This is a genomic window from Brenneria roseae subsp. americana, from assembly GCF_003115815.1.
In the GTDB taxonomy this organism is placed as follows: domain Bacteria; phylum Pseudomonadota; class Gammaproteobacteria; order Enterobacterales; family Enterobacteriaceae; genus Brenneria; species Brenneria roseae.
This window is the reverse complement of record NZ_QDKJ01000003.1, coordinates 346,030-403,700: the sequence shown is the minus strand read 5'-3', so window position 1 is coordinate 403,700 and position 57,671 is coordinate 346,030. Positions and strand designations below refer to the sequence as shown.

Genomic DNA, 57,671 nt, shown 5'->3' with positions numbered 1-57,671 from the left:
TATCAATCCTTCTGCGATAGGATCGCTGCCAGCAAGCCAGGGAAACGCGCTTCCATCTCGCCATGACGGAGTCGGTTCATGTGCGTGGTGCCGATATTGGTGGTATGAATCAGTCCTGAGTCGCGCAGTACCCGGAAATGGTGCGATACGCTGGATTTAGGACGACCGCCGTCCAGTTCGCCGCAGGTGGCTTCGCCCAGCGAGGCCAGACGACGGACGATCTCCATGCGCATGGGGTCGCTCAGGGCATAAAGTACGCGCTCAAGGATGAATTCGTCGGCTGTAGGGTGCTTAAAGGGTCTCATGAATGAATTATAGTGGGTAGGTTGTTTAAAATCTATTGTTCGATTAATATCGAAATATGGAAGTAATCTAACCACTGAGGAAATACCATGTCAGCATTATTTCAACCCTTCAAATTGAAAGACGTTACGCTGCGTAACCGTATCGCGGTTCCTCCGATGTGTATGTATTCCGCTAACGATGGCCTGATCAATGACTGGCATCAGGTGCATTACGCCAGTCTGGCGCGCGGAGGCGCCGGACTGGTGATCGTTGAAGCCACGGCCGTCGCGCCTGAAGGCCGTATCACGCCACACTGCGCCGGTATCTGGAATGATGATCTGGCACAGGCATTTGTGCCCGTGGTTAAGGCCATCAAGGCCGCAGGTTCGGTGCCGGGTATCCAGATTGGTCATGCGGGGCGTAAAGCCAGCGCCAACATTCCGTGGGAAGGCGACGATCATATCGCGGCCGACGATGCCCGCGGCTGGCCGACGATCTCTCCCTCCGCGATCCCTTTCGGCGGCAATCTACCCAAAACGCCGCGGGAAATGACGCTGGAAGATATCAACCGGGTACGTCAGGATTTTGTGGACGCGGCCCGTCGGGCGCGTGATGCCGGATTTGAATGGCTGGAACTGCACTTTGCTCATGGCTATCTGGGGCAGAGCTTTTTCTCGGCACATGCCAACCAGCGCAGCGATCAATATGGCGGCAGCTTCGATAATCGCAGCCGTTTCCTGCTGGAAACGCTGGCGGCGGTGCGCGAAGTTTGGCCGGAGCATTTACCGCTGACGGCGCGTTTTGGCGTAATTGAATTTGACGGCCGTGATGAGGAAACCTTGCAGGAATCCATTGAACTGACGCGCCGTTTCAAACAGCACGGCCTTGATATGCTCAGCGTCAGTATTGGTTTTTCTACGCCGGACGCCAACATTCCCTGGGGACCCGCCTTCCTGGGGCCGATTGCCCAGCAGGTTCGCCAGCAGGCGGATATTCCGGTGTCATCAGCCTGGGGCTTTGGTACGCCGGAACTCGCTGAGCAAGCCGTAAAATCCGGGCAGTTGGATCTGGTGCTGGTGGGTAAATCCTATCTGGCCAATCCGCACTGGAGCTATTATGCCGCCCGTGAACTGGGCATCGAACGTGCCTCATGGACATTGCCTGCGCCCTATGCCCATTGGCTTGAAAGATATTAATCGCGTAACGTGATTCTTATTCCGTGACGCTGGCTTAAGCCGCATCCGTGCGGCTTATCCTGAAGATCCCTCCCAACTCAGCCCTTTTTACGCCAGAGGGAAAACCGTCTGTTAGCGCGTTCTTATGCGGTCTCTTTTAAGAAACCTTCAGCGCCTGACGCAAATCCTCGATCAGATCCTGCGCATTTTCGATGCCGACGGATAAACGCACCAGCTGTGGCGTAATGCCTTTCTGTAACCGTTTTTCCAGTGGAACCGAGGCGTGTGTCATGGCAAAAGGTTGACTAATCAGGCTTTCTACACCTCCCAGACTTTCTGCCAGCGTGAACAGACGGGTTTTTTTAATGACCTCCCGCGCGTAATGCTCATCCCCTTTGAGCCGGACGGAAATCATGCCGCCAAAGCCGCGCATTTGTTTTTGTGCCAGTGCATATTGCGGGTGCGACGGTAATCCGGGGTAATAAACCTGCTCTACCTGTGGCTGCTGTTCGAGCCATTGGGCAATCGCCAGTGCGCTTTCGCTGTGTCGCGCAATCCGCAGCGCCAGCGTCCGGATGCCGCGCAGGGTCAGGAAACTGCTGAATGGATCGAGAATTCCCCCGACGGCGTTTTGCAGATAGGCGAGCTGCGACGCCAGTTCCCGGTCTCGTCCGACGACCGCCAGGCCGGCAATCACGTCCGAATGCCCATTCAGATACTTGGTTGCGGAATGAATAACGATATCGAATCCCAGATCCAGCGGTCGTTGAAGCGCCGGGGAAGCAAAGGTGTTATCCGCTACGCTGATTAACCGATGCTTTTTGGCGACATCGGCGATAGCTGCCAAATCTGCCAGTTTCAACAGCGGATTGGTTGGCGTTTCAACCCAGATCAGGCGGGTTTGCGGGGTAATCGCCTGCTCCAGCGCCTGAAGATCGGCGGGATCGACATAGGTAACCTGTAGTCCGGCGGTGCGTTTGCGTACATTTTCCAGCAGACGCCAGGTGCCGCCATAGAGATCGTCCACCGCCACGATGTGGCTGCCCTGATCGAGCAGTTCGAGGATGGTTGAACTGGCGGCTAGTCCGGAGGCAAAAGCAAAACCTTGCAGACCGCCTTCCAGTTCGGCAATCGCCGCTTCAAGCGCGGCGCGGGTTGGGTTGCCGCTGCGCGAATACTCATAGCCGGTATGTTCGCCCGGCGCAGGCTGGGCGAACGTGGACGTAGCATAAATGGCGGGCATGACCGCGCCGGTGCTGTCCGGGGTGTAACCCGCGTGAACCGTCTGGGTATCAAATTGCGACATACATAACTCCTTATATAGAATAAAAACATCCAGAGCGAAAAAGTACGGAATAGGGAAATACGCTTAGCGCAGCGTTTGCCGCCAATGATTCAGAACATCGGTTCGGGTAATCAGACCGAGAAAACGCTCACCATCAAGAATGACGGCCACATAGCCCTGATCGAATATCGCCAGCAGTTCATCGCGGGAGGCTTCTTTGGGCAACGTTTTGACCTGATCGGACATGGCTTCACGGGCGGTAAGCGAGAAATGCTGCGTGTTGTTCTTCAGGCTATTGAGCAGATCCCACTCGTCAATCACGCCGACAACGCGCTGATTCTCCAATACGGGCAACTGGGAAATATCATATAAACGCATACGGGCGTGAACGATACTGAGCGTATCATCGGGAGAAACGGAAACCGTGGCGCCCTCATCGTGCCGGTAAGCAATCAGATCACGCAGATCGCCGTGAGACGGGCGTTGAATCAGCCCTTGTTCGATCATCCAGTAATCGTTGAACATCTTTGACAGATATTTATTGCCGCTATCGCAGATCAGCGTGACCACGCGCTTCGGTTCTGTCTGTTCGCGGCAATAGTGCAGGGCGGCCGCCAGTAGCGTACCGCTGGACGAACCGGCCAATACGCCTTCTTTGCGCAGCAGTTGGCGGGCGGTATGGAAAGATTCGGCATCGCTGACGGCGTAAGCGTGTTTGACCTGATTAAAATTGGCCAGCGCCGGAACGAAATCTTCCCCAATGCCTTCCACCAGCCAGCTTCCGGCTTCACCATAGGTGCCGTGGTGCAGGTAGTCGGTGAGGATTGAACCGGCCGGGTCCGCCAGAATAAAAGCGGTTTGCGGCGAAACCTGCGCAAAGTAACGGCTGAGACCGCCCAATGTGCCGCCGGAACCCACGCCAACGGCTATCGCGTCGATCTGATGATCCATTTGCTGCCACAGCTCCGGCGCCGTGGTGCGGTAATGCGCCGCCAGATTAGCCGGATTATTGAACTGGTCGATGTAATAGGCTCCTGGCGTTTCGGCCGCCAGCCGGCGGGCGTAATCCTGATAATAGTCCGGGTGTCCTTTGGCGACATCGGAGCGGGTCAGCAGCACCTCTGCGCCCAGCGCCCGCAGGTGAAAGATTTTCTCCCGGCTCATTTTATCCGGCACAACCAACACCAGCCGGTAGCCTTTCAGCGCCGCCACCAGCGCCAGCCCCAGTCCGGTATTGCCGGCGGTGGCTTCGATGATGGTTCCGCCGGGTTGCAGCCAGCCCTGCTGTTCGGCATGTTCCACCATGGATAAGGCCACCCGATCTTTAATCGAGCCGCCGGGATTCTGGTTTTCCAGTTTTACGAACAGGCGGCACGGCCCGGTATCAAAATGGGTGAGTTCCAACAGTGGGGTATGACCAATAAAGTCGAGAACGGAGGTTTGGGTTTCCATCTATCTTTCACTTCTCGGTGGGAATCGAGGGGACATATTAGATCTGCTACAAATGGCATATAAACGAAATAAATCACCAATAGATATGCGATTATTTAATATAATATTCTGTTTGGCCGTAAGGATGTGTGGAGGCGTAGCGGTGTGGACGTATATCCTTCCGACGGTATAGCGACGTATCGGAACCGTGCAGGCCGGTTTGTTGGTAACGTCAGATACGTGGATATCAGTCGGAAGCCGTGGAAGATGACGGCGTGAACAGGTAAAGAAAAGGGACAAGCCTTGCGTGGGCTTGTCCCTGACGGATTAAGGCAAGGATTAGAGTTTAAAGCTCTGCACCACCTGTTCGAGTTGTTCGCTTTGTTCTTCCATCGCCCGGGCGGCGGCGGAAACCTCTTCAACCAGCGCGGCGTTGTGCTGAGTGGTGCTATCCAGTTGGTTAATGGCCTGATTCACCTGCTCAATGCCCATGCTTTGCTCACGGCTGGCGGACATGATTTCACCCATCAGCGTCGTCACATTGCTGACCCCTAACATCAACTCATCCATGGTTTTCCCTGCTTGCTCTACCAGCTGGCTGCCGGCGTCAATGCTGGAGACAGACTCTTCAATCAGCTTTTTGATTTCACGGGCCGAGTTGGCCGAGCGCTGTGCCAGACTACGAACTTCCGACGCAACCACCGCGAATCCCCGTCCCTGTTCTCCGGCGCGGGCGGCTTCAACGGCGGCATTCAGCGCGAGGATATTGGTCTGGAAAGCAATGCTGTCAATCACGCTGATGATATCCACGACCTTGCGTGATGATATGTTGATCTCGCCCATGGTTGAGACGACCTCTTTCACTACCTGCGTTCCCCGTTCGGCGACCAGTGAAGCATCGCTGGCCAGTTTGTTCGCATGGGTGGCATTGTCGGCGTTTTGTTTTACCGTGCCGGTCAACTCTTCCATCGACGCCGCCGTTTGTACAATCGAACTGGCCTGTTCTTCGGTACGTGAGGATAAATCCATGTTGCCTCTGGCTATCTGGCGTGAAGCGGCGGTGATAGCCAGTGCGCTATCGCCGACCTGATTCATCAGATCTTGCAGGAATGAGATGAAATCATTGAAGCTCCGGGCGACATTATTGAATTCCGGGCTGCTGCTGGCTGGCAGGCGCTGGGTCAGATCGGCGCCCCCTGTCGAGAGCGCCTGAATATTCTCATTCAGGGTGTTGAGGCGTTTCATCATCGAGCGGATAAAACCCAGCAACACCAGAAGCAGGATAATCGCCAGCGGAAGCTGGACGGCGCCCAGACGGGTCAGCATACTGCTGGTTTGCGACGTCAACTGGCTGGTGAGAACATCGCTGGCAAGATACCAGGGGCTACCGGCAATTTGCTGAACGAACAGCGTATGGTTGCCGTCTTCGGCATCATATTCGCCCTGAATATGATCCTGACCTACGTCCTTCAGCATGGCGCTGAGCGGGGCGGCCATCGGCAAGGTGAGCGCACTGAGATATTCCAGTTTAGGGGCGCTGTCGACCAGTTCCGCGTTACCCACCACTTTGCCATCGGCTTCAATAATCAGCACCCGACCGTTAATGGCCTCACCCATCGTCTTCGCCAGAAGATTAAAGAAGCCGAGCGTCACATCAATGGTGGCAACGCCCCAGGGCGTGTCGTTGCGATAGATTCCCATGGCGCAATTGGTTCGGGGCTGTGGACTGGCTGCATCCTGATATGCTTTTGCCCAGGCGCACATGCCTTTGGCCGCCGCCATGCCATCTTTATACCAGGGCTGCTCATAATATTTATCCGCTTCCGGCGAGTTCCAGTAGGTATTCACTTTGAGTTGATTACTGCTGTCGCGGGCGAAGAAGGTCGAAAACTTATCGCGCTCTGGATCGCGCTGGTTCGGCAAAGGCCAGATACCACCGCCGAACACGGTGGTGTCCTGATACTGATTGACCAGCGCCGGCAGCAAGACGTCAATGGATGCGCTATCCATTATGCTGACCGATTCGGTAATACTGCGTTGCTGTGCTTGTACCCGGTTCATTTGCTCCACGATGGTAGCGGCAAGAGAATCAACCTGATAGCGAACAAGCCGCTCTTCATTCGTGGTCAATTGTGGGGCAACAAACGTCTTAATGACTACAATAGTAACAATGAGAAGTAGGGTAAAAAAACCAATGATAGAAACGGTAAAGCGGGACTGTGTTGTTTTTAGCATATTGCGCACCACTTAAGCTGAAAAAGCATAATTGCTCGAATAAGGTCAACGGCATCCTAAAAAGTAACTTGAGTGACTATCTTCACATTATTACAACTTTGATGATGTCATCACGTTATTTCCGCCGACAGGAACATTCGGCATCAGGAAGCCCGAATGCAACGCCGCGGTTAACTTACTAAGAAGGATATCTATTGTTATTTTTTGCTTATTATTTTCCTCGCTGAGGGAATTGAATACATTAAAAGTCCTCGTAGTCACGAAATTTATACGCTATATCCCCGTCATCCTTCTGGTTGCCTGTGCGTGGGTTTTTCTCGCTCTCCCCAGTCCAGCCGCCGGCTGGACAGATTCGTTCCCGACGAACTTGTCCCGGTGTCGCCATCTTCCTGCAACTCGGGTTATTTAGGGTATAGCAATTATTTTGATTAGCTTTTTAATTATTAGTATTTTACCCCATCAGGCAAATCGGGATTAATGAAGGAAAGTGAATCAGGTAATCGATTGGAAAGGCCGAATCGGTATGAGATATAAGTATAAATGATTTTTGTTTATTTAATTTATACCTCCGTTTACTTCCGATTGATTTTCCAGAAAAGGATAAATAGCGTTTTTTTTATTCTCATTAAGATTAAAGAGGCCCATGATGTCTGATTATCGTTGTTGCTGTGACTCCAAATTCTATTTTATCAATCCTTATTGGGTAATTAACGGAGTCAGCCATGAGCAATACGCAGTCCCTGCCGATACTCGATCTCTCGCTGCTTGACGGAAACGCTGAACAACGGGCGCAATTTTTATCAACCCTGAATCACGCTGCGCGGGACGTTGGTTTTTTCTATTTAACTCACCACGGTATTGATGCTGTTCTACAGCAGCGTCTTCAACAGCTATCGCGAGATTTCTTTGCCTTACCGGCAGAAGAAAAACAGCGTGTCGCCATGATTCATTCTCCCCATTTTCGCGGCTATAACCGGGCCGGTTCCGAACTGACCCTGAGTCAGCCTGACTGGCGTGAACAATTCGATATCGGCGCGGAGCGGCCTGCGTTGACGCTGTCGGAAACCGATCCGCGCTGGCGGCGGTTGCAGGGACCAAACCTGTGGCCAACGGCGTTGCCTGAATTGAAAACCGTTCTTTTACCGTGGCAGCAGGCCATGACACGTATGTCGTTGCGTCTGCTGAGAGCCTTCGCGGAAGCGCTGGAACTGCCGATTACCGCGTTTGATGCGCTGTATGGCAACAAACCCAACGAGCATATCAAGCTGATTCGTTATCCCGGTCAGCCCGCAGACGGCAAGCGGCAAGGCGTCGGGGCGCACAAGGATTCCGGCTTTTTAAGCTTTCTGTTACAGGATGATCAGCCGGGATTGCAGGTGGAAGTCGAACCGGGCCGCTGGATTGACGCTCTGCCGCTGGCGGGCTCGTTTGTCGTCAATATCGGTGAATTGCTGGAGTTGGCGACCAATGGATATTTGCGGGCAACGGTGCACCGCGTGGTGTCTCCACCGGTGGGACAGACGCGTTTATCCATCGCATTCTTTTTGGGCGCGCAACTGGACGCGGTGGTGCCGGTATACCAACTTCCTGACCATCTTGCCGCCCAGGCGCTGGGGCCTGCCAGCGATCCGCTCAACCCGCTGCTGCGTGATGTGGGCTGGAATTATCTCAAGGGAAGGCTGCGTTCCCATCCCGATGTGGCAACGCGTTATTACGACGATGTTTTACCAACCAAAACAGCGATAACTCTCTAAAAACAGGAAATAATAATATGGAAAAGCGTGGCATTTTCTCACTGGCGGGCGTGGCGTTTTCCGTCGGCATGGCATTGTCTGCGGGCAGCGTGTTTTCGGTTCAGGCGGCGGAGGCCCTGCGCGTTGCGGCTGACCCCGTACCGCATGCAGAAATTCTGGCGCAGGTGAAAAAAATCGATCCATCACTGGATTTGAAGGTGGTGGAATTGACCAGCGGCGTCAACGCCAATGAGTTGCTGGCACACGGGGATGTGGACGCGAACTATTTCCAGCATGTGCCGTACTTGCGCGATCAGGAAAAGGCGCTGGGTAAAGAATTTGTGGTCGCCGCCACGGTACATATTGAACCGTTAGGGATCTATTCAAAAAAATACAACGCATTGAGCGAGGTGAAAAATAACGCCACGGTGGCGGTGCCGAATAACGTCACCAACCTCAGCCGCGCGCTGTATCTGCTGCAAAAAGAGGGGCTGATTAAGCTGAAGAGCGGTTATGACGATCCATCGAAAGATCAGGCAACGCCAAAGGATATTGCGGAGAACCCGAAAAACCTGAAGATCAGGGAAATCGAATCTCCCCAGATTCCCCGTTCGCTGGATGATGTCGATTTGGCGGTGATTAACGGCAACTATGCGCTGGAAGCCGGACTGGTGCCCGCCAGAGATGCGCTGGGGCTGGAAAGCGCCACCCATAATCCTTACGCCAATATTCTGGTCACTACGCCAGCGTTGAAAGACGATCCGCGCATCAAACAGCTGGCTAAAGATCTGGAATCAAAGTCTATCGCTGATTTCATCGACGAAAGCTATAAAGGCTCGGTTATTCCGGTTGCCGGAAAGTCATCGTAGTAATCAACCATAGTCATCAATCGCGGGGCGGCACGCATGATAGCCATTGAACGATTGGGGAAACGTTATCCGGATAATCCCCGGCCGGCGCTGGAAAATGTCTCACTGACCATTCCGGATGGTTCGGTATATGGCATTCTGGGGCGCAGCGGTGCAGGGAAAAGCACCTTGATTCGTTGCCTTAATCTACTGGAACGGCCCACATCGGGCCGTATTCTGATGGACGGGCGGGATATCACTACGCTGACGCGGCAGGAATTGCGTCGGCACCGGCAGCGAACCGGCATGATTTTCCAGCATTTCAATTTACTCCATGCGCGTAATGTACAGGATAACGTTGCCGTTCCTCTGGAAATTGCCGGACTGAATAAACGCGAGCGGGCGATCAGAGTGGCGGAATTGCTGGAGTTGGTGGGGCTGAGCGATAAAGCGCGCGCCTTTCCCTCCCAGCTTTCCGGCGGACAGAAACAGCGTGTCGGGATTGCCCGTGCGTTGGCCGTGCGGCCCGATTATCTATTGTGTGATGAGGCCACCAGCGCGCTGGACCCTGAAACCACGGAGTCGGTTCTGGCGTTGCTGGGTGATATCAACCGTCAACTGGGCCTGACTATCGTACTGATCACTCATGAATTGGCGGTGGTAAAGGAGATTTGTGATAACGCGGCCTTGCTGGAACAAGGGCAGGTTGTGGAAAGCGGCCCGCTGAGCCGTTTACTGGCGGACCCTGCGTCACGCCTGCGCAAGGCGCTGTTGCCGGATTATGATGCAGAAGCGGCCTTTTTACGACGTCACGGCATTGAGGATGTTCATTTATGCAAAGTCGCCTGAGCTGGGAGGATTTCTGGCCGCTGATGCTGAATGCCACGCTGGAAACGCTTTATATGGTGGCGCTGGCGGCGCTGTTTACCGTGGCGATCGGTTTGCCGCTCGGCGTGCTGTTGTTTATTAGCCGTAAAGAGGGCGTGTTCCCCTTACCGCGCCTCAACCTGGCGCTGGGCAGCATTATCAATGTCGGTCGCTCGCTGCCTTTTGTGGTGCTGCTGATCGCCATGATCCCGTTTACTCGTCTGATTGTAGGCACGACGTTGGGCAGCACCGCCGCAGTGGTGCCCATTACCGTCGGGGCATTTCCCTTTTTTGCCCGCGTGGTGGAAAACGCGCTGGATGAGGTCGATCGCGGCAGGATCGAAGCTATCCTCTCAATGGGGGGAACGGTCTGGCATGTCATCAGCAAGGTGCTATTGCCGGAAGCGCTGCCAGCCATTCTGGCGGGGATTACGCTTACCGTGGTGATGCTGATCGGCTTTTCTTCCATGGCCGGGGTGATCGGCGGGGGCGGGCTGGGCGATTTGGCGATTCGTTATGGCTATCAGCGTTTTAACGATCGGGTGATGGCCGGGACCGTGGTGATCCTGGTGTTGCTGGTACAGGCGGTACAATCGGTCGGCGACCGTATTATCCGTTCGCTGGCGCATCGCCGTTAGTGCAAGGCGGGCCGGCGCCCGCCACCTTTCTGGTTTGAGCGTTTACTGATCAACGACCGAACCATCCACATGAAGCCGCGTTTTGAGACCCCGGCGGCGATAGGGAAAACGCGCTTCCAGATCGTCCGCCAGTTCAATGCCAATGCCTGACCGGGTCGGAATTTCCATGAATCCGTCCTCGCATTTGAAGGTATTCTTCACCACGTCTTTTTTCCTTACGCCATTCTCGACGCCCGTGGCGCCAAATTTTTCCGATAGCGCAGGCTGGTCGTCGCCGGGGTATTCCAGCAGGGCGAAATTCGGGATGCTGACGGCAATCTGTAGGCAGGCCGCAGTGGAGACCGGGCTGAGCGGGTTATGGGGAACCACCATCAAATCATGCGCTTCCGCCAGCGCGGCAACCTTCTTCGCGCCGGTAATGCCGCCGCACATGCAAACATCAGGACGTACGTAGGCGACCGCATTACGCTTAATCAGCATGGCGAATTCTTGCGGGTTATTCAACCGTTCGCCGGTCGCGATCGGAATATTGATCTTGTCCGCCACCTCCGCCATGGAATCGAAATTGTCCGCTCCGATAGGATCTTCGATAAAGTACGGATAAAACGGCTCTATGCCGCGGGCAAACACGATCGCATCGGCCGGTTTCAGGCGCCGATGCACTTCAATACACAGATCCACGTCGTTGCCCACCGCTTCCCGGTACAGGCCGATGCGCTCAATGGCTTCGCCGATCTCTTTGGCGTGGGTGGTGAAATAGGGGGTATCACGCGATTCGTCCAGAAAAGGCGTGAGGTGACCGATAGCGGTAAAACCATCGGCTTTCGCCTTTTTCAGATTGGCGATGGTTTCTTCCGTCGTTCTCCCGCCCGCATGGGCGTATACACGGGCTTTATCGCGGCAGCGGCCGCCCAGCAGGTTATAAACCGGCGTATCGTAATATTTGCCGGCGATATCCCACAGTGCGATATCAATGGCGCTGATGGCGCCCATAATGGCCGAACCGCGAAAGTGCCAGCAGCGGTACATATACTGCCAGTGGTGCTCGATGCGTAGGGGATCCTGACCGATCAGATAGGTGCGCAATGCCTCGACCGCGCCCTTGGAGGCATCCAGAAATCCCCAGGCGCCGGACTCGCCAATCCCCGTCAGCCCCTCGTCGGTCGTGATCTCTACAAACATGTAGCGGTTAGCTAAAATTGTGCGCACATCCGTAATTTTCATCGATTATTGCCTTTCTAATTTTCATGGTCAGGCATGGAGTCTAATCATAAGGCATCATCTATTGTCAATGGTGGCGCCAACGCCAGCACTGGAATCAGGTTGCACTGGCTTGCCTCTACCCGTTTTGTTGTGCATGCAGTGCAGCATCCAGCCGGATCAGCGCGATGACATATACGGGCAGGGCGGCCAGCAGCGACGGCAGGTGGATCGCTTCGTCAGCGCCGTGGGGCAAACCATGCCCGGCTGGCAGGAAATTTGGGGTGTTCGCTGCCGTGCGTAGATAACCGGGCCCGAAGGTGATAGCGCGCGGCAGCACTTTGGAATGCGTGACGCCGCCCATCGAATAGGCCGGCTCACTGCGTCCGGTGACGTCATGCCAGCTCTGTTGCAGCACCTGAAGGATATTATCATCTTCCGGCAGGTAAAATGGCGGAACATCTCGCCAATGGGGAAGCAGTTCGATACCGGCGGCGTACTGTGCCAGGTGGTCACGCAGCGCTGCCATAATAGCTTGCCCATCTTGCGTAACCGGATAACGGATGTCGCCGCTAATGGTCAGCGAACCGGGCGCATCGGACTGCCAGACGCCGGCGTTCAGCGTCAGCTTGCCCGACGGAGCGTCTTCCTGTGCAATTCCGGCTCCTTCGCCAAAAGGGGATGCAAACAGCCGTTGCAGGTTTTTCGCCAGCGTGCGTTCCCGTGGCGGCAGCAGGTTCAGTTTAAGCAGAGCATCCAGCAGGACGAGCGCGGCGCTGAGCGTGCCGTCGGGAAACGCGGCATGACCGGCGATCCCCTCAGCCAGCAAAGTCAGGCCGCGTTCGTCATGCGTGAACGTGACGCGTCCTGCATCGGGAGCGCGTAATGTATCGCCGTTCAGATCGCGTTGCACCCCGGTAAGGGTAATTTGCGCCGTCGCCGGAATACTGTTGCCAGCATTACCGGCGTTGAAGGTGGAAAGCAGGCCGGCATCCGCGACGGTCAGGCGAAACGCGATTTGGCCTTTCTGGGCATAGTTCACCGGAAACTTGCCATCGGTGACGAGAGAGAGACGAGGTACCGGTCCATGTTTGGCGAACCAGGCGAGATCGGCCATATCGGTTTCTTCCGCCAGTCCATAAACAATGCGCAGATTATGTTTCAGCGGGATCTTCAATTCACGGATCAGCTTCAGCAAATACAGATTCAGGATGGCGGGGCCTTTATTGTCGGCCACGCCGCGGCCAATCAGAAAGTCTTCGTGGCGGGTCAGCGCAAACGGCGGATAAGACCAGTTCTCGCCTGCCGGCACCACATCAAGATGACTGATTAACCCGATGTCATCAGGGTGGTCGCCATAGATCACTGAGCCCGCGTAGCCGTCATGCTGTTCTGTACGAAACCCGGCCAGCTCGGCCAGCGACAGCGCCGTCTGTAGCACGCGGGCGCAGTCGGGACCGAAAGGCGCGCCCGGCTGCGCGAGATCGGCGCGGCTGATGCTGGGGATCGCAACCCACTCCGCCAGTTCGCCAATCAGCGATTCACGATGTGCGGCGATCCAACGTTCGATTTCGGGTAACAGGGCGTTTTCCTGTGGGGTAAGGGGTGCGGGCATGGGTTCCTCCTCCAAATGAAGAGACAACATAAAACATCTGCACCGCGTACTTTAGTTTGATTGTTGCTATGGATATCCGCAAAAAATATAAGCATCTCGTATTAATCCCGAATTCCGGCAAACGATAGCAAAATTTGTTATTCGTATCGCTTCCTCCCGACATGATAACTACTGCTGATTATTCAGAACATTTGGTGTTTGTTTGGCGCATAGCGCATTTCCATCAGGAGAACGGGGTGAACAAACTTGCAGCTACCGGCGTGCGGGTAGGGGTGGACGTCGGCGGGACTTTTACCGATTTTGTTTTATTCGATCCTGTTCGTCAGCAGTATTTTTTCCATAAGCAGCCTAGTACGCCGGATGAACCGGCGCGCGCCGTGCGAGATGGCCTGCTGGCGCTGCTGGTCAAAAGCCGGCTTACTGCCAGCGCGCTATCGCTCTTGCTGCACGGCACGACGCTCGGACTCAATGCCATTATTCAGCGGCGCGGTGCGAAGATCGCGCTGGTGGTGAGCCGCGGGTTCCGTGATGTACTGGAGATTGGCCGGGCGCGGATGCCATCCTCTTTTGATTTTCATGCGGATCGTGAGCCGCCATTTCTGCCGCGTCAGCGTGTGTTGGAGGTTTCCGCCCGTTTTACGCCGCAAGGCGTGTGGTCGCAGCGACCGACGGAGACAGAGATTGATGAACTGGCGGCCCAGATCGTCCAGCTTGACGTCAGCGCCGTGGCGTTGATGACCATTAACGGCTATGCCAATCCGCAGGCCGAGGCCGATCTGGCGCAGCAAATCGCCGGGCGTTTGCCGGCGATCCCGGTGCTGTCCGCTGCGCAGCTATGGCCGGAGATCCGTGAGTATGAACGTACGCTGGTGGCTGGATTGAATGCCTATATCCAACCGTTGATGCAATGCTACTTTTCCCGGCTGGCTGATTTGCTGCAACAGGAGGCGATTGCTGCCGAACTGCTGATTACCGCCTCCAACGGCGGCGTATTGCCGTTGGCCGCGGCCAGACAGCGTCCGGTGGATACGCTGCTGTCTGGCCCGGCTTCCGGCGTGAGCGCCACTGCGCAGCGGGTGAAAAACGCCGGAGGCGGCGGCTTTATCTCCTTCGATATGGGCGGCACCAGCAGCGATATTTCGCTTTCCGTCAGCGGGGAGATCGAACGGGTCACGCGGACCGATATCGGCGGTCTGCCGCTCATCCTGCCGGTTGTCGGCGTGTCGGCGATTGGGGCGGGCGGCGGCTCGATCGTGTACGTCGATGAATACGGTATTTTGAAAGTTGGACCGGAAAGCGCCGGAGCCGATCCGGGACCGGTCGCCTACGCCCGCGGCGGCGAACAGCCGACGATAACGGATTGTTATCTGGTGAGCGGCATTTTACAGGCTGAGGCGTTTCTCGGCGGCTCAATGCCGCTGGATGCCGCTCGCGCCCACGCGGCATTGACTCAACTGGCCGCACCGCTGGGGATGACAGGCGATGATGCGGCGGAGCGGGCCGCCAGCGGTGCGCTGGCGGTAGCGACTACGCAGATGGCGACCGAATTGAATAAAGTTCTGGCGCAGCACGGCGCAACACCCGATGCGTTGACGCTGGTGCCGTTTGGCGGAGCGGGGCCTACCCACGCCAACCTGCTGGCGGAAGAGGCTGGCATCACACGGATTCTGGTGCCGCCGCGTCCCGGCACGTTCTGTGCTCTGGGCGCGGCGACGGCGGATATTCGCCGTGACTTTGTCCGCAGTCTGCGGGTCACGGTGACGGAGGCCACTTTTGAACATATCCGCGTTGCGTTGGCGGCCCTGCGCGAACAGGCTCAGGCGTGGTTCGCCCAACAGGTGGCCGCGTTCAGCGAGCGCTTCACGCTAGCCGTTGAGGCGGATATGCGCTATGCCGGCCAGGCCTATGAACTGACCGTCGCACTGGATGATGTCGAAAGTATCAGCGTTGCCCAGCTAGTGCGGGCCTTCACGCAGTTGCATCAGCAACGTTACGGCTTTACCAATCGCGATGCCGCGATTGATTTGACCACATTACGGCTTTCGCTTACGGCATGGCTGCCGCCGTTGCCGGACGAGATCCCTACCGGGCCGCTGCCGGCGACCGCGCCGCCGACTACGCGGGTCTTTTATCATCGTCAGCGCTGGCAATCTGCCACAGTTTGGCAACGTAATGCGCTGCGGGTCGGTGATGTGCTGAACGGTCCGGCTATTGTTGAGCAGGACGATACCACTACGCTGATTTTACCTGATTGGCTGGGGCGGTTGGATGCGCAGGGCAACCTGCTGATTGTGCGCCAGTCTGAAGGAGAGCGCCGATGAAACTGGATGCGATTACGCTGGAAATTCTCAACAACAAGTTGACCGCGCTGACCGAGGAGATGTGCCATATCCTGCAACGCACGGGACGTACGCTCTATGTCAAGGAAACCGCAGACTTCTGCTGTGCCATCGCCGATCGTCACGGTCGTTTTTTTGCCTACCCGCGCGGCATTGGCGTATCGGGATTTGTCGGACTGAACTGCCTGCCGACCATGCAGGCGGTTGAAGATCTTCAGCCGGGCGATGTGATCCTTACCAACGATCCTTATCGCTCGCGCGGTCTGGCGACCCACCTGCCGGATCTGCAACTGCTGGCGCCGTGGTTCGTTGATGGCGAGATTGTCGCCTGGGGCTGGGCTTTTCTGCATGCTTCCGATGTGGGGGGACGCGTGCCCAGCAGCATTTCTCCCACCAATAGCGATATCTATCAGGAAGGGTTGCAAATTCCGCCGGTCAGGTTGGTACGGGCGGGAGAAATTAATCGCGATCTGATGCATATACTGGCAGCCAACAGCCGTACCCCGGATGCCAACGCCGGGGATATTCAGGCGATGCTGGCGGCGCTCAACGCAGGATACCAGCGACTGGAGCAGATCGTTCGCCAGCACGGCGCGGCGGATGTGCTACAGGCGCAGCAGGATTTACAGGATTATGCGGCGGCGCGCGCGCGTCAGGTATTACGGCGTATTCCGGACGGCACTTATTCGTTTGAGGATTATCTGGACGATGAAGCGGGCAGCGGCCTACCGGTACGGCTGGCGCTGAGCGCACGTTTTCACGATGGTGCCGTACACCTCGATTTTACCGGCAGCGATGCGCAGGTGACGGCGGCTATCAATATTCCCAGCCACGGCGAGCCGCACGCCTGGCTGACGCTGCGCATTCTGGCGCTGGTCTGCACGCTGGATAAAACCGTACCGCTTAACGCGGGACTGCTGGCGCCGGTGTCGCTGTATGCGCCGTCCGGCTCGCTGGTCAACCCACGGTTTCCGGCGGCGGTGGGGGTACGGCATGCCACCGCCGTACGGGTCAATGATTTGCTTAATGGTCTGCTGGGACAGGCGTTGGCCGACATTATGCCAGCCGCCAGCGGCGGAACGATTATCCCGCTGGTGGTGGCCGAAGCGCGGGGACAGGGCAGCGAGCAGAACGTGCAAGTGATTGAGCCGATGGTGGGCGGCGGCGGCGGACGTGCCGGTCGTGATGGCATTGATGGCCGTGACAATAGCATCTCAAATCTGGCGAACAATCCGGTCGAAATGGTGGAGGCGGAAACGCATATCGAAATTCTGCAATACGCCTTGCGTGAAAATTCGGCGGGTGCGGGGCAGTGGCGCGGTGGCATGGGGCAACAGATCCGTATCCGCATACTTCAGGACGACAGCACCATTCTGGCGCGTGGCATGGAACGTATGGTGTTCCAGCCGTGGGGCGTGTGCGGCGGTTTACCGGGCAAATGCGCGGCTATGACACTGAACCCCGGGCGAGGTGACGCCGTCACGCTGGGTAAAATCGATCTGCTCAGCGTAACAGCCGGCGACGAAATTTTACTACAAACCCCGGGCGGCGGCGGCTGGGGCGACCCGTTTACCCGTGATATCGCCGCCGTACAGCGCGACGTTGATAATCAGCTGATTAGCGCGGAGGTTGCCCGCGAACAGTATGGCGTGGCGATCCGCAATGGCGAGGTCGATCGCGCCGCGACCGGCCTGCTCAGAGCCGGTGCCGCACCGCGATCGTCGTTCGGCCAGGCGCGTGATAACTGGCAGGCGGTGTTTGACGCGCAACAAATGACGCGCCTCAATACCCTGTTATATCCGCTCTCGCCGGAGGAACGGCGTCGTTATCGCCAGCGGGTTTACGCCATCGCGCTGGCCCATTTACCGCCGCGTTTTCCGCAGGAAACTTATTCCACTATCGACTCTGCCCGACAAGGTTTCGCCGATGCCGTTGCCGCATTGGAACGGCGCGATTTATCGCTATCCGCAACGTGAAAGCGTGCGATTTACCCACCAGGAGAAAAATATGCGTGTCACAGTGATCAGGGCATTAGTACTTACCGCGTTGGCAGGAAGCCTTGCGACGACCGTTTACGCCGAGTCGGCAACGCCACAGGCCACCGACTCGGTGGTGATTGGCGTATATGGCGGTGACTGGGAGAAGAATATCCGCGCCTCCGGGCTGGAGCAATTCGCCAAAGACAACAACATCAAATTGACCGTCGTGCCCGGCGCCGACGCGGAGTGGTTTGCCAAGCTGCGCGCGGCCAAAGGCCGTCGGGCGCCTTATGATATCGTGGTTTTTCAGCCGGATACGGTGCAGCGTGCGGTAGCAGCGGGGTTGCTGCAACCGTTGGATGCGCAGCACATTCCGAATCTGGACAAGCTGTATCAGAGCGTGCAGTCGCGCTTTGTCAGCGACAACAAGACCTATGCCGCCGCGTTCAGCCTGGGTCAACTGGGGCTGGCGTATCGCAGCGATCTGGTCAAGACGCCACCCACCAGCTGGCTGGATTTATGGAAGCCGGAATACAAAGGGCACGTGGCGATTTCGTCCCCAACCTATGCTGCTGGTTTACAGTTCTTTGCCGGTCTGGTGAACGCACTGGGTGGCAAGCTGAACGACCCGGCTGACGTGGACAAAGCCTTCGCCAAGCTGGCGGAACTGCGCGGCAACGCGGTAGCGTTTCCTGACAGCCCCGGTGCGATCCAGACCCTGCTGGAGCGCGGCGACGCCTGGGTGGTGCCTTACTGGGACGGCCGCGTATTCGCCCTGAAGCAGCAGGGGATGAAGGTGGATTTCGTTTACCCATCGGACGGGCCGGTGGTGGGCGCAGCCAACTGGGTTATTCCCAAAGGCGCGCCGAATCTGGCGAATGCCTACAAACTGGTGAATGCGCTGTCCAGCGATACGGTGCAGAAGGCCTTCTCCGATAAGTCGCTTTATGGCATGACCAACAAAGACGTGCAGTACAGCGCGACGTTGAAGCAGCAGGTACAGGTGGGCGAAGAGGCTTATAGCAAGTTGATCTGGATCGATTACGCCACCGCCACGCCGAAACTGGCCGACTGGACCAGCCGCTGGAGCAAGGCGCTGGGGGGAGGACAATGAGCGCCGTCTCGATTGAAGCGATAGAACGGCAGTTTGACGCTCATCGGGCTCTGGATGGCGTCAGTATCGAGATCCGGCAGGGCGAATTTTTTTCCCTGCTGGGGCCGAGTGGCTGTGGAAAAACCACCCTGCTGAATATTATTGCCGGGTTTCTGGCGCCCACCACCGGCCGCGTGTGGATTGCCGGTCAGGATGTGACCGACTGGCCGCCGTACCGCCGCAACATCGGCATGGTATTTCAGAACTACGCGTTATTTCCCCACCTCAGCGTGGAAGAGAACGTCGCGTATGGGCTTAAGGTCAGGCGCGCCAGCCGTCACAAACAGCAACGGCGGGTTAATGAGGTATTGCGACAGGTGCGGCTCGACGGGCTGGAGACGCGGATGCCGCATCAATTGTCCGGCGGGCAGCAGCAGCGGGTAGCGATTGCCCGTGCTCTGGCGATTGAGCCTCAGGTGCTGCTGCTGGATGAACCACTCTCCAATCTTGATGCCCGGCTGCGCAAGGCGATGCAGGACGAACTGCGGGCGTTGCAGCAGCGTGTTGGCATCACTACGGTACTGGTGACGCACGATCAGGAAGAGGCGCTGACGCTTTCCGATCGTATCGGCATTCTGGGTCATGGCCATCTTCAGCAGGTCGGCCAGCCGCTGCAACTGTATCGGTCGCCGAAAAACCGGTTTGTCGCCGAGTTTATCGGTCAGGCGAATTTGCTGTCAGTGACGGCGGATGCGGCGTTCGGCGGCTATCGGGCTACCGATCGGTTTAGTGCGGACGCTCAGCCGCTGACGCTGGCGGCGACGGATTTTGATCCGCGAGCCACCCTGGCGATCATCCGGCCGGAACGCATCTCGTTGGCGTCGACGCCGCTGGAACCGGGCGTCAACCGTAGCGCGTCCACGGTGAAACAGGCCAGTTATGCCGGCGCCTCGATTCGCCTGACCTGCCGGTTGCCAGGCGGCGGAGACTTGCTGGTGCAGGCGGATGAACGCGCGTTTTCCAAACTGCCCGACGCGGGCGACACCTGTTTTCTGAGTTGGAACGCGGAAGATGTGATTGTGCTGCCTGCGGAGGCGGCCGCCTCATGAACCGTCTGTTGATGGGTATCAAGCAGAACGCCTTTCCGTGGCTGATGTTGATGCCGTGTCTGGTGTTCCTGCTGCTATTTCTGCTGGTGCCGCTATTGCTACTCGTTGATCAAAGCCTGACCAACGTTGATAGCCTGCTGGAGCCGCTGTCGGGATTCAGTCTGGCGCAGTATCTGACGGTATTTACCCAACATGAATACCTGTACGCGCTCTGGACGACGCTGTGGGTATCGGTGTTGACCGCGCTGCTGACCGTGGCGCTGGCCTGGCCCGCGGCCTGGCTGCTGGTTACTACCCGCCAGCGGTTTTGGCGCACGTTGCTGTATGTGATCCTGATTTCACCGTTGCTAACCAGCGTGGTGATCCGCACCTTCGCCTGGATTGTGCTGCTGGCGCAAAACGGCCTGATTAACAGCTTTCTGATGGCGACCAGCCTGATCCCCCAGCCTCTGAGCCTGCTGTGGAACATGAACGCGGTGATTATTGCCTATGTGCAGGTGATGTTGCCCTTTGCGGTGCTGCCGCTGGTTACCTCGCTGAATGAGATCGCGCCGTCGTTGCGGCTGGCGTCGATGAGTCTGGGAGCCACGCCAGCGCAAACCTTCCGGCGGGTGGTGCTGCCGTTGACCCTGCCAGGCATGCTGACAGGCTTCATTATTGTGTTTTCACTGGCAGCGGGTAGCTATATCACGCCGTTGCTGATTGGCGGTCGGCTGCAACCGCTACTGCCTATCGCCATTTATCAGCAGGCAATGCAGATCGCCAATCTGCCGTTGGCCGCCGCCCTGTCGCTGTCGCTGCTGGTTATCACGCTGTTGGTGGCCGGGCTGGCGGGGACGGTGCTGAAACGCTGGGAGAGGAAAAATTATGGTCGCTGATCGTTCGGTTATGACGCGTTTGCGTCAGGGCGTGGTCACGCTGGCCGGTATGCTGGTCTATGCTTTTCTGGCGTTGCCGGTGCTGGTGATTGTGCTGTCGGCGTTCAGCCCGGAGGCGTATCCGCAGTTTCCGCCACGGGGGGGATCGCTGCGCTGGTTTCGGGCGTTATTCGACGATGAAGGCTGGCAGTCGTCATTAACCATCAGCATGCTGTTGCTGGTCATCGTGACGCCCGTTACGGTCATTGTCGGCACCTTTGCCGCCTGGGCGCTGGCGCGGCTGGACTTTCGCTACCGGGAGAGCTTGCAGGCGTTTATCCTCTCGCCGTTGATGATCCCGCAGGTGGTGCTGGGCATCGCCTTGCTGTATGTGCTGACCGCAGCCGGTATGGCTGGCATGGTGGCCGGACTGGCGATCGGTCATACGGTGGTGGCGCTGCCTTATGTGGTTCGCACCGTCAGCGTCAGTCTGGCGGCCATGGACCGGCGTCTGGAAGCCGTTTCGATGAGTCTGGGCGCGGGGCGTTGGTATACCTTCCGCCATGTTACGCTACCGCTGATTAAACCCGGTATGCTGGCAGGCGCGGTCTTTGCGGCGGTCACGTCATTTGGCGAGGTGTCGGTGAGCCTGTTTCTCACCGCGCCGGACACCATTACGGTGCCGGTGCGTATCTTCAACTATGTGGATCAAACGTTCGACCCGACGGTAAACGCCATCTCGGTGATTTTTATCGCCATTGCGGTACTGGTATTGATCGCTATTGAGAAAAGCATTGGTCTGACGAAAATTATCTAAGAGTAGCGCGCTGGCGGTGAACGTATTTGATTATCTGTTTTCAGCGTTATTGTCTGAACAGGCAAGCCAATGCCGTTTATTAAATATCCTTATCCTGAATCTCTATATAAAGAAATGAACGGTTGCCGCTATAGTAATAGATAAATAGCTAATTAGAACCAGCGTTATTATTTTTATACTCGTCAGGCAGATATCCGGCACGTTGCGTTAAGCGATGGTGGAGAGCTATAAATTTTATTTCATTCCCGCGTTTGAACACGCAAGGGCGGTCTTGGTGCGTCCCTAAACCGGTTGATTATTAAAGCGTTACCAGATTATTGGAGGGGTGGAAATATAACATTATTTATCCAGTCCATTGCTGCGTGACATAAATAAAAGGGTAATCAGTATGGGAAACATAGCCTTACAACAACGTATCAGTCATAGTATTGAACGGTATCGCGAGGAATATATCGCGATTGCCAAAGATATTCATGCACATCCGGAAACCGGTAATAATGAATATTACGCCAGCGGATTATTGACGGCATTGCTGAAAAAACATCAATTTACGGTGACGCTAAACGTTGCCGGTCATGAAACGGCTTTTTATGCGGAAAAGGACAGCGGCAAACCGGGACCGACGGTTGCCTACCTCGCTGAATATGACGCCTTGATCGAAATCGGCCATGCCTGTGGTCATAACATTATCGGCGTGACCAGTCTGGCGGCGGCGATTGCGTTGGCGGAAGTGATTGACCAGACCGGCGGCAAGGTCGTGGTGCTGGGGACGCCAGCGGAAGAGGGCGGCCTGCGTGGTAAAGGGGGGCTGAATGGCAATGTGAAGGCCCGCTTTGTCGAACACGGTTTTCTTGATGACGTGGATGCGGCGCTAATGGTTCATCCCTCCGGCAAAACGCGTCTCACCGGCCCTACGTTGGCAAATAATCATCTCTATTTCCATTTTTACGGCAAACCTTCCCATGCCGGTAGCTCGCCGCATAAAGGCGTGAACGCTCTGGATGCGCTGGTGCTGCTTTATAACGGCATCAGCGTGCTGCGTCAGCAGCTTCCTGATGGCGTGCGGGTTCACGGCATTATCACCAATGGCGGTCAGGCGCCGAACGTTATTCCGGAATACGCCAGCGCGCACTATTACATCCGCGCTAAAACGCGTGAGGAAGTCGTGGCGCTGGAACCGCGCATTCGCGCCATTGCGGATGGCGTTGCGCTGGCGACCGGGACGACGGTAAAGATTGAACATCAGGTTGGCCCGCGTGATTTCCGCATCAACCATACGCTGAATGCGATCTTACTGGAGGAGTTCACCACTGCGGGTGAGATTGTCGATCAAACGGCCAAAGAAGGCCTTGGCTCAACGGATGCCGGCGATATCAGCCACGCGGTGCCGACGGCGCATCCCACCATCAAAATCGGTCCTGACGATCTGATCGGCCACACCGTGCCGTTCCGTGAGGCGGCCAATTCGCCGCTCGGTTATGCCGCGCTGATTACCGGCGCACAGGTTCTGGCCCGTACCGGACTGCGGCTGTTGACCGATGCCCAACTGCTACAGGATGTGAAAGACGAGTTTGCCGATCGCCGGGCGGTGACGGACGCGGCTTAACGACGAATATCATGATAACAAGGGAGTTTCCCATCAATGAAATGGTTTACCGTTCCTGTCGCCGCGCTCTTGCTGGCGGCCAGTTTACCCTGGGGAATCGCGCAGGCTGACGCCGTTAACCGCGATGCAGCGCTAAATATCGCCTACGGCAAGCGGCCGGGCACGCTCGATCCTTACCTGACCACCAATAGCGCCACCACGGACGTGGTGCGCCATATTTTTGAACAGCTCTTTACCATCAACGATCGGTTCGAACCGGTGCCGGATCTGGTTGAACGCTATTCGCTCAGCGACGATCGTAAGGTCTATACGTTCGTGCTGCGCGACGGGATACGTTTTCATGACGGCCAGCCGCTGACGGCGGATGACGTGGTAGCCTCGATGAACCGCTGGCTGGATGTTTCCACTCAGGGGAAAGCCAACCTGCCGAGCGCTCAATTTACCCGCGTTGACGATCGCACCGTGCAACTGACGGTTCCATCGCCGTCGCTGATTACCCTGAATGTGCTGGCTGATTTGAAAAATCTGGCGGCGATCATGCCCAAGCGCCTGATCGATGAGGCCAACGCCAGCAAAAAGCCAGTGAGTGAGTTAATTGGCACCGGCCCGTACAAGCTGGCGGAATTTAAACAGGGGGACTACCTGCACCTTACCCGCTATGACGGCTATGTCTCGCGCAGCGAACCGGCGAACGGTCTGTCAGGGCAGAAGAAGGCGGAGGTGAAGGATATCTGGTTTCGCTACATCACCGATGAATCAACCCGGCTGGCAGGGGCGTTGACCGGTGAATATGATGTGGTCTTCGATCTGCCGAAAGACAATATCGATACGCTGAACAGTGCGCGCGATGTGACGTTATACCGTCCTGAGGCGGGCGGATCGCTCATCACTTATCTGTTCAACAAAAACCGCGGGCCGTTTGCCGATGTAAAACTGCGTCAGGCGTTCAATTTGGCGCTGGATGTGCATCAGGTGCTGTTGGCGGGTTACAGCGATCCGCGGTTTTTCAAAGAAGATTCCTCGCTGGGTTTCCCCGAACAGGTGGACTGGTATAGCGAAGCTGGCAAGCCATACTGGAATCAGCACCAGTTGGACGAGGCGCGCCGTCTGGTAAAGGAATCCGCATACAACGGCGAGGAGGTGGTGATTATCGCCACCAAGGAGTACGCCGAGCTGTATAATCTGGCTATCGTCGCGCAGCAGGTGCTCAAGCAGATCGGCGTGAAATCCCGTCTTGATGTCTATGATTGGGCCACGGTGCTACAGCGTCGTCAGGACCCCAAAAACTTTGATTTATGCGCGCTGGAGTTTTCCATGCGTCAGGTGTTGCACCAGTATCCCTTCCTCGATTCCCGCGCCAAATTTCCTGGCTTGAGCAACAGCCCGGAAATCGATGCGTTGCTGGATGACATCAAACAGGCGTCGTCGTTGCAGGATGCCAGAGGACTGGTGGATAAACTTCACGTTCAGACCTGGACCTATCTGCCGGTAATTGTTCTGGGACGCACGACACCGGATGCCGTGGCGGTAAAACACAATGTTCACGGCTATCGGGATCTGATCGGGCCGATACTGTGGAACGTCAGCGTAACGGCGCAGTAAGCGGAGAAGCGAATGGGATGGTTCCTTTTCCATCGTCTGCTGGCGCTGATACCGGTGTTGCTGGTGGTATCCGTGGTGGTGTTCTGCCTGGTGCATCTGGCGCCTGGCGATCCGGTGCTGGTGATATTGGGTAACGACGCCAGCCCGGACGATATCGCCGTGCTACGCCAGCAAATGGGACTCGACAAACCGCTGCTGACACAGTTCGTCGTCTGGTTTGGCGCGGTGTTGCGCGGCGATCTCGGCCACTCGCTCTTTATGAATGCCAGCGTGCTGTCGCTTTTTCTCCAGCATCTGCAACCTACGCTGGCGCTTGCCCTGTATGCGCAGGGTATCGCTCTGCTGCTTGGTCTGGGCGCTGGCGTGCTCAGCGCCTGGCAACATGGCAGGCTGCTGGATCGCCTGATTATGGGGTTGGTGGCCGTGGGGATGTCGATTCCCGGTTTTTTACTCGGCCTGTTCCTGATTTTCTTTTTTGCCGTGCAACTGCGCTGGTTTCCGGTGGTGGGATACAGCTCCACCCGAGGCGATATGCTGCTGAATCTGTGGTATATGACGCTGCCCGCGCTGGCGTTGGGGTTGCGTATCGCCGCTCTGATTGCCCGCATGACGCGGGCGGTCATGCTGGACGTGCTGAGTGAAAACTATATCAAGACCGCACGGGCCAAAGGCATACCCGAGTATCGGGTGTTGCTGCGCCACGGGTTAAAAAACGCGTTGCTGCCGATCCTGACTATCTGCGGTGAATCCTTTGGTTCGCTGGTGACGGGGACGATTGTCATTGAGAGCGTCTTCGGTATTCCTGGCGTCGGCTCACTGGTGGTTGATTCGATCGAGCGCCGCGATTTTTCGGTTATTCAGGGGGCGGTCTTGTTAATCACCACCAGCTACGTCCTGATCAATCTGGCTGTCGATGTGCTGGGACATGCGGTTGATCCACGCATCAGCCTGTCAGGTGAGAAGGAGTGAGATGAAAAAGTTGCTTTCCAATTGGCTACTGACGACGGGGATAGCCATTCTGCTGGTCATTCTGGTGGTTGCGGTGGGCGGGGCGCTATTCAGCCCTTACGATCCCTATGCCCTCAACCCGATGCAGCGGCTGTCGCCGCCCGGTAGCCAGCACTGGTTCGGCACCGATAACTTTGGTCGTGATGTTTTTGTCCGGGTGGCCATTGCGGTACAGATATCGCTGTCGGTTGGCGGTGCCGTTGCGCTGATTTCGGGCATTATTGGTACGCTGATCGGCCTGCTGTGTACCTGGTATCGGCTGTTGGATCTGGTCATCATGCGGGTTTGCGACGGGCTGTTCGCGTTTCCTTCGCTGCTGCTGGCGATTGCCATTGTCGGCATCCTTGGCCCTAATCCGTCTAATGTCGTGCTGGCGCTGTCTCTGGTTTATGTCCCGTCGGTCGCGCGCGTGATGCGGGCGTCGGCGCTGGTCATAAAAGAGAAAAATTACATAGAGGCGTTGCGTGCGCAGGGCGCGAAGAGCAGCCGGATTATCTGGATGCACATCCTGCCTAATGTGGTATCGCCGCTGATTATCCAGATATCGTGGATATTTTCGGTGGCGATCCTCACCGAAGCGGCGCTGAGCTTTCTTGGCTCCGGCATCCCGGCCCCAACGCCCAGCCTTGGGAATTTGCTGTTGGAGGGTAAAAAGGTGATCTTTACCTGCTGGTGGATGACCTTCTACCCCGGTATTGCCATCGTGCTGCTGATCCTGGCCCTGAACATGATTGGAGACGGCCTGCGCGATCTCTCCGATCCCACTATTAAGCCGCTTTCACGCAGAATTACCCGACTGCTGAATACGGTGACGACGCCAAAGTGAACATGATGAGTGAAACACCACTACTGTCCGTGAAAGACCTGACGGTGACGTTTGCCGCGCAGTCTGACCTGCTGCATCCTGTCCGCGGACTCTCCTTCGAGGTGGAACGGCATGAAACGCTGGGCATTATCGGTGAGTCGGGCTGTGGCAAAAGCGTAACCGCCGAAGCGCTGATGGGGCTGTTGCCGGAGCGTTACTGCCGGGTCGGGGGGGAAGCCTGCCTGAACGGCCAGCCGCTGCTCTCCCCGTCGAATGACGTGCGCCGGCGCCTGCGCGGCAATGCGCTGGCGATGATTTTTCAGGACCCGCTTTCCAGTCTCAATCCGGTTTATACCATCGGCTTTCAGATCGAGGAAAGCCTGCGGCAGCACACCTTGCTATCGCGTCAGGCGCGCAAAGCGCGCGTGCTTGAACTGTTGGCTCAGGTCGGTATGCCCGATCCGCCCGGGTGTGCCGCGGCCTACCCGCACAGGCTGTCAGGCGGTATGCGTCAGCGGGTTATGATTGCTATCGCCATTGCCTGCGGACCGGCGCTGCTGATTGCCGATGAGCCGACGACCGCGCTTGACGTAACGATTCAGGCGCAGATTCTCGCGCTGCTGGAGCAGTTGAAAACCGAGACCGACATGGGAATTATGCTGATTACGCACGATCTATCGGTTGTGGCGCAGATGTGCCAGCGTGTGATCGTGATGTATCTGGGCGAGATTGTGGAACAGGCGGATGTTTTCACGCTGTTTGATGATGCCCGGCACCCTTACACTCAGGCGCTGTTGCGTGCGGTGCCCAATCTCAACGCATCGCGCAAAGGCGAGTTGCCCGAGATAGCCGGCAGCGTACCGCCGCTTACCCGCACGCCGGTCGGCTGTGGTTTTGCGCCGCGCTGTCCGCTGGCCGACGCCCGTTGTCATACTACGCCGCCAGTGCTGTCCGGCACCGATAAACCCGGACATCTGGTGCGCTGCTGGAAAGCCGATAGCATTGGGGGCCCTTCATGATCGAACCTCTGTTAACCGTGAAAAATCTGCGTAAAACGTTTCGGGTTGGGCGAGGGTGGCGGAAAAAAAGCGTAGTGGCACTGGATAATGTCAGTTTCCATATTTTTCCCGGCGAAACCTATGCGCTGGTGGGGGAATCCGGCAGTGGAAAAAGTACCACGGGCCGCAGCATACTTGGCCTGACGCCGGCCAACGCTGGCGAACTGCACTTTGCCGGCCAGGATTTGCGGCGACAGAGTTCAGCCCAGCGCCGACAGCTAAGACGTGATATGCAAATGATATTCCAGGACCCGCTCTCCTCGCTGGATCCCAAACGCAGCGTGGGGTACAGCATTGAGGAGCCGCTGATTATTCATGGCATACGCGACGGTCAGTGGCGTAAAGAACAGGTGGCGAAGATACTGACGCGGGTCGGGTTTACGCCAGCGGATGCAGGGCGGTTTCCTCATGAGTTTTCCGGCGGCCAGCGTCAGCGTATCGGCATCGCCCGCGCGCTGGTGCTGCAACCCAAATTGATTGTGTGTGACGAACCGGTGTCGGCGTTGGATGTGTCTATCCAGTCGCAAATTCTCAATCTGTTACTGGCGCTACAGCGCGAGCAAGGGGTGGCGTATCTGTTTATCTCCCACGATTTGAGCGTGGTGTATCACTTGGCCGATCGGATTGGCGTGATGTATCGGGGCCGTATTGTGGAGGAAGCGCCGGCGGAGACGCTATTTTCGCAGGCTCGCCACCCTTATACGCGCTTGCTGCTGGCATCGATTCCGCCAGCCCATCCGTGGCTGAAACAGACCGCCGCTCAGGTTGAACAAAAGGAAATTGCAGACAGCGGCTGTCAGTTTGACGTACCGGCGTCCGGCGCAGAAGCGCGTTGCCGTGTTCATCATGCGCAAGAGTTTTGGGTCAGCGAGCATCACCGTGTGGCCTGCACGCCGCGCTAATCCAATGCTCATGTTACAAATTACAGCGTTCCTCGCCATCGCCTGCCCACTGGCGCGTTGTTGATGCAATCCGGGTTGCCAGTCGGGCGATGACCTGCTGCTGGGCGAGGAACATATCGGTATATCCTCCCGGGGCATTTTCGGTGAACTGGCTGCTGCATACCAGCCGCTTGCGTTTTTCGCCATTCACCAGACTCAGGCTCCAGTCTGCTTCAAATTTGACAAACTGACCGGGCCAGGTATCAAAACGCCGGACCTGAACCAGAATTTTGATTACCGGTATTGCTTCCGTTCGCGCCAGTCCGGAGACATCCTGAGTATCCAGCCGTTTAACCAGTTCTGTGGATAATGACGTTTGGATTTCATCGCCCAGCGGACTTAACCAGCGTTCATTCTCCAGCACAAGGGCGTCGTTTTTACCCTGACGTACCACCATCTGCGGCATGTCGAGCTGTGTGGGGACACCGACAGGCAACACGGCGATGAAAAAAGGCGCGGGCTGTATCGCTTTCACGTCCTCAGAGGAAGGGGCGACCAGCGTATGGTAACGGACTGACGGCGAGGAGCAGGCCGCCAGCGAGATCATCAGCGTAAAGAAGCAGAGTCGTGGGATCGCGATCATTTGTTCGAACCTTTCTTGGGCGGAATAGTGTTTGTGGCATCGGGCAGATCGGGATCGCCAGGACGGCCTCGTAACAGTGATTCAGGACGTCGATCGATCTGATCGGTCAGACTGCGTATTGCCCGCAAGGTACGCTGGACTTCCTGCAAAGATTGCATCACGCCGATCAGAAAAGGAGAGTCGTCGGCAAGCAGACTCTGGGCGCTGAGGGTTGTCAGCCTCATTTGTTTCAGTAGCTGATTTGCTTCGGGTAATGTCTGGCCATTGACCTGATTGAGCGTTTTATTCACCCCTGACAGCGTGGTATTCAGGTTATGCGCAATGGATTCCAGCGGCATGCTATCGACTTTGCCGATAATGCTTGCCATCTGTTCCTGTAGCCGGTCGAAGCCACCATTGAATGTCGGCAGCATAAGTGGACGAGCATTCATGTCAAACGGGATTTTCGTCGCATCGGGGACGAAATCGAGGGAAATATAGAGCTGTCCGGTCAGCAGATTACTGGCGGTGACCTGAGCGCGCAGGCCGTGATCAACCAAATCACGGGTAAATTCGGCCGTCTCGTCTTCCAGCGCTTTTCTCTGCTTTGGCAGTTTCTCCAATACGCCGCCGAGCCGATTGGGGTAGACCTCAATGCTTACCACCGTTGGGAACCGATAGCCTGTGGCGCTGTAATCCAGTTCGACGGCAACGACCCGACCAATCTTTATGCTGGAAAACTCAACGGGGGCGCCAATCTCAAGGCCATGCAGCGAGCGTTCAAAACGCAGTTTGAATGTGATTGCCGGGCCGTCCGGCGGCGCCATCGCAGATTCCTGATCCCTGGCCAGCACATACTCTGTTTTCGAAGGGGTTTGGCGTGCTTTCTGGCTGTTTTCAGGTGTGTAAAAGGCGATGCCTCCCGCCATGATGGCCGCGACGGTTTGTGTTCTAAGCCGGAAACCGTTGGCGCCGACGGACAGGTCCATCCCACTGACATTCCAGAAACGAGTATCGGGTGTAACAAACCGATCATAAGGCGTATCAATAAATACCTGTAGATTGATACCTTTACCATCATCCCTTAGCTGGTATGACGCAATGCGGCCGACCTGAACGCGGCGATAATAGACCGGTGAACCAATATCCAGCGATCCTAAATCGTCGGCTTGCACGACAAAACGGGAACCCGGCATACCGTTAATAATCGCGGGAGGGGATTCCAGACCGGTGAATCGTCGGCTTGTCTGCGGCGAATCTCCCTTGTCTGCGCCAATGTAGGCGCCGGAGAGCAGGGTATCAATGCCGGTTACCCCTTCAATGCCCACTCGCGGGCGGACTACCCAGAAACGCGAGTTGGCGCGCGCCAGATTTTCTGCGCTTTTGTTGAGTTGTACGGTGGCAAGAACCTGCTCGCTGTCATCGCTTAAGGTAATGTTCTTAACCATCCCTACCGTTACGTCTTTATATTTGACCGCCGTTTTGCCCGCTTCAAGACCGGTAGCGGTCTGAAAGGAGATGATGATTTCCGGACCGGATGAGAACCAGGTATGTATCAACATGGACGCGCCGGTCAGCAGTGCAATGCAGGGGGCAAGCCAGATCAGCGATACCTGCCAGCGGCGACGGATAATGGTGGGATCGCCGGGTTGTGGAGATTCGTGGGTCATTTCACATCACCTTCCCAGATAAGACGAGGGTCGTAATTTATAGCGGACAGCATGGTCAAAATAACGACCAGACCGAAAAACAGGATGCCGCTGCGTGGTTCGGCTTCACTGAAGGACTGAAATCTGACCAGAGACGACACGGCAGCGATGACCACCACATCCAGCATGGACCAGTAGCCAATCCATTCCGTCATTCGATAGAGCTTTGCCCGTTCGAGCATCGCCCAGGTTCGTTGCCGCCGGGAAGCGAGCAGCAGGAACGCGAGGATCAGGAATTTCAGACAAGGGATCACCACGCTGGCGGTAAAGATAAGCAGGGCAATACCGTAAGAGCCGCCGCGCCAGAAATCGATGACGCCCGCCATGATGGTGCTCTCGCTGCCATTGCCGAACATACTGGTATACATCACGGGCAGAACATTGGCCGGAATATAAAAGATCATAGCTGAGATCAGCAGCGCTGCGGATCGGGTCAGACTGTCGTGGTGCCGATAGGTCAGACGGGAATGGCAGCGCGGGCAGACGGCCGCAGTATCCGTTGCGGCGTCATGCTGACAGACAAGACCGCAGACATGACAGGCCGTCACATTGATTTGCCGGGCATACGGTATGTTAGCCATGCTGCGCCGCCTTACTCTGATGGCGATCCGGCATAAGCATCCATAGCGGCCGAAGATCCTGATTGTTGATTAAGATGATGAACAGCATTAACGCCAGCATGGCCCAACATCCCGCCCCCGGAATAACCTGCAAAAAACCGGAAAGTTTGATTGCCGCCACCAGGAATCCCAGCATTCCGATTTCAATCATGCTCCAGGGACGCAGCCACATAAGCACTTTCATTAAGCTGATGAAACCCGGCGCACACTGGCCATTTCGCGCGAAGAACACGATCCATCCGAAGAGGGTGATTTGCAAAAAAGGAGCGACAATCAGCAAAAACAATGTGCATATCGCCAGCGGGAAGGTCGTACCATTCGCCAGAGCCAGCGCGGCCTGCCACATGGTCGCAGCCTGCTGTACCGAATGAAAGCTGACGCTGATAACCGGGTAGACGTTAGCCATGACAAAGGTAACGGCTGCCGTCAGCGTCAAGGCCAGCATGTGTTCGGTATTAAGCCGTCCGGAACGATACAGGATCGCCTGACAGCGTTCGCACCGGGCGACTTCGTCAACGTTGAGCGCCCGGTGTTGGTACACGCTGTCGCAATGTGTACAGACCACCAGATGGGGATATGTTTTCATAGTGTCAATCTGACAAGATCTCTGTAAGAAATGAACGGCAGATAACCCGCGTGGTTAACCGGTTATCTGCCGCCACTGTTATTGGTTATATGCGTGGTGCTGTGCTTTTTCCCTGGTGCCGGATGATGCGATTTGTCTCATCGGCGTCCGGCTTATTTCAGCATGTCGGCCAGTTCTTCGGCTCCTTTATCCAACCCGACTTCCGCAGCACTCAGTGAACCAATGGTGGCGCCGACGTTCATGGCGTTCGGATACTGTTTTGCCACATAGGCATTGAGTAGCGTATTGGTTGTGGCGTCATAAATTTCAACGGCATAGTTTACAGAACCGTCAAGCAATCCCTCTTTCCCACGGATAGACTGCACGATGTTATAGGGGCCGCCGGCCAGATCGAATTTGGTAAAAGTACCCGCAACCGGGGTGGTGGTGTCGGCACCGGTCAGCGTCAGTTTCAGCCTAAGTGTGTCTGGTGATGCAGCAGTAACTTCTCTGAAGCGCGGACGCAGGTTTTTACTGAAGGTATCGTGCATGTAGGTTGCCAGTGCTTGCCGATCTTCCTGTGAAATATCATCAAACTGGTTATCTGCTCCCTGATAGACGACAACGGGATCAATGATGATGTTGGTGTATTTCTTCCAATCGACAGCGGTGGAATAGCGATAAGGAATACGGTCTGATTTGTCATCAGTATTAGGTTTCAATTGGGATGAGGAACTGATACCAGAATAATGAACGGGTGGGGTTCCGGCACAGCCCGCCAACACAACCGCCAGAGTCAAAACCGCAGAACGAGAGACCTTAGAGAATGTGAACATGTGAAATATCCTGTATGAAGAAAGCACCATCAGTGAAGATGTAACCTATTGTTTAAGTTGTTTTTATTGTCTCATCAGGGCCGTATTTAACACGGCGAGCGAGTATATAAAATCAACAAAACACGACTGTACGGTTTAGTTTTGCATTGAAATTATTTAAGTGTCAAGAAAATGTACTACTTTGTTTAATTATCTTTGTGTAAGTTGAAAGAGGCGGGGGCGGAGGCCACCTTATGGTGTGAGGCGCTTTATCTAAAAAGATAAAACAAGGTGTTCTCTTTTTATTGAAGAGAAAGAGGTATTTTTTATCGGTTATCCAGGCAGGTATTTCATTAAAATGATGACGATTTTACTGATTGTTACGTTAATTATGGCGGTAACAATATACGCCTATCTCAAACAGCCTCAGTTCGGCCAATTGCCGTCGGGGACTGAACTTGAAAGACTCAAACAGTCATCTTTTTATCATGATGAAGGGTTTAGAAATTTAGCGGCCACGCCACAGTTGACCGGCGGAAGTCATCCCTTTGTGACGATGGCAAAGTTTCTTTTTGGGACTGATGCTGATGCGATCCCGCGCGTTCCGCTGCCTTCCATCAAGACTGATTTGCACGCGCTGGATAAAAATCAATCTCTGGTCATCTGGATGGGGCACTCATCCTATTTTCTGCAAATAGATGGTAAACGTATTCTGATCGATCCGGTATTCAGCGCCAGCGCTGCGCCGGTTCCAGGGATGAATAAAGCTTTTGACGGCAGTAATATCTATACCGCAGATGATATCCCGGATATCGATTACCTGCTGATTTCACACGACCACTGGGATCACCTTGATTACCCCACGATAATGCAATTGAAAGCAAAAATTAATCATATCGTTTCACCCTTGGGCGTGGGGAGCTATTTTATTCAATGGGGATTTGATCAGCAAAAAATACATGAGGGCGATTGGTTCGATACGGTTCAGCTTGAACAGGATCTGGCAATTCACGTATTGCCTGCCCGTCACTTTTCAGGGCGTCTATTGGAAAGAAATAAAACGCTTTGGGCATCCTTTGCGCTAATCACCCCGCAGCGCAAACTCTATATCAGCGGCGATAGTGGTTATGGCCCTCATTTTAAAGAGATTGGCGATCGGTTCGGGCCTTTTGATTTAGCCATATTGGAATGCGGTCAATATAACGAAAACTGGCGTTATATTCATATGATGCCTGAAGAAACCGTACAGGCCGCTCAGGATCTGAACGCCGCGGCGATAATTCCCTCACATAACAGTAAATTCAAACTCGCCCATCATACCTGGTATGACCCGCTTAAACGGTTAGCCACGGCCAGTGAAAATAAAGCGTATCAATTACTGACTCCCATGATAGGCCAAACGGTCAATATGGATGAAAAACAGCCGCCTTTCCCTCGCTGGTGGGAAACGGTGGTCAGTCGTGCGGAAAATTCAAAATAACGCCAGCAGCATCAATTCGCCAGAGTGAGCGCAGACAAGATGCTCTGGCCGGTTCAACGTTGAGAGTCAAACCGTAAATAGGCTGAATAGGCCGGTAACCCTGCCTGATTTCCGCGCGGGGCGTGCCGAGAACACGGTTCTGCGTTGAAAATTCTGAGAAAATGCTGTTTTCTTATATACTTATCCTTGGTGTTATTTGCAGACACGATAATGAGAAGGACGACGATGAGAATACCGATTCGCACGGATAATAAACTGCTTCAACGCCTGCTGTTGCTGGCTGCTCTGGTGATTATCATGATGGGAATTCACATGGCGGCATCGATTCTGTCGGTATTGCTGCTGGCGCTTTTCCTGGCGATCGTGTTGGAACCGGTGGTCAGCTTGTTGTGCCGTACGCGGCTGCCGCGCCCGCTAATTGTGGTTCTGTTAGGCCTTGTCTTGTTGATGGCGCTGGTATACACATTGCTGAAACTTGTTGCGGCATTGCCGGAGTTTAACCAGATGAGCATGCAGATGCAGGGGCTACTTACCCGACAGCTGGCCGATAGCTGGCTACCGTTGCAGAGCATGGGATTGTCGTTGACGCCGGAAGCGGCAGTATCACTGGTTAACCCGGGACAATTCCTGTCGCTGATCGCACGCATGCTCAGCGGAATATCGAGCCTTTTTTCCGCCATGTTAGTCATCTTCCTGACGGTGATTTTCATGTTGATTGAAGTTCCATCGCTGGTGGCGAAATGCCAAAAACTGTTTCGGGCGACATCGCCTGAAATGCAGATGGTTCGGCAGGGGATTGCCAGCGTATCCCATTATCTGGCGTTGAAAACATTGATCAGCGCAGTGAATGGATTGGCCGTTTGGGGCGTATTGTCATTGTTGCAGGTGAAGTTTGCTTTCCTCTGGGGCGTTGTCGCTTTTCTGTTTAACTTCATTCCGGTGGTCGGTTCGATGGTGGCTTCCATTCCTCCACTGATTCAGGCCTTTGTTTTCAACGGGTTCAGTACCGGTGCTGCCGCGCTGGCCATTATTCTCTTAATCAACCTGCTACTGGGCTGGGTGCTGGAGCCGTATCTGTTCGGGCGCAATCTCAACATGTCCACCAGTGTCATTATTATCTCGCTTCTGGTCTGGGAGGGGTTACTGGGGATGACGGGCGTACTGTTGGCCGTTCCTCTCACTATGATGCTCAAACTGGCGTTAGAACAGGTTGAGGGGGGAAAGACGCTGGCCCGCCTGCTGGAAGGATAGTGGCTCCTTGTGACAGCTAACTCACTGACATTGCTTCATTTTCATACAATGCAGCGATATGATATACTTACAGTTAGTAAACTGAACTGTTTGGTAATTTGGTAGCCTATTGTTTTATCACACTGCTTCTTAATTATTAACGCAACAGCAGAGACTAACCCAGGGAGGTAGAATGAGAACTCTGACAGAGGAACGGCGTCTGGCAATAATCGATGCCGCCTCGCAGCTATTCCAGGAAATGGGGTATGAGCGCGCATCAATGAACGAGGTCGCAAAGCGAGTCGGAGGCTCTAAGGCGACGCTTTATAACTATTTCACATCGAAAGAAGAGCTGTTTGAAACGGTAGTGCGTACTCACAGTACCCGTTTTCTGACAGAGGCAGCGACGCAATTGACAGGGAACAACAGTGAAGAGCTTAACCTTGAACAAAAGCTGACGCAGTTTGGCGAGGGTATGCTTCAGGTTCTTGGCGGCGATAATCAGGCCATGCAAATTTACCGTGTGGTGGTGGGGGAAGCCGGGCATTCCAATATTGGTAACCTGTTTCTTGAATCCGGCATCCAGGAAAGCATGGAAAAACTCGCTCAGGTCATGGCCGATGCCATGCAGAAAGGCGAATTGATTGAGGGAGAACCAATGCTTCGGGCGAAGCAGTTTACCTCACTGGTTAAAGCTGAAATTGATGTGATAATCCTTCAGCGTGAACTGCCGAATTTTACGCATCGGCAGATCCAAAAGATGGTTAAGAACAGTGTCCAGCTTTTTCTTTATGGCGCATTACCTCGGCAGGAAGGCAATAAAAAATAATATCCGGCTATTTCTTCTTGCTATCCCTTTTCAGGTAGAGCGCGCGCCAGTCTCTGTTTTAAGCTGTCGTAGCTTCGGGATTTTTAACAGAGCAGTCCTTGTAATAGCATGCCCGTTTTTCCGGAATGGCTATTTCTTTCTCTTTCTCATGGCGTTCGTTTTACTCATAGATACCGGCATACAGGTCGGTATCTATGAGTATGCTTTATCACTACCCCCGATTAAGAATACGGAGAAAATCCTGTTTATTTGAAATAAGCGAGAGCGCATTAGCAATGACTTCATCACTAAAAATCGATGCGACTTGTTTTAGTACATCGATATGCTGTTTCTCTTTAGCGATAACACCAATGGTAATGAACATCACATTACTTCTATCCCAAATAACGCCATCAGGAAATTGAAAAATCTCAATGCCCTTTTTAACAATGATATTTGTGGCTGATTTCGGTAGATGAGGAAGGGTAATGCCATTTCCCAGGAACGTGGACACCTGTTGCTCTCTCTCATTGAGAAAAGCAATACAATCCTGACTGACATAGCCTTTTTCTTTGAAAGAATTACCTACCATCGATAAAACTTCAGCTTTGTTTTTTGCCTGGCAACCTAAATGAAGGTTATCGATTGTAATATCATCTATCATATTCTGTCTCCTTTTCGAGATAATTCATTTTACTTCGAGTCAAACCTTTTTTACTACGCTCCTGAAGACAGTTCTTCCTCTAATTGCTCTAATGATTTATTCGATGTTTCTGGCAATGCGAATACGACAAATAGTATAACCAGATAGTTTATGACGGCAAGGATCAGGAATACGGGTCCCAGGCCGAGTTTCGCCTGAAGTACCGGGAATAAATAGCTGACGATGGCGTTCATAATCCACATGAACAATACCGAAATGCCCATGGATAGCCCACGGATTTTTAACGGGAAGAGTTCAGCTAATACCACCCAGGTAAGAAAACCCATGGTGCCTTGCATAACGCCGACAAATAATGCGCCCAGCAGCCAGATAGCCGTGGCTTTTACATCGCCAACCAGGTAATAGTCAACCGCGGCGATGATCAGATGTAATGTCGCCATGAGGGCAAAACCAGAAATAATCAGTGTCTTCCGTTTAAACCGGTCAACCAGAAAGATAACCCCGATTAGCATGCCACCGACAGAAAAAACGCCGTTTAACACATTGCATATCAACGCCATTCTTTCGGAAAAACCCGAGGTGCGGAGTATTTCCGTACCGTAATACATAATAACATTCACCCCGGTTGTTTGCTGCACCGCGGCCCAGGCGATACCAACCAGCAGTAATTTGAAAATCCATGGCGTGTGGATAATGATTGACAGAGCGCCTTGAGAATGCAGTTTCTTTTCTGCTTCGATATTAATCAACGTCACGATATCTTCAAATTCTTTAACCGCTCTTTCCGCTGGCCGAATTTGTTTTAAAATGGATAATGCTTCTTCCCGTCGATTTTTGCTAATCAACCAGCGGGGACTTTCTGGCGAACTCCACATGCCGATAAGCAAACCTATGGCCGGTATCGCCTGAACAATTAACATATACCGCCAAACATCGGGGAGATGCCCCCAAACGTAACCAATAACGGCATTAATCGCGAACGCGGCTAATTGGCCGATAACAATGGCTACTTCATTTAACCCAGTGAGTTTCCCTCGCCTTTCGGTTGGGGCTATTTCGGATATGAACGCGGGCGCGGTAACCGATGCTCCGCCTACGGCATAACCGAGTAAAAACCTGGCAAGCAATAGACTGGTGATATTGGGTGATGCTGCGGACATCATGGCACCGAACAAGAAAACGAATGATAAATATAATAAATATTTTCGTCGGCCAAAATAGTCGGCCAGTTTGCCGCCGCAGACACTACCAAGCGCGGCCCCGACTAAAAGTACGCTCATGACGAGGCCTTCAGTTGTCGGTGTGAGAGCCATGTTTTCTTTTAGGGAAGGGAAAGCGCCATTGATAACACCCGTGTCATAACCAAAGAGCAAGCCACCGAACGTAGCGACCAATGTTATTTGGTGTAATCGTTTTCTTTGTTGTATATTGAGTTCCATAATTAGCGACATGTCTTTACCTTTTATTCAGTTAATCAGGTGATGCCAAAAAACCCTTTAAAATACTCATGCTCATGGTGTTAACATCTCATAAATCAAAGGTAATGAGGGCTTTTGGCACTGTGAGTTATTATTTGTCTAAAATAATTTTTATAAGGCAAATAAATTTGATAAAAAGTTTTATATTAATCTGATTGCTAACGAAGGTTTTATTTGCTGCGCTTATTACCCTTTTATTATTGTCTCGTGTTAAATCTTAACCCATCGGCGTTCCTGCGCTGAGTGGGCGATAGCCTCCAATACTTGAGAGACTCGTAACCCTTCTTCAAAATCGGGCCACATCTTGTCGCCGGCGGCAATACCGTTAATCAAATCCCTTATTTCGATAGTTTTTTGATCGTTGAAACCAAATCCATGACCGGCAGAGACGCAGAAGGGAGCATAGTCAGGATGAGAAGGTCCGACTAAAATAGTTTTGAAACCTTGTCTTTCCACCGGGTCGTCATGCCGATAGAGTTTTAATTCGGCCATTCTTTCCTGGGTGTAGGCAATTGAGCCCTTGGTTCCGGTTACCACATAAGTTAATCCCATTTTGCTGCCGCTGGCGATTCGTGAGGTTTCAATAACCCCCATGACGCCGGATTCAAAACGGATTAACGCACTTGCCTGGTCCTCATTTTCCACCTTAATCCGTTTAGTTGGATCGTGCGGATCGGGGCGTTCGGCAATAACGGTTGCCATATCGCCGGCAACTTCACTGATATTGCCGATAAGATAATGGGCCATATTAACGATATGCGCGGCAAGATCTCCCAACGCGCCTAAACCGGCTAATGCTTTTTTGCAATGCCAGTCAATGGGGGTCTGGGGACTGGCTAAATAATCTTCGTTATGAGTACCGTAAAAATGCACTATCTCGCCAATTTCGCCATTTTCAATAATTTGCCTGGCTAACTGTGCCGCCGGGTTTTTCATATAGTTAAAACCCACCAGCGTCTTGACGTTGGCCTTTTTGGCGGCGGCCACCATTTCACTGGCATCGGCAGTCGTCAGCGCCAACGGTTTTTCGCTATAGACATGTTTGCCATGCCTGATGGCTTCGAGGGCGACTTCTTTATGGAGAAAATTGGGAACACAAATATCGACGACGTCGATTTGCGGATCGCTGACCAACTGATGCCAGTCCGCCGTATAACGATTAAAACCAAAATCTTTTGCTTTTTTTTCTGCCAATTCTTCATTTATTTCCGCTAGCATTTCTTTCACTATTTTCCCTTTTAAAGGAAAAACAGTGGGTGCCTGTGCATAGGCGATGGCATGGCAACGTCCAATATAACCCGTACCGACTAGTCCAATTTTGATTTCTTTCATTAGCGGCTCTCCATATTTTTACTTAACCCGCAAAATGCATCACTGCGGGTAGCCAATAACCGCAAGGCAAAACAGGCCTTGCGGAGAAGTAATACATCATCAATGCGCGGCGCTCCGGCGCTAAAGGCCAGCGACCTCGCGAATGTAGCGTCTGGCTTTAACGGCATATTCAAAGGGATTGGCTTTGGCGGGATCTTGTTCTGCCTCCACTACGATCCATCCTTCGTAACCAAAATCTTCCAGCAGCTTAAACACCGGTTTGAAATCAATCACCCCGTCGCCCGGTACGGTAAAGGTCCCTTTTTTTACCCCGTCGAGGAAGCTCAGCTTATGGGCGCGAACCTCGGCCACGATCTCATCCCGCACATCTTTCAGATGGACGTGGTTAATGCGCGGCAGGTATTTTTCCAGAATTTGCAGCATCGCTTCCTGTGAACCTTCCGAGTAGTAGGCATGGCCGGTGTCATAGAGCAGGTAAACATCGTCATCCACCAGGTCCATGAAGCGATCGATTTCCTGGGCTGTCTGAATGCCGGTGCCCATATGGTGGTGCAGGCCGACGGTCATTCCTTTTTCAGCGGCGAGATCCGCTAACTCGTTATAGCCATCTGCCACCAGTCGCCATTCTTTATCGGTGAAGGTAGGACGGCCTTCCAGTACCGGCTTTGGCGTACCCTGGGTACTGCGCGACTGTTCGGAACAGCCGATGACTTTCGCTCCCATGGCATGAAGAAAGTCACGGTGAGTGATGAATTCATCGATGGTTTTGCCTTTTTGTTCGTCAGCAAAAAAAGTACTGAACCAGGCATTGCAGATTTGAATGCCGCGGATATCCAGCATCGGTTTAAGAACCTTGGGATCCCGTGGATATTTACTGCCCACTTCACTACCGGTAAAACCGGCCAGCGCCATTTCGCTGACCGTCTGCTGGAATGTATTTTCCTTTCCTAAATCGGGCATGTCGTCATTGGTCCAGCCGATGGGGGCAATGGCGAGTTTGACTTTGTTTTTGTCCATGATAAATACACCTCGAATAGAGCGAATATCCCACGCGCCTGCTCGCTGCGCGTAAACCGATTCATAGCATTCTTAGTTCTTATTAAAGAATATATCTTTCATAAGATTTTAATGCAGAAAAAATATTCCGTTATGAGATAAAGATCATATATTGAAGGCTATTTTTTGCATCCGATGCTGAATTTCCTCTTCCTTGCTCGGAGAGGATTGCAGATTGTTTTGTAATAAACGTATGTTTTATAAGTATATTATTTGATATATTTTGCCATGTTTTTATCTGTTTTATTCAGACTGGCATGAATAATTGTTAAAAAAATGACCAAAAATGATGCTGAATAATCAGTGTAATGCATTTTTCCATCAAAATTTTTTAAAAATTAAATTTTCTATTTAAATAATCATAAAATATTTATTTTGTTTATTCGTCATCTGAGCCCTTTGTAAGAGTATTGGTCGTCGGTGTTATCACTTCATCAGCAAGCTTTCGCGCTGTGATTAATTTGCGTTGCGCAGGATGATACCCAGACCCACCGCTATCCAAGACATGGATGGGACAGCGATACGATTGTTTGAAAAAAGCGTCGGGAATAAAGCGAAAACGCGGGTGCGCTATCAGTTGAACCACGGATGCCAATTGGGTTGGCGCCGCCGCTGTCGGAGATAGGGGGCGCTATGTTAGCCGGCGCCGCATCACCGGCGGTTTATGGGGACATAACCGCCGGGGTGCGGGCAGGCAATGCTCAGTATTGACGGGCTTTGCCGATATTCTCTGCCAGCATGCGAGCCACGGCCTGTATATCAGCGCTGGCGGATACCTGCGCGCCGCCGACCCGCCACCAGCTGAAATAACCGTGGATCATGGTCTTTGGCAGTACTTTGATATCAATCAGCGTCGAGACGGTCTGGCGTCTGGCGTCTTCCAGCGCATGATGTAACTCCTCCACCGTGGTGACCCGGTAGCTTTTACAACCGTAACCCTCGGCAATCCTGGCGAAATCCACCGGTACAAGGGCGCCGTCAAGCCGGGATGGCGATTTATCACGAAAACGGAATTCGGTGAAAAAACTTTGCATACCGTGTCCCAACTGGAGGTTGTTGATGCAGCCGTTGGTCATATTGTCGAACAGCACCACATTGATTTTGCAGCCTTCCTGAATAGAGGTAACCAGTTCGGAATGTGACATCATAAAAGCGCCGTCGCCCACCAGGGCATATACTTCCCGGGCCGGCTCGGCCATTTTAACGCCCAGCGCCGCGTTGACTTCATATCCCATACAAGAGTAGCCATACTCCACGTGATAACTCTGGGGGGAGGTTGTACGCCAGATGCGCTGCAAATCCCCCGGCAGGCTGCCCGACGCGGCGACAATCACCGCGTCTTCCGGGATGGTTTCATTGACGATGCCTAACACCCGGCTCTGGGTCAGCAGCGAACCGGTGATACGGTTGAATTCGGCAAAGACGGACTTGTGATCGAGGGTATCGTCGATTTCAGGCACAAAATCGTCGCCGGTGTAATTAATGGCATAAACGCGTTCCCGTTCCGTTTGCAATTGGTTACGCACCTCGGCTATACGATCTCCCCAGTCCGCGCACCAGTCTTCCGACGCCAGATATTGATTGAGGGAGCGCAACGCCTCGCGCGCGTCCGCGGTGACCTGGCAACCGTCGAGTTTGAAGGCGTCGAAACGATTGATGTTGAGATTCAGGAACGAAACCGCCGGATTCTGGAAGATCCATTTGGAAGAGGTGGTGAAATCGGTATAGCGGGTGCCGACGCCAATGATTAAATCCGCCTCTTTGGCCAGCAGGTTGGCGGCCAGAGTTCCGGTTTCGCCGATACCGCCGACATTCAGCGGATGGTCGGAAATCAACGTGCCTTTTCCTGCCTGGGTTTCAGCGAAGGGGATGCGATAACGTTCGGCAAAATCCCGCAGCATCTGTCCGGCGTCCGAGTATTGAACGCCGCCGCCGCAAATCAACAACGGTTTGCTTTTACGTAACAACAATTCTTTCGCTTCGTCCAACATCGCTGCCGTAGGTAGGCGTCGCTCGATGCGGTGTACCCGTTTTTGAAAGAAATAATCAGGATAGTCATAAGATTCGCCCTGGACGTCCTGCGGCAGGGACAGGGTGACCGCGCCGGTTTCCGCCGGGTCGGTCAGAACACGCAGAGCGCTGATGCAGGCGCTCATCAATTGTTCGGGGCGGGAAATCCGATCCCAATATTTGCTCACGGTGCGAAAAGCGTCGTTAGTGCTGATACTGAGGTCATAAGACTGTTCAATTTGCTGTAGCACCGGATCGGGCTGGCGGGTGGCGTAAACATCACCGGGCAGCAGCAGCAGGGGAATGCGGTTGGCGGTGGCGGTGGCCGCCGCCGTGATCATATTGGCGGCGCCGGGACCGACGGAAGAGGTGCAGGCGTATATTTGCCGGCGCAAAGACTGCTTGGCGTAGCCGATGGCCGCGTGGGCCATGCCTTGTTCGTTACGGCCCTGATGGATGTGCAGTTGTCCGCAATCCTGCTCCAACGCCTGCCCGAGTCCCAAGACATTACCATGACCGAAGATGGCAAAAATCCCTTTAATGAATTTGGTTTCGACGCCGTCAACCTCGACATATTGATTATCTAAAAAACGCACCAGCGCCTGTGCCACGGTTAATCTGATTTTGCTCATGTTTCCCTTCCATTGCCCCTGGTCTGAGGGAAGTCCCGCCGACCAGAATAACCGCCGGTCATAAAGGGATCCGTGAAAGACGTAGGGTTATGATGTTGTGACGAATCGGATGATGAAACCATAGCGCCATTATATGAACTTATTTGTTCGTAAAAAATCAAAAATAAAATATTAATTTCATTTATGGGATAAAGGTCAAATATTGGAAGTTCTGAAGCGGTCTTGACCAGGCCGCGTCTTTCGGGAGCGCAAGCTTGATGTACTTAATAAAATGACGAGATATTTTCAATAATAGGTTGATTTGAATTTTTCAATCGTAATAATCAAGATAAGCGCTTTTGCTGAAATTCACGGTGTGCCGTTTTCATGACAACTTCTTCTTCCCAACTCTCGTCATTGCAGGATGATATACGTAACCGCTACGATACGCTCAGTAAGCGATTGAAGCAGGTGGCGCGCTATATGCTGGACAATAGTACCAGTATCCCTTTCGATACGATTGCTTCCATTGCTGAAAAAGCCAATGTTCCCCCCTCGACGCTGATTCGTTTTGCCAACGCGTTTGGTTTTGACGGTTTCAATGAAATGAAACAGGTATTTCGTCAACATATCATGGAGGATACGGTCAGCTATACCGAACGCGCCCGGTTATTCCGTCAGACCGCTGGTAAAGAGGCCGATGCGCCGGAAACGCCGATGGAAATACTGAGCATGTTCAGCATGGTCAACAGTCTGGCGTTGCAGCAACTGCCGGGGCAGATCAAGGAAGAGGATTTATCCCGGGCGGTGCAACTCCTGGCGAATGCCAATACCATCTATGTTATCGGGTTGCGTCGCTCTTTCAGTCTCGCTTCTTATTTAACCTACGCCTTGCGGCATCTGGATCGTCGCGCTTTTCTGATCGACGGGTTGGGCGGTATGTTTTCCGAACAGCTAAGCATGGTACAGCCCGATGACGTGGTGATCGCCATCAGCTATTCGCCGTACGCTCAGGAAGTGGTGGAACTGGTCTCCATGGGGGCTAAAAGCGGCGCCAAGCAAATTGCCATTACCGATAGTCTGGTCAGTCCGCTGGCCGCATTCAGCGAAGTCTGCTTTGTGGTGCGCGAGGCGCAAGTGGACGGATTCCGTTCCCAGATCTCTTCCATGTGTCTGTCTCAGACGCTGATGCTGTCTCTGGCGATGCAAAGCGCCACCCACCTGTCCGACGATACGCAAAAAGCCAGCTGATGCCCCGCATGGATCCCGGATTGATAAGCAGCGCCCTTTAGGGGCGCTTCAGGCTGATGACCCTCTTCCTGCTTATTTTTTACGCCGGGTAACGGCAAAACCTGTCAGAGCTATGGTTTTCTGGGATACTCCGCTGAGTTGATCCAGGCATGATCCTTTTCCCAGGTGAACTGCCATTTCCGTACCGGACCGGCCATAACATTAAGATAATAGCTGTCGTAACCGGCGATGGCGGCCACCGGATGGTAGCCACGCGGGACTTTTACCACATCGCGATCGTACACCGGCAAGCATTCGTCAAGTGAGCGGTCATCGGTGTAAACCCGTTGCAGGCAAAACCCCTGCGCAGGGTCGAGGCGATGATAATAGGTCTCTTCCAGATAGGTTTCATGCGCCGAATTTTCCGTATCATGTTTATGGCTGGGGTAGGAGCTGGTATCACCTTCCGCGGTAAAGACCTCTACCACCAACAGGCTATCCGCCGGGTCGTTTTCCGGCAGAATATTATGAACCAGCCGTTTATTGCGTCCCTTACCCCGTTGTTCCACCCCGACATCGTCCGGGGCGATCAGCCGCGCCGGTAACTCGCCGTTGCCGGGCGCCCGGCAAACCGCGAGTTCCAAATCGGTTTGCGCGATGATATGCGCCTGGTCGTGGTGAGGTACATAAACTGAATAGGGCGGTATGCGTTCAAAAGGACTCATGCGTTTGCCGATATCGCGGAATTCGGCATGGCGGGTGGTGATGGTGGCCACACCTGCCACCAGTACCAGACAAAGCTCCTGGTCGCCGCTGTCGAGATCCAACGTTTGTCCTTGTTTAAGCAGATAGGCATCAAAACCGACATAACGCCAGCCGGCATTGGCCGGGGTAATGTGCTGGATACGTCCGCTGGCGTCTCCTGCATGGTACTTTGATAATAATGTGGTCACATAATCCTCCTGTCCAAATCAACGCTACCGCCCCGACGTCCTGGTTACGGCCCGACTAAGGCGAATGAGGGATCGTGGCTAACGGTGTCGAAATTTTTATCACCATATCCTTATGGAATAAATATTTCAAATTAGTTGTTATGAAATTTTAATTTAATGAGAAGCGTCGCACAATTCTGGCGGATAACCAGAAGTGAAGGAAAAAGGGAAGGGACGGATATCGCAATTCTCATGCCGTTTCGCAAACGGGGCCGTCAAATGACGGCCCCGTAACGCTTAATCAAAATCAATAATGCCGATTAGATCGTGCCGTCCCAGGAATCCACTTTTTCACGTTTACGCTCTTCCTCGTCAAACCAGCGGCTGGTGACGCACTTGGTTTCGGTATAAAAGCGCATGCCGTCTTTGCCCAGACAGTGAAGATCGCCAAAGAATGAGTTCTTATGGCCCGAGAAGGGGAATACGCCGACCGGTACCGGAATACCCACATTGATGCCCACCATGCCGCCGTGGGTCCGTTTCTGGAATTCCCGGGCATAATGGCCGTTCTGCGTGAAGATCACCGAACCATTGGCGAGCGGATTCCGGTTCATCACGCGCAGGCCTTCTTCAAAATCTTTCACCCGTTTGAAACAGAGAACCGGTCCGAAAATTTCCTCGGTGCCAATGCTCATCTCCTCGGTTACACGATCGAACAGCGTCGGACCGACATAATAACCGTTCTCAAACCCTTCCACTTTATAGCCGCGGCCGTCCAGCACCAGTTCGGCGCCTTCTTCGATCCCCTTGGTTATCCAATTTTCCACCGATTTTTTATGTTCGGCGGAGATAACCGGCCCCATATCCGTCTCTTTGCGGTAGCCCGGCCCCACCTTCAGCGCTTGCGCTTTTTCCAGGACGGCCGCAATCAGCCGATCGGCGATCTCTTCCTGGACCACGATCACCGGCAATGCCATACAACGTTCTCCCGCACAGCCGAAGGCGGCATTGATAATGCCCGCCGCGGTACGGGAAATGGGCGCGTCCGCCAGCACCAACGCATGATTTTTAGCTTCGCACAGCGCCTGGACGCGTTTACCGTGCGCCGCCGCTTTGGAGTAGACATGCAGACCCACCGAGGTCGAGCCGACAAAAGAGACGCCGTTGACATCTGGGTGGGTAAGGAACAAATCGGCCTCATTGCGCGAGCAGGTCACAATATTAATGACGCCGTCGGGCACGCCGGCTTCCTGGTAGAGCTTGGCGATTTCCATACAGGTAATCGGCGTCATGCTGGCCGCTTTAATTACTATGGTATTGCCGGAAGCGATACACAGCGGGGCCATCCAGCCCATAGGGATCATGGCGGGAAAATTGAACGGCACGATACCGGCGAATACGCCAATCGGTTCACGATACAGGGTGGTATCAATTCCCGCTGAGGCGTCCATGAGGCTTTCACCGGCTAATAATGTCGGAATAGAACAGGCCAGTTCAGTTCCCTCTTTGGCCTTCAGCACGTCTCCCTGGGCATCGCCCCAGGCTTTGCCGTTTTCTTTGGCGACCAGCTCCGTCAGGCGCTCCTCATGCTTAATCAGCAATTCGCGAACCTGGAACATGATTTGCGCACGTTTGATCGCCGGCGTATTCGACCAGCCCGGGAACGCTTTACGGGCGGCGGCAATGGCGGTTTTCACTTCATCCTCGGTGCAGCAGGGCGCCTTGGCGATAATTTCGCCGGTACTGGGGTTATGCACGTCCATAAAGCGGGTAGTTTTGGAATCGAGCCAGCGGCCGTCGACCAAATACTGCAATGTTTTCACTGTAGACATATCCATTCACTCCATCATTAGTAAAGCTCTCTTTCGTTTGTCAGGCGTCGTCATGCCCAACGGCTTATACCTTGGCTGCCATGCAGTCCTGCTGCTTATTTAAAAATCATTTCCCTCTATTTTTTGTCCGGCTAACCAACGGATCTGGCTGACCTTTTTATCGGTTTTGTTTTTTTGCCGGTCGGCAGGACGCCGTCATTACTGCCAATGGTGCCTTTTGGCGAACGGGCAACCGGGCGCCGCGTTCAGGCAGAGGTATCGCGGGCTACTGACGGCATTATAGGGTTGTAATGTTTTATAAAAACCAATTTTAGAATAAAAATTCTATTTGTGGGAGGTTGATCAAAAAAAATGAAATTTCCATTCCCTGACGCGTTCCAGTGAATGGAAAAAACGTGATTTTTTATAAAATAGTCATATTAAACATGATATTAAAATGAGTTAGCGTGTTTATTTATATTGAACTGCACGATTACTGTTTTTTTTAATAACGCTGAATATCATCAGGTTATAATGAAATGGTCACATAGAGGCTATCAGCACCCTACATTTTGTGAGGGGGGTTTGTTTTAACATGATTGAAAATGAAATTTTTATTCCTCATAATGTTCCCAAGCTTTTTATTGATAAGGGGACTACACATTATGGGTACAGCGCAGCAGCAAAAGACGCTTGATGTCATTTGCATCGGGCGCATCGCGCTCGATTTGTACGGACAACAAATCGGCTCCCGACTGGAAGATATGACTACCTTTGCCAAATACCTGGGCGGATCGTCGGGAAATGTCGCTTATGGCACGGCGGTCCAGGGCCTGAAGTCCGGCATGCTGGCGCGGGTGGGCGACGAGCATATGGGCCGTTTCCTGCGCGAGGAATTACAGCGCGCCGGCGTGGACACCCGTTATCTTATTACCGACAAAAAGCGGCTGACGGCGCTGGTGATTTTAGGCGTAAAAGATCAGGAGACGTTTCCGTTAATTTTCTATCGTGATAACTGCGCGGATATGGCGCTGAGCCCCGATGATATAAACGAGGACTACATCGCTTCCAGCCGGGCGGTGGCGATAACCGGCACCCATCTTTCCCATCCCAATACCCGCGCCGCGGTGCTCAAAGCGCTGGAGTACGCTCAGCGTCACGGTCTGCGCCGGGCGCTGGATATCGATTACCGGCCGGTACTCTGGGGCCTCACCGCCCTTGGGGACGGCGAGACCCGTTTTATCCCTTCCGAGCGTGTTACCCGTGAATTACAGGAAGTGCTGCACCATTTCGATTTGATTGTCGGTACCGAAGAAGAATTTCATATTGCCGGCGGCAGCACCGATACGCTGACGGCGCTGCGCAATGTCCGTCAGGTTAGTCAGGCGACCCTGGTTTGCAAACGGGGAGCGCAGGGATGTTCGGTATTTGAAGGCGAGATCCCGGCCGGTTGGGATGCGGTGGCGCTCTACAGCGGTGTCCGGGTGGAGGTGCTGAATGTGCTGGGGGCGGGAGACGCCTTTATGTCCGGTCTGTTGCGCGGTTATCTCAACGATGAGGGTTGGGAACAAGCCTGCCGTTACGCCAATGCCTGCGGCGCGCTGGTGGTGTCCCGCCACGGCTGTGCGCCGGCGATGCCGACTCGTCTTGAACTGGACGACTATCTGTTGCGTGAGAAATCGGTGCCGCGACCGGATAAAGATGTGCAGTTAAATCATCTGCACCGTGTGACCACCCGCAAGCAGCAGTGGCCCGAGCTATGCGTATTTGCATTTGATCACCGCAAGCAATTGATGGACATGGCCCATGCCGCCGGGCGGGACGAGAACGATATCCGCCAACTGAAACTGTTGCTGTTGCAGGGGGCTCAAGCCGCTGCCGCCGAGGCAGAGTTGAGCGATAATAGCGGTATCCTGGCGGACACGACATACGGCCAGGCTGCCCTTAACGATATCACCGGCCAGGGATGGTGGATAGGACGCCCGATAGAGTTGCCGGGGTCGCGGCCATTGCGTCTGGAACATGGCGACATCGGCTCGCAACTGGTGAGCTGGCCGCTGGAACACGTGGTGAAATGCCTGGTGTTTTATCATCCCAGGGATAGCGAGGCGATGCGGCTGGAGCAGGAGGCGCTAATCTCCGAGGTATATCATGCCTGCTGCCAGTCCGGTCACGAACTGTTGCTGGAAGTGATTTTGCCGAATGACAATCCGGATCGGGACGAAAGTCACTACGGACAGATCCTGTCGCGCTTTTATGCGCTGGGGATCCTACCGGACTGGTGGAAGCTGCCGCCGCTTTCACCGGCGGGCTGGCGGGATATCGGCCAGATCATCGAACGTCATGACAGCCACTGCCGTGGGGTGCTGATCCTGGGGCTGGATGCGCCGGAAGCCACCCTGAAAGCGGGTTTCGCGGCGGCGGCGGACGCACCGTGGGTGAAAGGATTCGCGGTGGGGAGGACGATTTTTGGCGAACCGGCGACTAAGTGGTTCAGGGGCGAGCTGGATGATGCTCAAGTGGTAGAGGAAGTGAAACAGAATTTCCTCAGGCTTATCGGTTACTGGCGAACTTATCGTCCCGCAAATCGCTGAAAACGACCGTAACGACATGTCTTTGCGCGGGGGAAATGGCCGTCCCGCGCAATTGTCCGCTACGATGCCGGGTCCCTCTTTCACCCCGGCGCATTTGCCTTTAGCCGCTTGTTTCGAATAGTTTGATCTCGTTCTCAAAATAAAATTATTTTTCCATAAAGTAATTTTATGAAATTTTAACGCGTATATACTCATTTCATACTTCAATTCGGGACAGGGCTGGACCTCGATCTGGTACTGGAACCAATGTTGGATGGTGATCCACACTGGCCGCCGGCATCAGTGCTGTTAAAGGTGAAAGTTCTACCGAAAATAATGATTCACGGTTATTTCAATTGATTGAATGTCGGCGGTATTAAGGTTTCTGATTCCGGGCGTATTCAGGTCGGGTATGTTGACTGTCTGGCGAATATGGAACGATGAAATTGTGGAGTCAGAATAATCATACTTTTATGGAATTAATTTTTTATTGTGAGGATCATCATGTTGAAAATTGCATTATTAGGAGCAGGCCGTATCGCCAAGATCCATGCTAATAATATCCATGCTCATCCTGATTCAATGCTGTATTCCGTTTCAGATATCAGCACCGAAGCTGCCCGGTCTTTGGCCAGCCAATATCAGGCCAGGGTTCTCTCTGTCCAGGAAGCGATAAACCATCCTGAAGTGGATATTGTATTAGTCGCGACATCGACGGAAACCCATGCCGAGTTCTCTTTGCTGGCGGCTAAAGCCGGTAAGGCGATTTTCTGTGAAAAACCCATTGATTTGAACATTGATCGTGTGAAAGCGTGCGTGGCTGAAATCAACCGGCTCGGTGTGCCTTTCATGATCGGTTTCAACCGCCGTTTCGATCCGAATCATGCACATCTGCATCGTGCTTTACGTGCGGGCGAAATCGGTGAGCTGGAACATCTGCAAATCAGTTCCCGGGATCCGTCCCCGGTACCTGATGATTATCTGGTGGCATCCGGCGGGATGTTCAGGGATATGACCATCCATGATTTTGACATGGCGAGATTCCAGCTTGGCGAAGAGCCAGTCTCCGTCTCGGCAATCGCATCCGCGCTGGTCAGTCCCGCGGTAAAAGCGGCGGGTGATATCGATACGGCAGTCATCACATTGCAAACCGCCTCAGGAAAGATTGCGGTGATCAATAATAGCCGACGCTCAGGTTACGGCTATGACCAGCGGATTGAAGCCCATGGACAGAAGGGAGCTTTGCGCGTTGATAACGTCCCCACGACGACATTAGTTAAACTCACCGAAGAAGGCGGCGTACAGGCGCAGAAACCTTTGCACTTTTTCCTTGAGCGCTATCACGATGCATTCAGGGAAGAGTGGGATGCATTCATTACCGCCGTCAAGAGCAAAACACCGGTTCCCACCACAGCCAGCGATGGTTTGAAAGCATTAATGCTTGCCGAGGCGGCGATCGAGTCACTGAGAACGCAGAAGGTCGTTAACGTCTCATTAGAAGGGGTTTAACATGAGATGAGGTTTGACCCGAATCGAATTTGCGAGGGGGAAATAGCTGTCGATATTTTGTGAATTCATGCCCCTTCGCAGATTGCGAGGTATTTTGCTAACCCGTCGAAATGAAAAACGTCACGGAACCCGGTGGCGTTCCATCGCGTTGAATTTGGCTCTCTGGCCGGACGAGATACTCCAAAGAGCCTGATTTTATCCGCCCGGTTAGCTTTTTTCCTGCTCAGCCGCCGGTGCGCGTGGCGCTCCATTGCGTTCCGTCATCCGCCGTTCCTTTCATCGTGTCGCCGTCAACCTGGCCGGTGTATTGTCTGTCACCCACGTTGAAGGTAATACCGGCGCCGTTAAGCCGGGCATCGCTGATTGGCGTCGAATTTTCGCCACGGCGCAACGTGCCTGACAGCATCTGGAAAGACTGCGTGAGGGCCAGGTCGCCATTGTCCAGGCGCCAGGTTCCTTCAACGTTGGCCGGAATAATCCATTTGTGCGCCTGGCAAAAGCTGGAACACCCCTCTTGCACTGCGGCCGTCTCATCGGGCAGCCAGTCTTCCATCATAAATGAGTTGGAGACCACCCGCGTGCCCGGCTTCATCGCCAGCAGCGTTGGACGTAGCCTGAGATTAAGCTCCGGCAGCAGAAAGAGCGTCACCACCGTGGCGTCGGAGAAGTCCGATTCAAAGATATCGGCCTGTTCGAAGGTGGCGCGTTCGGCCACGCCCTCGTTCGCCGCGGCACGTTTCGATAGCTCAACCAGGTCGGGATTGTACTCAATGCCGTGCGCACGAGTGCCGAGCTTGGCCGCCGAGATGACGGTTCTGCCATCACCCGAGCCCAGATCGACAAGATAGTCGTCCGGCGTTAATTCAGCCATCCTGAACATCATATCAATCAGCGCCTGATCGGTCGGCACCCAGACGACATCCTTGCCCGCCTGACCAACTTGTGGTTTGTATTCGTTATCAGCAACGGGTGAGGGCGCAGCAGCCCAGGCGGTATTCAACATTATCGCGCACAGGGCGGCGGCGAGAAGAGAAGTAAAAGAGGTTGTCATTGTGAGTCTCCTGGTTGAGGATTGTCATTAGAACAAGTCAACGCCCGCACGGCATCTTGCCGTTCAACGTCATCTTCGTCATCTTTTTTGCAGAAGAAAAGAATCGGCATGCCCGCCGCGAGCACCGCCAGGCCAATCAGGGCGGCCACGCCGGTGTAGGTAATGCTGGAGTACAGCATGTACAGGCAAGTGATGCAGAAAATGAGAGGAGTAATAGGATAAAGCGGTACTTTATAGTGCAGCACGCGTTCCGGCCTGCGCCAGCGAAGTACGAATACGGCAATGCCGGTCAGCAGAAAAAAGCCCCAGAATACCGGCGCGGTGTAATCCACCATGGCTTTGAAACCCTCCCGGGTGATAGCGCCAACCAGAATCAATACCAACGCCACGATGCTTTGCATGATCAATCCGTTGGCCGGCGTTTTGCCCCGTCCGTTCCATACGCCGACCCAGGGCGCCAGCGTCAAATCACGCGCCATCGCGTAAAAGCCGCGGGCCCCGGTGAATATTGTGGCATTGAGCGTCGAGATGGCGGCGATCACAATCGCCAGGCTGACCACAAGCTCTCCTGAGGGGCCGGCAACCAGACGCATCATGTCTGCCGCCACGGTATCCGATCCGCGCAGCCCTTCAAGCCCGAGTATTGAGAGCAATGCCAGGTTGGTCAGCACATACAAGGTCACCAGCACCGTGGTGCCGAGAAGTAGCACCTTGGCAATGTTGTGTGGCGCATCCTTGAGTTCGCCCGTAAGATAGGCCGCTTCGTTCCAGCCGCCATAAGTGAGCAGGACGAAGATCATTGCCATACCCAACGCGCCCGCCTCCGGCGGTATGGAAGGTGGATTGACGGGCGCCGGTTCGGCTGAACCGAATAATCCGAACAGGATTATCAAAACCACCGCGCCAATCTCAATCAATGTCACCACGATCTGTAGATTTTTACCTTCAATCGTACTGACAATATTGACCGCGGTTAGCATGATTACCGCCACGGCGGCATAGATTTCCGGCCCATAGGGACCAATAGGAACCATCTGCGCGACATAGTCGCCGAGCACGAACGCGACGGCGGCTATTGCGCCAGTTTGAATCACCGTACAACGCGCCCAGCCAAACATCATGGCAACAGGTTTGCCATAAGCCCTTGACAAAAAATGATATTCTCCCCCCGCATGAGGGTGGGCTGCGGATAGCTCGGCGTAACAGAATGCGCCAATAAGCGTTACCAGCCCCCCGGCTACCCATACCAAAATAAACATCAGCTCGCTGCCGACATTGCCAGCCACCAGCGATGGTGTACGGAAAATGCCGATGCCGACCACCAGACCGACCATGATTGTTACCGCGTCAAACACCGATAGCAGGGATTGGGGACCCGCTCGACTTTCCTGGGACATTATTCAACTCCTCATGTTATTTACCTCGTTGATGAACAGACTTGAGTATCTGAGCTTCATACCCGGATATGACGAGTGATTTTTACGCAACGGTTCCCCATGTTCCCCATGTACTTATCGGCTCTGAATACTATGGGTACTGAAGCAGTCGTATCGATCTGCTTGATTTCCATTGGGAAAAACAGGACGTTGCATTAATTGCATCAGTAGCTTCATCCCTATATTGAAATCTGTTTATTTTCTGGGATAAAGCAGGCTATTGGCATTCGTTTTCTTCTTTGAAAACGGTGTCCAGAGACAGGAGCTTTTCTAATCAACACACCGGCCGTTGTGAGGTTTGCGAATAATATATTTATTCATTGTTATCGCCCCGTTTGACTAAGAAAAAACATGATGGCGCTACTTTATAATATTAATCTTGTCATTATGCTGACAGCGGGCTGACATGACTGTCAGAAATTGCTATTGACTGGCGGATCATTCAGGGCAGAACTGGCGGCAGCGCTTCGTTCTGTGGTCACAATGTTCGCGGCGCCTGCTGCGGGAACCATCGCCAGTGAAAAGCCAAAGGTATTGATTCCGTCCCGGCTGCTGGCAAAAACCTCACCGTGATGCATCAGCGCCACCGCACGTACAATGGATAACCCCAAACCATGGTGTACATCGCTGCGCGTACGGGAGGAGTCCGACCGATAGAAGCGCTCGAACAGGCGCGCCAGATGTTCTTCAACGATGGGTTCTCCCTCGTTGGCCACGGCGATATGGGCAAAGCCCCGCTCTTGTTTGAGCAGGATAGTTACATTGCTCTCAGGGAAGGCATGCCGGGCGCTGTTTTCCAGCAGATTGGCCAGCGAACGGTGAAACAGCCGACGATCGATGCGCGCGCGCACTTCGCCGTTAATCTGGATGGTCAGCGATTTCTCTGCAAACGAGGGCTCCACGTACTCTACCGTCTTGAGGCTTTCCTCACGCAGCGACACTTCGCTCAGTTGCGTGGCGTACTGGCCGGCCTGGGCATGGGACAAGAACAGCATATCATTGACGATGGAAGCCATGCGCTCAAGTTCTTCCAGATTGGATTGCAGCAGTTCCTCCAGTTCGTGCAGGCCGCGCTCCCGCGACAACCCCAGTTGGGTCTGGCCGATCAGGTTGGTCAGCGGGGTGCGGAGTTCGTGGGCCACATCCGCATTAAAACTCTCCAACTGGCGCCAGGCTACCGCCTGACGGACCAATACGCCGTTAAACGACTCCGCCAGCTGTTGCAGTTCGGCCGGCAGCGCGGCGGTGTCCAGACGTTGGTCGTGGTTCCCCGGCGACAGGTTCTGCGCCTGCCGACTCAGGCTGTTGATGGGTTTCATGCCGATGCGCGTGATGGCGAACCCCAGCAGCGCCACCAGCAACACGCCCAGGACGGTGATCACAATCAGCGCACGGGTAAATTCCGCCAGCGTGCCCAGATAAGGAGCGGAATCAATCGCCACCACGTAGCGCAGGGCAGGGCGATCGCCCTGCGCCGGGATGATGGTCGTCAACAGATAAAGGCTGGTGCCGTCCTTGCCCGAGGCCATGGAATAACCATTGACCAACCGTTCCCAGGAGATACCTTCAGGGGAGTGTCCGCCAACCTGATATAGCGGAGTGTCGCTCAGCAGCCAGTATTTTACTTTGCCGCCTTCGGCGGTGGTCAGATTGCTAAACTTGCTGCGGACCATTTGCCAATCATTCTGCGAAGTGAGCGACTTCAGATAAGGCGTCATCAATGATTGGCGGAACTGGAGTTCATTATGCACTTGGTTGATCAGTGATTCATTCAACGAATGGCGCAGCAACAGGGCATACGCTGAAACAATCATGACAGCGCCCAGGGCGAACATCAGCGCCAGTCGTCCGGAAATGGATAGTTTCATGAGGTCGGGCTCCGCTGTTCTATCTGGGAGCTCGATCGGTTTTCAAGCACATATCCCATGCCCCGTACCGTATGCAGCAACTTAACCTCGAAGGGCGCATCCACTTTGGCACGCAATCGCTTGATAGCCACCTCCACCACATTGGCGTCGCTGTCGAAGTTCATATCCCAGACCTGCTCGGCAATCATCATTTTGGATAAAATTTCTCCCTGATGACGCGCCAGAAGGCTCAGCAGCGAGAACTCCTTGGCCGTCAGCTCAAGGCGTTCGCCGCCGCGCGTGACCCGGCGCGCCAGCAGATCGACATGCAGATCGTCAATCTGGAGTTGCGTCACGTCGGCGCCGTCGCTTGGCCGGCGGCGCAGCAGTGCCTGGATGCGCGCCACCAGCTCAATCAGGGAAAAGGGTTTCGGCAAGTAGTCGTCGGCGCCGCGACGCAGCCCCTTGACGCGTTCATCCACCGAGCCGCGAGCCGACAATATCAGCACCGGCGTCTGTTTATTGATACGCAGCCCTTCCAACACGCTGTAGCCGTCCTGGCCCGGCAGCATCACGTCCAGGATCACCGCGTCATACTCGTACTGTACCGCCAGATGTAACCCTTCCACGCCGTCACTCGCGACATCCACCGTAAAGCCCAGTTCGCTCAGCGCGCGATTGATATAGGACGAGGTTTTTTCTTCATCCTCCACCAGTAGTAATCGCATGTTATCTGATCTCCATCAGGCTCTCCCCGGCCCGCCATTCACGCCCTCTGTCAGTGTAGCCGCTAATCACCAACGCCAGGCTGACATTTTCCTGACATTCCTGTCAGAAAACATCCCTGCCGGGCCGTGAGCTGACATGAATGAGATCTGCGTCATGATTGCCTGGTGGATAAAGAGGACGGCACCTTGACCGTTTTCTGCGTGGCGGGCAATCCGCTTAAGGAGCTAACGTCGCGGGCGAAAAGCCGGTCAGTTCCGCGGCCGAAGCGTACGACACGGCGCCGTCCTCCTGCATCACTCTGGTAAGCAGTTGTTCAACCTCAACGCTATGCCCGGTCAAATTTCGTCGCGCCTTGGTAATAATCTCCGCGTCGGTCATCGGGCGTTCGGCGCTGCCCAGCGGCTTGTCGCGCTCCTGCACTGCGCTTTCGCCGTGACGATGCGTAACCACGACGCGTGCGCCGGGCTGGCGTGTTGAACCATTCATGCGCTGTGCAAATTCAGGGGCGATAACGGCCGTCACTTTATCCGCCAGCGCCTGCAATGCCTCGCTTTGCATGTTCTTTTCCGTATACCAGTCGGCGCCGGGCTGGAGGCCGCCTGCTATCGCTGCCAGCGTCCACGGCAGGCTGAACTGCGCGTCGGTTACCGTGCGAGGCCGGTAGTCCATCATATCGTCGACCAGCCGCGGGAAGGTCTGTACCTCAATGGCGCGGACATCTACCGCCTGCCAGCCGGTCTCCTGCATAATGCACTCCATGCATTCCAGCGCGCAGGCCAGCCAGCGGCAGGCGGGATAGCGTTTAAAGCTGCCGTAACCGGCGTACCAGTGGCTGCCGAGATTATCGGTCAGAATTTCTGGCGCGAAGCGGTCTGAACCGATCATCCGCCAAAACCCCTGTTCGCCGTCGAGAACGTCAAGACTGCCGATTAGGCCCTGCTGCGCCATAATGACCGCCTGCACTGCCGCCTGCGCCGCTGGCGCCACGGCATCTTTGAGCGACAACAGCGGCCGCTGTCGCCAGTTGTACTGATGCAGGCTGGGCAACGGTGTTAACACGGCCGCCAGACCAACGGCCTGATTCAAT

General features: G+C 54.2%; 46 protein-coding genes (1 of these 46 running past the window's edge). 23 read left to right on the top strand and 23 right to left on the bottom strand.

The genetic code is table 11. The features are described 5' to 3' along the window. Window positions 1–2: 2 nt before the first annotated feature. Entirely contained in the window at window positions 3–305 is a 303-nt protein-coding gene (locus B4923_RS05845) for an ArsR/SmtB family transcription factor (RefSeq protein ID WP_109053411.1), read from the bottom strand. 87 nt (window positions 306–392) lie between these two features. Between B4923_RS05845 and B4923_RS05840 the strand changes: the two genes are divergently transcribed. After that, window positions 393–1,481 (top strand): NADH:flavin oxidoreductase/NADH oxidase, encoded by a 1,089-nt coding sequence (locus B4923_RS05840; protein ID WP_109053410.1) that lies wholly within the window; start codon window positions 393–395, stop codon window positions 1,479–1,481. Window positions 1,482–1,617: 136 nt separating this feature from the next. Here the strand turns inward: B4923_RS05840 and B4923_RS05835 are convergent, their stop codons facing one another. The 3 genes from B4923_RS05835 to B4923_RS05825 all read right to left on the bottom strand — a co-directional run bounded on the left by B4923_RS05835 (window position 1,618) and on the right by B4923_RS05825 (window position 6,411). Next, window positions 1,618–2,766: a trans-sulfuration enzyme family protein gene (locus B4923_RS05835; RefSeq protein WP_109053409.1), complete on the bottom strand. Its 1,149-nt coding sequence runs from the start codon at window positions 2,764–2,766 to the stop codon at window positions 1,618–1,620. A gap of 63 nt (window positions 2,767–2,829) precedes the next feature. Beyond that, window positions 2,830–4,197 carry a pyridoxal-phosphate dependent enzyme gene (locus B4923_RS05830; RefSeq protein WP_109053408.1) on the bottom strand — a complete coding sequence of 456 codons (1,368 nt, stop codon included), beginning with the start codon at window positions 4,195–4,197 and terminating at the stop codon, window positions 2,830–2,832. Window positions 4,198–4,515: 318 nt separating this feature from the next. Then, entirely contained in the window at window positions 4,516–6,411 is a 1,896-nt protein-coding gene (locus B4923_RS05825; RefSeq protein ID WP_109053407.1) for a methyl-accepting chemotaxis protein, read from the bottom strand. Between the two features lie 722 nt (window positions 6,412–7,133). Here B4923_RS05825 and B4923_RS05820 point away from each other — a divergent pair. From B4923_RS05820 to B4923_RS05805, 4 genes are read left to right on the top strand one after another with little or no spacing between them, the layout of a single operon-like run. After that, window positions 7,134–8,165, top strand: coding sequence for an isopenicillin N synthase family dioxygenase (locus B4923_RS05820; RefSeq protein ID WP_109053406.1), 1,032 nt, complete (start codon window positions 7,134–7,136; stop codon window positions 8,163–8,165). Window positions 8,166–8,182: 17 nt separating this feature from the next. Beyond that, window positions 8,183–9,013, top strand: coding sequence for a MetQ/NlpA family ABC transporter substrate-binding protein (locus B4923_RS05815; RefSeq protein WP_109053405.1), 831 nt, complete (start codon window positions 8,183–8,185; stop codon window positions 9,011–9,013). Between the two features lie 36 nt (window positions 9,014–9,049). Then, window positions 9,050–9,841, top strand: a complete 792-nt coding sequence (locus B4923_RS05810; protein WP_109053404.1) for a methionine ABC transporter ATP-binding protein — start codon at window positions 9,050–9,052, stop codon at window positions 9,839–9,841. Beyond that, complete coding sequence (locus B4923_RS05805; protein ID WP_170116017.1) at window positions 9,838–10,497, top strand: methionine ABC transporter permease; 660 nt, start codon at window positions 9,838–9,840, stop codon at window positions 10,495–10,497. Before B4923_RS05810 ends, B4923_RS05805 begins: the two co-directional genes overlap by 4 nt. Window positions 10,498–10,539: 42 nt before the next feature. Here the strand turns inward: B4923_RS05805 and dgoD are convergent, their stop codons facing one another. Then, on the bottom strand, window positions 10,540–11,721 hold the full coding sequence (gene dgoD, locus B4923_RS05800; RefSeq protein WP_109053402.1) for a galactonate dehydratase: 1,182 nt from the start codon (window positions 11,719–11,721) through the stop codon (window positions 10,540–10,542). A 115-nt stretch (window positions 11,722–11,836) separates the two neighbouring features. Next, entirely contained in the window at window positions 11,837–13,312 is a 1,476-nt protein-coding gene (locus B4923_RS05795; RefSeq protein ID WP_109053401.1) for a Sapep family Mn(2+)-dependent dipeptidase, read from the bottom strand. Window positions 13,313–13,548: 236 nt separating this feature from the next. On the opposite strand from B4923_RS05795, the gene B4923_RS05790 reads away from it, so the two are divergent. From B4923_RS05790 to B4923_RS05735, 12 genes are all read left to right on the top strand, one after another. Next, window positions 13,549–15,633, top strand: coding sequence for a hydantoinase/oxoprolinase family protein (locus tag B4923_RS05790; RefSeq protein WP_109053400.1), 2,085 nt, complete (start codon window positions 13,549–13,551; stop codon window positions 15,631–15,633). Then, window positions 15,630–17,627, top strand: coding sequence for a hydantoinase B/oxoprolinase family protein (locus B4923_RS05785; RefSeq protein WP_109053399.1), 1,998 nt, complete (start codon window positions 15,630–15,632; stop codon window positions 17,625–17,627). The genes B4923_RS05790 and B4923_RS05785 overlap by 4 nt, the downstream gene beginning before the upstream one ends. Continuing rightward, window positions 17,578–18,744, top strand: coding sequence for an ABC transporter substrate-binding protein (locus tag B4923_RS05780; RefSeq protein WP_245929497.1), 1,167 nt, complete (start codon window positions 17,578–17,580; stop codon window positions 18,742–18,744). Before B4923_RS05785 ends, B4923_RS05780 begins: the two co-directional genes overlap by 50 nt. Further along, window positions 18,741–19,832, top strand: a complete 1,092-nt coding sequence (locus B4923_RS05775; protein ID WP_109053398.1) for an ABC transporter ATP-binding protein — start codon at window positions 18,741–18,743, stop codon at window positions 19,830–19,832. The genes B4923_RS05780 and B4923_RS05775 overlap by 4 nt, the downstream gene beginning before the upstream one ends. After that, the gene (locus tag B4923_RS05770) at window positions 19,829–20,710 is read left to right on the top strand and encodes an ABC transporter permease (protein WP_211313924.1); all 882 of its coding nucleotides are present in this window, start codon (window positions 19,829–19,831) and stop codon (window positions 20,708–20,710) included. Before B4923_RS05775 ends, B4923_RS05770 begins: the two co-directional genes overlap by 4 nt. After that, entirely contained in the window at window positions 20,700–21,506 is an 807-nt protein-coding gene (locus B4923_RS05765; RefSeq protein WP_109053397.1) for an ABC transporter permease, read from the top strand. Before B4923_RS05770 ends, B4923_RS05765 begins: the two co-directional genes overlap by 11 nt. Window positions 21,507–21,894: 388 nt before the next feature. Continuing rightward, entirely contained in the window at window positions 21,895–23,112 is a 1,218-nt protein-coding gene (locus B4923_RS05760; RefSeq protein WP_109053396.1) for a M20 family metallopeptidase, read from the top strand. 36 nt (window positions 23,113–23,148) lie between these two features. Further along, entirely contained in the window at window positions 23,149–24,714 is a 1,566-nt protein-coding gene (locus B4923_RS05755) for an ABC transporter substrate-binding protein (protein ID WP_109053395.1), read from the top strand. A 12-nt stretch (window positions 24,715–24,726) separates the two neighbouring features. Then, on the top strand, window positions 24,727–25,683 hold the full coding sequence (locus B4923_RS05750) for an ABC transporter permease (protein ID WP_109053394.1): 957 nt from the start codon (window positions 24,727–24,729) through the stop codon (window positions 25,681–25,683). A gap of 1 nt (window position 25,684) precedes the next feature. Beyond that, window positions 25,685–26,548: an ABC transporter permease gene (locus B4923_RS05745; protein WP_109053393.1), complete on the top strand. Its 864-nt coding sequence runs from the start codon at window positions 25,685–25,687 to the stop codon at window positions 26,546–26,548. 2 nt (window positions 26,549–26,550) lie between these two features. Next, complete coding sequence (locus B4923_RS05740; RefSeq protein WP_109053392.1) at window positions 26,551–27,546, top strand: ABC transporter ATP-binding protein; 996 nt, start codon at window positions 26,551–26,553, stop codon at window positions 27,544–27,546. Beyond that, a complete protein-coding gene (locus B4923_RS05735; protein WP_109053391.1) occupies window positions 27,543–28,487 on the top strand; it encodes an ABC transporter ATP-binding protein in 945 nt (314 codons plus the stop codon). The genes B4923_RS05740 and B4923_RS05735 overlap by 4 nt, the downstream gene beginning before the upstream one ends. A gap of 13 nt (window positions 28,488–28,500) precedes the next feature. On the opposite strand, the gene B4923_RS05730 is transcribed toward B4923_RS05735, so the two are convergent. The 5 genes from B4923_RS05730 to B4923_RS05710 form a co-directional block, all read right to left on the bottom strand. Continuing rightward, window positions 28,501–29,109 carry a PqiC family protein gene (locus B4923_RS05730; RefSeq protein WP_109053390.1) on the bottom strand — a complete coding sequence of 203 codons (609 nt, stop codon included), beginning with the start codon at window positions 29,107–29,109 and terminating at the stop codon, window positions 28,501–28,503. Continuing rightward, window positions 29,106–30,758: a PqiB family protein gene (locus B4923_RS05725; RefSeq protein ID WP_109053389.1), complete on the bottom strand. Its 1,653-nt coding sequence runs from the start codon at window positions 30,756–30,758 to the stop codon at window positions 29,106–29,108. The genes B4923_RS05730 and B4923_RS05725 overlap by 4 nt, the downstream gene beginning before the upstream one ends. Further along, window positions 30,755–31,378 carry a paraquat-inducible protein A gene (locus tag B4923_RS05720; protein ID WP_109053388.1) on the bottom strand — a complete coding sequence of 208 codons (624 nt, stop codon included), beginning with the start codon at window positions 31,376–31,378 and terminating at the stop codon, window positions 30,755–30,757. Before B4923_RS05720 ends, B4923_RS05725 begins: the two co-directional genes overlap by 4 nt. Further along, window positions 31,371–32,003 carry a paraquat-inducible protein A gene (locus tag B4923_RS05715; protein WP_109053387.1) on the bottom strand — a complete coding sequence of 211 codons (633 nt, stop codon included), beginning with the start codon at window positions 32,001–32,003 and terminating at the stop codon, window positions 31,371–31,373. Before B4923_RS05715 ends, B4923_RS05720 begins: the two co-directional genes overlap by 8 nt. A gap of 152 nt (window positions 32,004–32,155) precedes the next feature. Continuing rightward, a complete protein-coding gene (locus tag B4923_RS05710; RefSeq protein WP_109053386.1) occupies window positions 32,156–32,818 on the bottom strand; it encodes a DUF3313 domain-containing protein in 663 nt (220 codons plus the stop codon). A 337-nt stretch (window positions 32,819–33,155) separates the two neighbouring features. On the opposite strand from B4923_RS05710, the gene B4923_RS05705 reads away from it, so the two are divergent. From B4923_RS05705 to B4923_RS05695, 3 genes are all read left to right on the top strand, one after another. Beyond that, a complete protein-coding gene (locus B4923_RS05705) occupies window positions 33,156–34,277 on the top strand; it encodes an MBL fold metallo-hydrolase (protein ID WP_109053385.1) in 1,122 nt (373 codons plus the stop codon). 225 nt (window positions 34,278–34,502) lie between these two features. After that, on the top strand, window positions 34,503–35,528 hold the full coding sequence (locus tag B4923_RS05700; protein WP_170116012.1) for an AI-2E family transporter: 1,026 nt from the start codon (window positions 34,503–34,505) through the stop codon (window positions 35,526–35,528). 172 nt (window positions 35,529–35,700) lie between these two features. Continuing rightward, the gene (locus tag B4923_RS05695; protein WP_109053383.1) at window positions 35,701–36,336 is read left to right on the top strand and encodes a TetR/AcrR family transcriptional regulator; all 636 of its coding nucleotides are present in this window, start codon (window positions 35,701–35,703) and stop codon (window positions 36,334–36,336) included. Window positions 36,337–36,547: 211 nt separating this feature from the next. On the opposite strand, the gene B4923_RS05690 is transcribed toward B4923_RS05695, so the two are convergent. From B4923_RS05690 to iolD, 5 genes are all read right to left on the bottom strand, one after another. After that, window positions 36,548–36,979, bottom strand: a complete 432-nt coding sequence (locus B4923_RS05690) for a PTS mannitol transporter subunit IIA (protein WP_109053382.1) — start codon at window positions 36,977–36,979, stop codon at window positions 36,548–36,550. 53 nt (window positions 36,980–37,032) lie between these two features. Further along, window positions 37,033–38,430 carry a sugar porter family MFS transporter gene (locus B4923_RS05685; RefSeq protein ID WP_109053381.1) on the bottom strand — a complete coding sequence of 466 codons (1,398 nt, stop codon included), beginning with the start codon at window positions 38,428–38,430 and terminating at the stop codon, window positions 37,033–37,035. Between the two features lie 237 nt (window positions 38,431–38,667). Next, a complete protein-coding gene (locus B4923_RS05680) occupies window positions 38,668–39,789 on the bottom strand; it encodes a Gfo/Idh/MocA family protein (protein WP_109053380.1) in 1,122 nt (373 codons plus the stop codon). A gap of 120 nt (window positions 39,790–39,909) precedes the next feature. Then, window positions 39,910–40,806, bottom strand: a complete 897-nt coding sequence (gene iolE / locus B4923_RS05675) for a myo-inosose-2 dehydratase (protein WP_109053379.1) — start codon at window positions 40,804–40,806, stop codon at window positions 39,910–39,912. Between the two features lie 740 nt (window positions 40,807–41,546). Beyond that, complete coding sequence (iolD, locus tag B4923_RS05670; protein WP_109053378.1) at window positions 41,547–43,487, bottom strand: 3D-(3,5/4)-trihydroxycyclohexane-1,2-dione acylhydrolase (decyclizing); 1,941 nt, start codon at window positions 43,485–43,487, stop codon at window positions 41,547–41,549. Window positions 43,488–43,853: 366 nt separating this feature from the next. Here iolD and B4923_RS05665 point away from each other — a divergent pair, with 366 nt between their 5' ends. Then, the gene (locus tag B4923_RS05665; protein WP_109053377.1) at window positions 43,854–44,717 is read left to right on the top strand and encodes a MurR/RpiR family transcriptional regulator; all 864 of its coding nucleotides are present in this window, start codon (window positions 43,854–43,856) and stop codon (window positions 44,715–44,717) included. Between the two features lie 110 nt (window positions 44,718–44,827). Here B4923_RS05665 and iolB read toward each other — a convergent pair whose 3' ends face one another. Then, window positions 44,828–45,649, bottom strand: coding sequence for a 5-deoxy-glucuronate isomerase (gene iolB, locus B4923_RS05660; RefSeq protein ID WP_109053376.1), 822 nt, complete (start codon window positions 45,647–45,649; stop codon window positions 44,828–44,830). A gap of 299 nt (window positions 45,650–45,948) precedes the next feature. After that, window positions 45,949–47,460: a CoA-acylating methylmalonate-semialdehyde dehydrogenase gene (locus tag B4923_RS05655; RefSeq protein ID WP_109053444.1), complete on the bottom strand. Its 1,512-nt coding sequence runs from the start codon at window positions 47,458–47,460 to the stop codon at window positions 45,949–45,951. A 644-nt stretch (window positions 47,461–48,104) separates the two neighbouring features. Here B4923_RS05655 and B4923_RS05650 point away from each other — a divergent pair. Both B4923_RS05650 and iolG read left to right on the top strand, forming a co-directional pair. After that, complete coding sequence (locus B4923_RS05650) at window positions 48,105–50,033, top strand: bifunctional 5-dehydro-2-deoxygluconokinase/5-dehydro-2-deoxyphosphogluconate aldolase (protein WP_109053375.1); 1,929 nt, start codon at window positions 48,105–48,107, stop codon at window positions 50,031–50,033. A gap of 483 nt (window positions 50,034–50,516) precedes the next feature. Then, the gene (iolG, locus tag B4923_RS05645; RefSeq protein ID WP_109053374.1) at window positions 50,517–51,521 is read left to right on the top strand and encodes an inositol 2-dehydrogenase; all 1,005 of its coding nucleotides are present in this window, start codon (window positions 50,517–50,519) and stop codon (window positions 51,519–51,521) included. A gap of 223 nt (window positions 51,522–51,744) precedes the next feature. Here the strand turns inward: iolG and B4923_RS05640 are convergent, their stop codons facing one another. From B4923_RS05640 to B4923_RS05620, 5 genes are all read right to left on the bottom strand, one after another. Then, window positions 51,745–52,572 carry an SAM-dependent methyltransferase gene (locus B4923_RS05640; protein WP_109053373.1) on the bottom strand — a complete coding sequence of 276 codons (828 nt, stop codon included), beginning with the start codon at window positions 52,570–52,572 and terminating at the stop codon, window positions 51,745–51,747. After that, window positions 52,569–53,969: an APC family permease gene (locus B4923_RS05635; RefSeq protein WP_109053372.1), complete on the bottom strand. Its 1,401-nt coding sequence runs from the start codon at window positions 53,967–53,969 to the stop codon at window positions 52,569–52,571. Before B4923_RS05635 ends, B4923_RS05640 begins: the two co-directional genes overlap by 4 nt. A gap of 452 nt (window positions 53,970–54,421) precedes the next feature. Beyond that, window positions 54,422–55,876, bottom strand: coding sequence for a heavy metal sensor histidine kinase (locus B4923_RS05630; protein ID WP_109053371.1), 1,455 nt, complete (start codon window positions 55,874–55,876; stop codon window positions 54,422–54,424). Continuing rightward, window positions 55,873–56,583: a heavy metal response regulator transcription factor gene (locus B4923_RS05625; protein ID WP_109053370.1), complete on the bottom strand. Its 711-nt coding sequence runs from the start codon at window positions 56,581–56,583 to the stop codon at window positions 55,873–55,875. The genes B4923_RS05630 and B4923_RS05625 overlap by 4 nt, the downstream gene beginning before the upstream one ends. Before the next feature lie 217 nt (window positions 56,584–56,800). Continuing rightward, a protein-coding gene (locus tag B4923_RS05620) for an MmgE/PrpD family protein (protein ID WP_109053369.1) crosses the window boundary here: on the bottom strand, window positions 56,801–57,671 show its 3' portion. Its footprint extends 545 nt past the window's final position; the window shows 871 of its 1,416 coding nt (coding positions 546–1,416); its start codon lies off the right edge, out of view; the stop codon is at window positions 56,801–56,803.

Excerpts from the sequence above, each read along its gene's own strand:
- B4923_RS05845 (WP_109053411.1), bottom strand. The coding sequence starts at position 305 with ATGAGACCCTTTAAGCACCCTACAGCCGACGAATTCATCCTTGAGCGC.
- B4923_RS05840 (WP_109053410.1), top strand. The coding sequence starts at position 393 with ATGTCAGCATTATTTCAACCCTTCAAATTGAAAGACGTTACGCTGCGT.
- B4923_RS05835 (WP_109053409.1), bottom strand. The coding sequence starts at position 2,766 with ATGTCGCAATTTGATACCCAGACGGTTCACGCGGGTTACACCCCGGAC.
- B4923_RS05830 (WP_109053408.1), bottom strand. The coding sequence starts at position 4,197 with ATGGAAACCCAAACCTCCGTTCTCGACTTTATTGGTCATACCCCACTG.
- B4923_RS05825 (WP_109053407.1), bottom strand. The coding sequence starts at position 6,411 with ATGCTAAAAACAACACAGTCCCGCTTTACCGTTTCTATCATTGGTTTT.
- B4923_RS05820 (WP_109053406.1), top strand. The coding sequence starts at position 7,134 with ATGAGCAATACGCAGTCCCTGCCGATACTCGATCTCTCGCTGCTTGAC.
- B4923_RS05815 (WP_109053405.1), top strand. The coding sequence starts at position 8,183 with ATGGAAAAGCGTGGCATTTTCTCACTGGCGGGCGTGGCGTTTTCCGTC.
- B4923_RS05810 (WP_109053404.1), top strand. The coding sequence starts at position 9,050 with ATGATAGCCATTGAACGATTGGGGAAACGTTATCCGGATAATCCCCGG.
- dgoD (WP_109053402.1), bottom strand. The coding sequence starts at position 11,721 with ATGAAAATTACGGATGTGCGCACAATTTTAGCTAACCGCTACATGTTT.
- B4923_RS05795 (WP_109053401.1), bottom strand. The coding sequence starts at position 13,312 with ATGCCCGCACCCCTTACCCCACAGGAAAACGCCCTGTTACCCGAAATC.
- B4923_RS05785 (WP_109053399.1), top strand. The coding sequence starts at position 15,630 with ATGAAACTGGATGCGATTACGCTGGAAATTCTCAACAACAAGTTGACC.
- B4923_RS05780 (WP_245929497.1), top strand. The coding sequence starts at position 17,578 with ATGCCGTTGCCGCATTGGAACGGCGCGATTTATCGCTATCCGCAACGT.
- B4923_RS05775 (WP_109053398.1), top strand. The coding sequence starts at position 18,741 with ATGAGCGCCGTCTCGATTGAAGCGATAGAACGGCAGTTTGACGCTCAT.
- B4923_RS05770 (WP_211313924.1), top strand. The coding sequence starts at position 19,829 with ATGAACCGTCTGTTGATGGGTATCAAGCAGAACGCCTTTCCGTGGCTG.
- B4923_RS05765 (WP_109053397.1), top strand. The coding sequence starts at position 20,700 with ATGGTCGCTGATCGTTCGGTTATGACGCGTTTGCGTCAGGGCGTGGTC.
- B4923_RS05760 (WP_109053396.1), top strand. The coding sequence starts at position 21,895 with ATGGGAAACATAGCCTTACAACAACGTATCAGTCATAGTATTGAACGG.
- B4923_RS05755 (WP_109053395.1), top strand. The coding sequence starts at position 23,149 with ATGAAATGGTTTACCGTTCCTGTCGCCGCGCTCTTGCTGGCGGCCAGT.
- B4923_RS05750 (WP_109053394.1), top strand. The coding sequence starts at position 24,727 with ATGGGATGGTTCCTTTTCCATCGTCTGCTGGCGCTGATACCGGTGTTG.
- B4923_RS05745 (WP_109053393.1), top strand. The coding sequence starts at position 25,685 with ATGAAAAAGTTGCTTTCCAATTGGCTACTGACGACGGGGATAGCCATT.
- B4923_RS05740 (WP_109053392.1), top strand. The coding sequence starts at position 26,551 with ATGATGAGTGAAACACCACTACTGTCCGTGAAAGACCTGACGGTGACG.
- B4923_RS05735 (WP_109053391.1), top strand. The coding sequence starts at position 27,543 with ATGATCGAACCTCTGTTAACCGTGAAAAATCTGCGTAAAACGTTTCGG.
- B4923_RS05730 (WP_109053390.1), bottom strand. The coding sequence starts at position 29,109 with ATGATCGCGATCCCACGACTCTGCTTCTTTACGCTGATGATCTCGCTG.
- B4923_RS05725 (WP_109053389.1), bottom strand. The coding sequence starts at position 30,758 with ATGACCCACGAATCTCCACAACCCGGCGATCCCACCATTATCCGTCGC.
- B4923_RS05720 (WP_109053388.1), bottom strand. The coding sequence starts at position 31,378 with ATGGCTAACATACCGTATGCCCGGCAAATCAATGTGACGGCCTGTCAT.
- B4923_RS05715 (WP_109053387.1), bottom strand. The coding sequence starts at position 32,003 with ATGAAAACATATCCCCATCTGGTGGTCTGTACACATTGCGACAGCGTG.
- B4923_RS05710 (WP_109053386.1), bottom strand. The coding sequence starts at position 32,818 with ATGTTCACATTCTCTAAGGTCTCTCGTTCTGCGGTTTTGACTCTGGCG.
- B4923_RS05705 (WP_109053385.1), top strand. The coding sequence starts at position 33,156 with ATGATGACGATTTTACTGATTGTTACGTTAATTATGGCGGTAACAATA.
- B4923_RS05700 (WP_170116012.1), top strand. The coding sequence starts at position 34,503 with ATGAGAATACCGATTCGCACGGATAATAAACTGCTTCAACGCCTGCTG.
- B4923_RS05695 (WP_109053383.1), top strand. The coding sequence starts at position 35,701 with ATGAGAACTCTGACAGAGGAACGGCGTCTGGCAATAATCGATGCCGCC.
- B4923_RS05690 (WP_109053382.1), bottom strand. The coding sequence starts at position 36,979 with ATGATAGATGATATTACAATCGATAACCTTCATTTAGGTTGCCAGGCA.
- B4923_RS05685 (WP_109053381.1), bottom strand. The coding sequence starts at position 38,430 with ATGTCGCTAATTATGGAACTCAATATACAACAAAGAAAACGATTACAC.
- B4923_RS05680 (WP_109053380.1), bottom strand. The coding sequence starts at position 39,789 with ATGAAAGAAATCAAAATTGGACTAGTCGGTACGGGTTATATTGGACGT.
- iolE (WP_109053379.1), bottom strand. The coding sequence starts at position 40,806 with ATGGACAAAAACAAAGTCAAACTCGCCATTGCCCCCATCGGCTGGACC.
- iolD (WP_109053378.1), bottom strand. The coding sequence starts at position 43,487 with ATGAGCAAAATCAGATTAACCGTGGCACAGGCGCTGGTGCGTTTTTTA.
- B4923_RS05665 (WP_109053377.1), top strand. The coding sequence starts at position 43,854 with ATGACAACTTCTTCTTCCCAACTCTCGTCATTGCAGGATGATATACGT.
- B4923_RS05655 (WP_109053444.1), bottom strand. The coding sequence starts at position 47,460 with ATGTCTACAGTGAAAACATTGCAGTATTTGGTCGACGGCCGCTGGCTC.
- B4923_RS05650 (WP_109053375.1), top strand. The coding sequence starts at position 48,105 with ATGGGTACAGCGCAGCAGCAAAAGACGCTTGATGTCATTTGCATCGGG.
- iolG (WP_109053374.1), top strand. The coding sequence starts at position 50,517 with ATGTTGAAAATTGCATTATTAGGAGCAGGCCGTATCGCCAAGATCCAT.
- B4923_RS05640 (WP_109053373.1), bottom strand. The coding sequence starts at position 52,572 with ATGACAACCTCTTTTACTTCTCTTCTCGCCGCCGCCCTGTGCGCGATA.
- B4923_RS05635 (WP_109053372.1), bottom strand. The coding sequence starts at position 53,969 with ATGTCCCAGGAAAGTCGAGCGGGTCCCCAATCCCTGCTATCGGTGTTT.
- B4923_RS05630 (WP_109053371.1), bottom strand. The coding sequence starts at position 55,876 with ATGAAACTATCCATTTCCGGACGACTGGCGCTGATGTTCGCCCTGGGC.
- B4923_RS05625 (WP_109053370.1), bottom strand. The coding sequence starts at position 56,583 with ATGCGATTACTACTGGTGGAGGATGAAGAAAAAACCTCGTCCTATATC.